The following is a 57,512-nucleotide window of genomic DNA, read 5'->3' as shown; positions in this document are numbered from 1 at the left end:
GCCCCATTATAGACAGGCTCCAGGCTAATGCGCGGTCTTTGAGCACATGAAAGACGAACAGATGACGGGACGCACGTGATTGAGGTACGCCATGCCGACGAGAGAACGCATCAACGCCCAGCGCGAGCGACTTGCCTACGAGGCCGCTCGTATCGTCCTCGAGCAAGGTCTGGAGGATTTCGACCGGGCCAGACGAAAGGCGGCCGAGCGCGTCGGTGTGCCGGATCGGCGTCATTGGCCGAGCAACGAGGCGGTGCAGGACGCGGTTCTGGCGCAGCGTCGGCTCTTCATGGGGCAGGCCAACGAGGACGAATTGCGCCGTCTCCGTGCCGCTGCCCTCCGGGCGATGGAGCAGCTCGATCTGTTCGCACCTCGCCTGATCGGCGGCGCTCTCAGCGGTGCGCTCGGCTCGGGGTCGGGCATCGAGCTTCTCCTGTTTGCCGATCGCGCCGAAGACGTGATCTTCACGCTGCTCGACCTGCGCATCCCCTGGCGCGAGTCCGAGAGGACGATGCGCTATCCCGACGGCCTGCGTTGCTCCCATCCGGCCTTTCGATTCATGGCCGGCGAGGTCCGCGTCGAGCTCATGGTGCTGCCGCGCCGGGCTTTGCGTAATCCTCCTTTGGATCCCGTCACCGAGCGCACGCTGCGCGGAGCGGATCGTCACGAGGTGGCTCGGCTGATCTCGATCGGCGGCTGAGAAACGCCTGTCGAGTCGGCAATCCTTTATCGCTTCGAGATCGGCAGATAGTCCCTCTGGGTGGGACCATGGTAGATCTGGCGGGGGCGACCGATACGATTGTTGGGGTCGGACATCATTTCCATCCAGTGCGACACCCAGCCGACCGTGCGCGCGACTGCGAACATCACGGTAAACATGTTGCGCGGTATACCGAGCGCCTGATAGATGATCCCGGAATAAAAGTCGACGTTGGGGTAGAGTTTCCGCTCGACGAAATACTCATCGCTGAGCGCGATCTCCTCCAGTTTCATCGCCAATTCGAACAAGGGGTTGTTGGTGTCGGCGAGCTCTTCGAGCACCTGGTGACAGACCTCGCGAATGATCTTCGCACGCGGATCGTAGTTCTTGTAGACCCGATGTCCGAAGCCCATCAGGCGAAACGGGTCGTCCTTGTCCTTCGCCTTCTCCATGTAGCGCTGCACGTTCTTGACATCCCCGATCTCATGGAGCATGTCCAGGACAGCTTCATTCGCGCCACCGTGCGCCGGACCCCAAAGCGAGGCGATGCCCGCCGCGACGCAGGCGAAGGGATTCGCGCCGGAGCTACCGGTGAGGCGCACCGTCGAGGTGCTGGCGTTCTGCTCATGGTCGGCGTGAAGAATAAACAGCAGATTCATCGCCTTCTCGGCGATCAGTGTCGGCTTGTAGACCTCGCAGGGCGTGGCGAACATCATGTGCAGAAAGTTTGCGCAATACCGCAAGTCATTGCGTGGATACATGATCGGCTCACCGATGCTGTGCTTGTAGGCCGCGGCAGCGATGGTCGGGAGCTTTGCGATCAGACGATGAGCCGAGATCTCGCGGTGGCGTGCGTCGTTGACGCTGAGTGAGTCGTGATAGAAGGCGGAGAGAGACCCTACGACGCCGATCAGAATCGCCATCGGATGGGCGTCATAGTGAAAGCCGTTCAGAAAATTTTTCAGGTTTTCATTCAGCATCGTGTGGCGGGTAATCAACCTTTCGAACCCGACCAACTCCTTTTCCACGGGCAGCTCACCGTACAGGAGGAGATAGGCAACCTCCAGAAAACTGGCCTTGGTCGCCAGTTGCTCGATCGGATAGCCCCGATAAAGCAGGATCCCGTCTTCGCCGTCGATATAGGTGATGGCGCTGTGACAGCTGGCCGTGGACATGAAACCGGGGTCGTAAGTGAAGATCCCGGCCTCTTTGTAGAGCGAGGTGATATCCGCGGCCGACGGGCCGACGCTACCGGAGCGTAACGGGAAGTCGAAGCTTTCGCCCGTAACATTGTTGGTGATGGTGATCGTTTGGTTCGCCATAAGCTCGCTCCTGGCCGTCTTCGGGGCGTCGCGCCCCCGCCGGCATTGGTGTTGTTGGTCTCGAGTCTCGACTGCGGCGTGACGATAAGCAAGGCCGATGTGCCGGGGTCGATCGCGACATCATCCGCGGGGTCCGATCCCTGCCGCGGTTTCGAACAAAACACCTCGACCCGATCCGGCACCGACAGGCTCGACGGATCGATGCAATTTTCGACCCAGAATCAATCCAGGGATAGGCTGTTCAGGCGTTCGATGTCGGCCCGCACCGCGCTCGCCGAGCGGTCGAAGTCGGCGCGTTCGCGGGCATTCAGATCCAGCTCGACAATCGACTCCATGCCCCGCTCGCCGAGGACGCAGGGAACACCCATCGCGATGTCGCTCTCGCCGTATTCACCTTCGAGCATGGCGACACAGGAAAGCAGCCGCCGGCGATTGTTGACGATGGCGTCGACCATCGCCGCAACCGCAGCCCCGGGTGCATCGTAGGCACTTGAGTTCTTCCGCAAGGCAAGGATCTCGGCGCCGCCTTGCCGGGTGCGCTCCATGATGGCCGCGATACGCTCCTCGGAGATGAAATGCGAGATCGGGATCCCGTTGATGGTGCAAAAACGCGGCACGGGCACCATCGTGTCGCCGTGTCCGCCGAGCACCATGGTCGTGATGTCGAGCGCCGAAAAACCGGTTTCCTGTGCGATGAAGCTGGCCATACGCGAGGCATCGAGCACACCGGCCTGTCCGAAGACCCGATTGCGGTCCCAGCCGGTGCGTTGTGCAACCCTGTAGGTGAGTGTATCGACCGGATTGGAGACGATCAGCACCATGGCATCGGGTGCATATTGCATGATCTGATCGGTGACGCCGTCGATGATGCGGACATTCGCCTCAAGCACGTCGGAGCGGGACATGCCCGGTTTCCGCGGAAGTCCGGCAGTGACGATAACCAGATCGGAATCCCTGAGGATCTGCGGGTCGTTGCTGCCGTTGATCGAGCAATCAAACTCGAAGAAGGGGGCCATTTGGAGGATGTCCAGAGCGACCCCCTCGGGGATCCCCTCGCGAACATCCATGAGTGCTATCTCGCGACAAAGCTCCTCCTCGGCCAGGATTTGCGCGGTTGTCTCCCCGACTCGGCCGGCGCCGATGATGGTGATCTTGTTCACGTGACGGTTTCTCCGATCAGTGGTCTGATGACCACGGTCGCGCGGACCAGCCTCGTCGCCGTGGCCTCTAGGGGATCAGACGAAGTGGGCCCCGCGGCCTATCTTACACCGGCACCCACATGCGTGACCCTAAATCCGGCATTAAACCGCGCCCGGTGCAGTATGCGATGTTTTTGGATGGGATCGGCCCCGGCGGTTTTGATGACCGCTGGAGACGGCGCGGTTTAAGAGAACAAAAAATGAATCATTCTAAACCGCGTCCACGTTAAGGGCCGTTGATGCACCAAACGTAGAGTGCACTCGAAAGTGAGCGTCTCGCTCTGGACGAGGTTTAGGAACCGCAAAGGCCCGATGGACGCAAAGGAAAACGAGAAGGCTCATGATCGGGCGATTGGCGCAAAGAGGCCGGGCCGGATATCCGAAACGGCCGAACGTCACGCTCGGGGGCGGGGCCGGCTCGGTCGAAGAGCCGGGATGCGTCGGGCGGGGCAGCGCCCGGCGCATGGGCACATCAGCGCGCGTATTTGCGCCTGAACTTGTCGACGCGCCCGGCGGTGTCGAGGACCTTTTGCTTGCCGGTGTAGAAGGGATGGCAAGAGGAGCAAACCTCCACATGCATTTCCCTGCCCAAGGTTGAGCGGGTCGTAAACTCGTTACCGCAGCTACAGACCACCTTGACGTCGGCGTAGTTGGGATGGATTCCTTCTTTCATGATGACCTTGGCGTTGGCATTGGCCCCGATCGGGCGCTGAAAAATCAATGGAACGCGGTAGGATACAACTCCGGCCACGACCCCGCAACCCTGTGTTGCAGCTCGATCGCGCTTTCCCCCGCCCGAGCGGAGCGTCTGGATCCTGATCATGGCCCGGTCGCAAAACGCGCGACGAGGTCGTCCAGAAAGCGACGGCCTCGGTCGGTGGGCTCGACTCTGTCGGCGAGGATCCGAAGCATGCCGTCCTCTTCCGCCACGCGGACGATGTTCGAGATTCGCGACCAAGGCAGTCCCGTGGTGCAGGTGAACAGACCGCACGGGAACCCCTCGGTGAGACGCAAGGCATTGAGTGCAAATTCGAGAATCAGATCCTGATCGGCAAGAATGCGCGTGCTGCTGACCAAGGTGTCCGTGGAGGCGTTCAGGTAGGCCTCGGGGTGGCGGCGTTTGGCGGTTCGGGACACCTGCCTGCCGTCTCGTGCCGTGCTCTCCTGCGTGAGCTTGCCGTGGGCGCCCGCACCGATCCCGAGATAGTCGCCGAACTCCCAGTAGGTGAGATTGTGGAGACAACGCGCTCCATCCCGCGCGTGAGCGGAAACTTCGTATTGACGGTAGCCGGCTCGCGCCAGGTCCTCGATGCCCTGCTCGGCGATGTCGGCGGCTAGGTCGGGATCCGGCACCGGAGGCCGGTGCGCATAAAACGCTGTATTGGGCTCGAGCGTCAGTTGGTAGTAGGAGATGTGTGCGGGTTCCAGAGCGATCAGCCTTTCGAGATCCTGCTTCGCCTCTGCGAGGCTCTGCTCGGGCAGCGCAAACATCATGTCCAGATTGATATTGTCGAACCCGGCTGCGATGGCCATCCGGACGGTCTCGTAAACCTCGTCCGGTCCGTGGATCCGTCCGAGCGCACGCAAGCGGGCTGCCGAGAGACTTTGCACCCCGATCGAGAGCCGATTGACCCCCGCCTCTCGGTACTTCGCGAAACGGGCCGCGTCACGCGTTCCCGGATTCGCCTCCAGGGTGATCTCGATCTCGGGGACCAGGTCCGCACGCTCACGAATACCGTCGAGCAGTCGCCGCACGGCCGGGCCGGGAAACAGGCTGGGTGTTCCGCCGCCGATAAACACCGAGCTCAGCGGCCGTCGTGCAGCGGGCCGGCCGAGCTCAAGATCCAGATCCGCCAGAAGGCGTGTCACATAGGGTTCGAACGGCGGGATGTCCGCGGCATGCGAGTTGAAATCGCAATAGGGACATTTGCTGACACACCAAGGGGTATGCACGTAAAGCGCAAGCGGCAACGCCGGCGCGCTGCTGCTGCTGCTCGCGGATTCGGTCACGCCTGATCGCGTGCCTGCAGGTAGGTCAACTCCCCAATCCCGCTCCACTCCTTGCTTTGGCTGAGGAATTTCTTGTAGGAGCTGTACACCTTGGAGGAGAACTCGTCCTTCTGCGCGATCTCGGCGACGACCTCCTCCGACAGTGCTCGCAGCTTGAGGATGACGTCGTTCGGAAATCGTCGCAGGTCAACGTTGTGCTTGGTGATGAGCGTCTGAAGCGCGACCGGGTTGCGCGCGGTGTACTCGGCGAGCATGTCCTGATTGACGACCTTGCAGGCGTTCATGACGATGGATTGCAGATCCGTCGGCAGCCCGTCGTAGACCTTCTTGTTGATCATGGCCTCCAGGATGGTGCCCGGCTCGTGCCAACCCGGATAGTAGTAATACTTGGCCGCCTTGTAGAGACCGAAGGCCAAGTCGTTGTAAGGTCCGACCCACTCGGTGGCATCGATCGTGCCGTTCTGCAATGCGGTGAAAAGCTCCCCTCCGGGCAGGTTGACCGGGGTACCGCCGGCCCGTGCGAGCACTTCGCCGCCAAGCCCGGGGATGCGCATCTTCAGACCTTTCAGATCCTCGACCGAGTTGATCTCCTTGTTGAACCAACCGCCCATCTGCACGCCGGTGTTCCCCGCGGGCGCGGGAACCAAGCCGAACCGGTCATACAGCTCGGTCCAGAGCTCCATCCCGCCGCCATGGTAGATCCAGCCGTTCATCTCCTGTGCGGTCAGGCCGAAAGGCACCGTGGAGAAGAACTGAGCGGCCTCGCTCTTGCCTTTCCAGTAATAGGCCGAGCCATGGCCTATCTCGGCGGTCCCGCGCGAGACCGCGTCGAAAATCTCGAACGCGGGCACCAGCTCGCCGGCACCGAAGACCTTAACCTCGATCCGACCGCCACTCATCTCGCCGATCAAGGTAGCGAGATTGTTCGCCCCCGTGCCGAGACCCGGGAAGTTCTTCGGCCAAGTCGTGACCATCTTCCAACTGTATTCGGCCTTGGCATGAGCCGACCCCATGCCGCCGACCACCGCCCCGACCGCCAACGAGCCAGCACCAACCCCTTTGATGAAATCGCGGCGTTGCATCCCCGTCCTCCAGTCTGCTTGTTGATGTGATGCTTGTCGTATATCGGGGCCGAGGGCGGAACGCGACGTCGGTCCCAGGCTGCATTTCGCGTCCGCAAAGGCCTAATAAGACTTACAATTGGCCTTTCTTCAACGACGCCTGCAGCAGCGCGCCGAAGCTACCCATGGTCTTCTCCGGCGCCTCGGCAGCGGGTGCGCCGGGCGCGACGCCAGGCCCCTGGAATCCCGCTTCGGCCCCCTTGGTCTCATCGAGTGACAGGCTGATCCGACGCCGCTCCAGATCGACTCCAAGGACTGTCGCCTCGACAGGGTCGCCAACGTTCAGCACCTCGCTCGGATGGTTCACGCGGCGCCCGGCGCCGAGCTCGCTGATATGGACTAGGCCGTCGATCCCGGGAGCGAGCTCGACGAAGGCCCCGAAGGGTTGCAGCCGACTGACCGTGCCGCTCACCCGCTGACCGACGGGGAAGTTGTTCGCGGCCTCCTGCCACGGATCCCGGGCGAGTGCGCGGATCGAGAGCGCGATCTTTTCCCGGCTTTTCGGACCGCTGGGCGGCTCGATGCGCAGGACCGAGACCTCGACCGGTTGGCCGACGCTGAGGATCTCGCTGGGATGCTTGACATGACCAAAGGCCAGTTGACTGATGTGGATCATGCCCTCGAGACCGCCGATATCCACGAACGCCCCGTAGTCTTTCAGCGAAGTGACGAGCCCCGACAACACCGCACCTTCGTGCAGTTGCGCACGGGTCTCCTCGGCGCGTTGACGCTGCTCCTCTTCGAGCAGGACCTTGCGCGACAGGACCAGATTCGGACGTCGGCCGCCTTCGAACTTGGTGATGCGAAAATCGAACCGTTGACCGACCAGCTCGGAGAGGTCTTCGATGAAGCGGATATCGACCTGCGAGGCCGGGCAGAAGGCACGCAAACCGGCGACCTGAACCTCGATACCGCCCTTCACAGCCGCGCTGACCTGACCTTGCACGGGCAGTCCCTGCCGGTAGGCGCCCTCAACCTCCTCGATACCGTGATAGCGATGACCATGCTGGCTGCCAAGCAGCAACATCCCCGAGTCTTCATCTTTGCCGGTGACATGGGTCTCGACGGTGTCGCCGACGGCGGACTTGAGATGGCCCTCCGCATCCTTGAGGACGGAAACCTCAAGACGACCTTCCGATTTGCCACCCAGATCGACGAAGGCGAACTCTTCGCCGATCGACACCACGACACCCCGCACCTTGTCGCCGACGGCCGCCCCCCCGGCACCGGACTGCGGATGGGTTTGGTCGAATTGCTTGAGGAGGTCTTCAAAGCTGGGTTCGGACATGATTGCGGTGTGCCGTCGTCTGGTTGAGGATCGCGGTTAAACCGCATCCGGAGTGATATGCGCCATTTTCATGTTGCGTTCGGCTTTGGAGATCTCCTCGATAGCTGTGCGACGCGGTTTAAATTTAATATTTTTGAATATTTTAAACCGCGCCAGCTCCGACAGTCGTCGGAGCTGGCGCGGCCAAGCCAATCCTACACATGTCGCATACCGCACCGAGCGCGGTTTAAAGGGTCAATGTAGAACAATTCGAGCGCGCGTCACAGCAGCGGTCGGATGATCCATCGTCGAGCCCGAGCACGGCGCGTCAACCTGCAGGCTCAAGCCGAGCATAAGCCAGGACCAGCCATTTGGCTCCGGCCTTCTGAAAATTGACCTGAATCCGAGCCGCGGATCCGCGACCCTCGCTGTTCAGGACGACGCCCTCGCCGAATTTCGGGTGGATGACACGTTGGCCGAGCCTGAAGAGACCGGGATCGCCGCTCGACATCGACGCCAGGCTCGAGCTCGCGCTCGGGGTAGATGCCGTGCGGCGGATGTTGCTGCGCGCCCGAACCTCCTCGACCAACCCCGGCGGGACCTCGCGCAGGAACCGCGAGGGCATCGGTGACTCCTCCCGGCCGTAGAGCCGCCGGCTTTCCGCGTGGGTCACATAGAGCTCGCGCATCGCTCGTGTCATGCCGACATAGCAGAGTCGACGCTCCTCTTCGAGCCGGCTCGGATCTTCGGCCGAAAGACTGTGGGGGAAGAGGCCTTCTTCCAGCCCGACCAGGAAGACGACCGGAAACTCCAGACCCTTGGCGCTGTGCAGGGTCATGAGCTGAACACTGTCCTCGAAGCCGTCGGCTTGAGTATCCCCTGCCTCGAGAGCGGCGTGCGCAAGAAAGACCGCAAGCGCGTCGGTCTCTTCCTCGTGCAGGTCCTCCTCGAAACGCGCGGCCGTGTCGACCAACTGCTCCAGGTTCTCGATCCGATCCTGGCCCTTGCCGTCCTTGTTCTTCTTGTAGAAATCAGGCAAGCCGGCCGCTTCGATCAGGGCGGTTACCAGCGCGTGCAGCGCCAGACCCTCCCGCGCTCGGCGTTGATCCCTGACCAGATCGATAAAGCCGAGCAGTGCGGCGCCGCCCCTCGGGCCCAGGACCGAGGTCCCGGTCAGATCGGCCGCTGCCCGCCAGAGCGAGACCCGCGTCTCGCGTGCCTGCTGGCGCAACAGATCCAGGGTGCGGGTGCCGATGCCTCGGTTGGGTGTGTTGACCACGCGCTCGAAGGCGGCATCGTCGTCCGGATTGGCGACCAAGCGCAGATAGGCAAGTGCATCGCGGATCTCGGCGCGCTCAAAGAACCGCAGTCCGCCGTAGACCCGATAAGGGATCTGGGCCTGGATCAGCGCCTCCTCGAAGAGACGTGATTGGGCTGTGGTGCGATAGAGGATGGCGCACTCGTCGCGCCGATGACCCTCGCTCTGGGTAAAGCGGCGAATCCGCTCCACCACAAAGCGCGCCTCGTCGACCTCGTTGAAGGCCGTATAGCGTCGAATTGGCTCGCCCTCGCCGTCTTGGGTCCAGAGGTTTTTGCCGAGCCGGGTCGGGTTGTGGGCGATCAGGGCGTTGGCCGCGGCCAAGATGTTGCCGCTCGAACGGTAATTTTGCTCCAACCGGATCACCTGCGTACTGGGGTAATCACGCTGAAAGGATTGGATATTTTCAACCTTTGCACCGCGCCAGCCGTAGATCGATTGATCGTCGTCGCCGACGGCGAAGAGGTTGTCGTTCGCCCCGGCCAAGAGGCGCAGCCAGGCGTACTGGATGCCGTTGGTGTCCTGAAACTCATCGACCAGGATGTGGGCGAAGCGTCGCTGATAGTGCTGCAGGATGTCCGGACGCTCGCGCAGCAGCTCCAACGTCCTGAGCAGCAGATCGGCGAAGTCGAGCAGGCCCGAGCGTGCACGCTCCTCCTCGTACTGACGATAGACCGTGATCATCTTGTCCGTGAAGAAATCGCCGCTGCCGTCCAGGTGGTTCGGCCGCAGACCCTCGTCCTTCTGCTGGTTGATGAAACCCTGCACCTGACGCGGCGGCCAGCGTGCCTCGTCCAGGGCCAACGCCTTGAGGATCCGCTTGATCAAACGGAACTGGTCGTCCGAATCCAGGATCTGGAAATGCTGCGGAAGCTGCGCGTCCTGCCAGTGCGCGCGCAAAAAGCGATGGGCGAGCCCGTGAAAGGTCCCGACCCACATCCCGCCGATCGGCACGCCGAGCATCGTCTCGATTCGACCGCGCATCTCGCGCGCCGCTTTGTTGGTGAAGGTGACCGCCAGCACGGCGTAGGACGGCACCTGCTGCACCTGGACCAGCCAGGCGATGCGATGGACCAAGACGCGGGTCTTGCCCGATCCGGCGCCGGCGAGCACGAGAAGATTACCGGACTCGGCGGCGACAGCCGCGCGCTGAGCGTCGTTGAGGGGATCGAGTAGGGCGGAGACATCCATCGCCTGGATTCTACTAAACCAGCTCCGGCATGACATGTGTTGTTGTCGGCTGGCTCAACGCGGGGAGAGGGCAAGGCCAGACGTAGGGTTTCTGCTGAAAAACATATCGATTCAGTCTGTTGGATGAGCATCATAGCCTTGCAAGCGGGATCGGCCGGTTTTCCGGCCGGATCCTTATTTAAAATAGTTTAAATAAAAAACCAATAATCTTAATAAGCGCTGTGGATAACTCGATCGCACCTAAAATAAATTCAAGCTCAATGACTTGGGCCGATTCTTGGCTGTTCCCAGATACCTCTCCAAGCTGTGGGTAAGCGGTGTGTAAAAAGAAGCTGTCAAAATGACCACACCTTATCCACAGACTTGTGGACCCTACCGTGAACAGACTTATACAGTCGGTCGATCCCTCTCCCGCCCCGACGAGCGGTCAGTGTTCGGCCTGCCACGTGGCCTGCCGCCCGTACCGACGCTGCGGACAAAGGCGTCCACGTCCTTCGCAACCTCGTCACAAGTGAAACCCGTAGTAGAATGGACGCCTGAACCACCGCGACCCTTCTTCCTCGACTGCCCAGGTCCTGCTTCATGACGCCACTCATCAATGACACCTTCATCCGTGCAGTGATGCGCGAACCCGTTGAATACACTCCGGTTTGGATGATGCGCCAAGCAGGCCGCTATCTGCCCGAGTACCGTGCAACGCGCGCGAAGGCCGGCAGCTTCATGGATCTGTGCAAGAACCCGGAGCTCGCCTGCGAGGTCACGCTGCAGCCGTTGGAGCGTTTTCCGTTGGATGCCGCCATCCTCTTCTCGGACATCCTGACGGTGCCGGACGCGATGGGGCTGGGTCTGTATTTCGCGGAAGGGGAGGGGCCGCATTTCGAGCGGCCGGTGCGCACGCAGGCCGATGTCGATCGGATCGCCGTGCCGGATCCGGAGGACGAGCTGCGCTACGTGATGGAGGCCGTCTCGACGATTCGACGCGAGCTCGCCGGACGCGTGCCCTTGATCGGCTTCTCGGGCAGTCCCTGGACGCTCGCGACCTACATGGTCGAGGGCGGAGGCGCGAAGAACTTCTCGCAGGTGAAGGGGATGATGTTCGACCGTCCGGATCTGCTTCACGCCCTGTTGGCCAAGACTGCGGATGCCGTCGTCGCTTACCTGAACGCCCAGATCGCCCGCGGTGCGCAGGCGACCATGATCTTCGATACCTGGGGCGGTGCACTGGCGCCGGCCAACTATCGCGAGTTCTCCCTGGCCTATATGCAGCGCGTGGTCGAGGGTCTGAACCGCGAGGCAGAGGGACGCGCCGTCCCGGTGATCCTCTTCACCAAGAACGGCGGTCAGTGGCTGAATCACATGGCCGATACCGGCTGCGACGGACTCGGCGTGGACTGGACGACCGATCTGGCCGACGCGCGCATCCTGACCGGCGATCGGGTCTCGCTGCAGGGTAATCTCGATCCCTGCGCGCTCTACGCCTCACCCGAACGGATCCGCGAAGAAGTGGCGCGCGTACTCGCCAGCTACGGCAAGGGTCCGGGCCATGTCTTCAATCTCGGGCATGGGATCACGCCCGACGTGAATCCGGCGCATGCGGGGGCGATGGTGGCGGCGGTGCATGAGCTCAGTCGCCCCTACCACCGCTAAACCGCGTCCGGTGCGATAGGGAATATTTTTGGATTGGGCTCGCGGTTGCGCGAGCCCATGACTTCGGTGGGAACGCGGTTTAGGATATTTTTTCGAGAGGGTGGCGATGGCTCGGCTTGAGCTCACCGACAGACGCCGATCTGCGTGCAAACCCTTCCTCGCTTTTCACCTCTGAATCGCGTCGACTCAAACGCTGCTGGTCACACGGACGTCGAAATCACCGCCAACGCAACAGAAACCCTCTAAGGACGCGATTCATTTTAGACCGCCTCGGCGAGCGGCATGGCCTCGGATTCCGTATCCACCGCCGCAGTTGCCTCACCCTGCCCGCGCGTATCTTCGTACCCCATCAGAAGCTCCCGCGCCAAGCCTTGCTCGTCGATTCGGGCACCCAGATAGCCCGCGATCGAGCGCATATCGGTCTCTCCGCTGCCCAGACAACTCGTGCCGCCTGGCGACGGGGTCATGTTGAAGATAAGACCGGCCTCGTTGGTGATCTTGGCCTCTCCCATGCGCAGCTTGCCGGACGTCTTGTCAATCAACTGTGGTCGCAGCCCGCCGAAGCGCTCGGCATAGGTGATGTCGGCCGCCTTGATCGAGGGCACGATCTTGCGGATCTCGCGCACGAAGAAATGGCGATTCAGGCCCGGCACCTCGTAGAGAAGGTTGCGTAGGATGTAGTGGCGGATATCGCGCTCCTTGAGCATGGCCCAAAAGGCCGCGGCAACCCGTCGATCGAACCTCAGGACCTTGAAGAAATCCGGGATGCTGTCGCGGTTGTAGCGCTCGAGCATCGGCAGCATGAAGGCGGTCGGCCCGAAACGGGTCTTGCCGAGTTCCTTGATATCGTGGTCGCCGTGGACCGCGGCAAACGGAAGGCTCGGATTCTGAACCGTGTAGACCTTTCCGTTCAGCGCCTCGGGTGCGAAATAGAAGGACCCGGCGACCGGCATACAGGAGTATTCCAATCCCAGTCCCATCTCCTGCGCCATCAAGAGCGAGTGTCCGCCCGCGCAGACCACAAGGGCCCGCGCCTTCAACAGGCCTCGGTTGGTCTCCAAGACGTAATCCGGTCCGTCGCGGCGGATTTTATCGACCTTGGTCGAGAACAACTGGGTGATCTGCTTGGAGGTTTGCCGATCCATCCGCACGCAATCGGCCGAGAAGGATTGAGCCAGGGCCTGGAAGTCAACGGCACAATAGTCGTCCGGTGTGCCGGTGGCGACGATCTCCTCCTTGCGCCAGGTGCCGTCCACGAGGGCGACGTTGGGCTCGATGTCGGCGATCTCCTTGCGCTCGAGCAACTCCATGCGCGGATAGAGCCCCTTAAAGCGCTCGTAGCGATCACGGATGTAGCGGCACTCGGTCTCGCCGACGCCAAGTACCATCTTTGGCATCCGGTGGATGATGCGGTCGCGATCGCGCGGGGCGAGCTTGGTTGCGTAGTTGATCACCATGTAGGCGGTGCGCTTGATGGCGCGCGCCTTTTCCAGGGTGTAGTTGGTCTCGATGTCGCCGCAGTGAATGGTTTGGCTATTGTTGTGCGCGTGCGAGTTGACCGTGGCGATGCTGTCGTATTTCTCGACCAGGCAGAGGCGGTTCAGGTCGGTGAATTTCGCCAACTGGTAGAGGAGTGCAGTACCGGTGACGCCGGCACCGACGATGAGGACGTCGTAGTGAGTCGAAGCGATCATGGTCTTGCTGTCCTGACAAGCGGCCGTGAAGCCGAGCGCTCGGGTCAAACGTCCACAGGATGTCGAGACGTTTTTGTGCAGCGCAACAATACCGTCACGTTAGCCCATGTCAGCACAGGAAAGAATGCAGTAGGACGGATTTAAAGTATTGAGTAGAACAATCGGATTTGTGCGCAGGGTTAACTGGACGACGATCCAGAGCGTCGAGTAGAGCCTGCGTGGTCCCTTGATGCGCATGGCGCAGCGCCGATGTTAAGGTGGTATTAGTGTTGTTTCGTGTACGTCGATTTTGTGCGGCTGCTGATTTGAGATAGAGTGTCGCCATCGAAATATCAACGGAACGTGATCGATGCCGCACTGGTTCAGTCTTCTATTGGGGCTCTTCTTGCTTCTTTTCGGCCGGCTTCACGGCCCTGCCGCCGCAACGAGCGAGGAGGCGATGGCGGCGGGGGATGTGTCGTCGGCCTCGCTCGCCCCGGCGAGCGCGTCGTCGACGACGCGGGCGGTGCCCGGCTTCGCACTGGGGGAGGTCTATCGTCCCGGCATCGATCTTGACGGCTATCTGCTCAGCGAAAAGCTCGACGGCGTGCGCGGCTACTGGAACGGCCGCCGTCTCTTCACGCGCGGGGGCATTCCGATCACGGCGCCCGCCTGGTTCACGGCCGATTTTCCCGCGGTGGCCCTCGACGGAGAGCTCTGGATGGGCCGCGGCACCTTTGCCCTCCTGTCCGGAACGGTGCGACGATCCAAGCCGGATGAAGACGCTTGGCGTCGTGTCCGCTACATGTTGTTCGACCTCCCCGACCACCCGGGCGATTTCGAGACCCGGCTGAAGGTGTTGCGAGGGCTGGTCGCGGCCTCGCCGAGCCCCTTCCTCGCGCTGGTCGAGCAAACCCGCGTTGCGGATCATGACGCCTTGATGGTCGCGTTGGAGCAGGTGGTTGCCGCGGGCGGCGAAGGCTTGATGCTGCATCGACGTGATTCGCTCTACCGCATCGGACGTACGGCCGACCTCCTCAAGGTCAAACCCTACCTGGAAGCCGACGCCCGGGTGATCGCCCATCTCCCGGGCCGAGGAAGGCATGAAGGGCGGATGGGCTCACTTGTGGTCGAGGAGGCGGACGGCACCCGATTTCGGCTCGGCACCGGTTTCAGCGATACCGAGCGCGACGACCCGCCGCCCATAGGCAGCGTCGTCAACTTCAAGTATTACGGGCGTACGGCCAACGGTCTGCCCCGTTTCGCGAGCTTCCTACGGCAGGTCGAAACCCTTTAGGTGATTTCCGCAAACTTCCATACCCGTAGGTTGTGCTGACGATAGGAGGCACAACTTGCGCCGACGGTTGGTTGTGCCTCGCATGGCTCGGCACAACCTACGCCCTTGGCATGAAGGTTTCCGGAGTTCGCCTTAAACCAAACGACCTTGCGCGATCGCAGGTACCAGCCAGTAATGGATGCCGCTGCCCCCGAATTCGGCCCCCAATCCCGCGAGCACCGCGTGTGCGGTCTCCTCGGGAAGCAGCAGCATGAACATCACCCGGCGACTGCGCCCGGCGACCTGCTCGGCGGTGGTCATGGAGCGCTCGGAGGAACCGTGTCCGGCGACTACACTACTGGTGAAGCCGGGGATGTCCTTGCGCTCCAGCAGCCACTCGACGAGTGCGTCTTCCGCCTGTAGGGGGATAATCAGATGGAGTAGAAGGTGTTGCATGAGTCGGCCTTTTCTCGCGGCGCGTGATCGATGCGATCCATCCGACGGTGGTCAGTGCTCGGCCGAGGTCTTGCCGACCCGGTGCGCCACCTCGATTGCCGCGGTCCCGGGCGGGACGTCGGGCACCAGCGTGCTGAAGCTGGCCTTCTGCGGATTGGATCGCGTCGGTGAATAACGGACCATGTAGGTATCTTTCTGCGCGAGCACCGAGCCGGTCTCGTCAAGCAGCCTGATCTCGACATGGCCCTGCATCCGTCCGGTGTGCGCCGAGCGTTTTTCGACCCAGCCCTCGACCTTGAGTCCGTCGGGTGAGAGTTGATAGGTGACGTCGGTCGGGATGACCGATGTCGTGTCGTCGAGGAGCAGTTTCAGATCGGCCGCATGGGTCGGGATGACCACTGCGGTCATCAGGAACACGGCCGCGAGTGCATTGACGGTTGATTTCGGCATGGTTGTTGTCCTCCGTAAGCGTATGAGTCCTTGTTGTCCGGGGTCGCCCCGATTCGAGACGAGTGCATCGTCCTCGACGGCTTAGACCCGTTCCGCACCGAAACGACGGTAAAGGATCGGCAACAGGATGAGTGTGAGCAGGGTGGCCGAGACCAACCCGCCGATGACCACGATCGCCAGCGGGCGCTGGATCTCGGATCCGGGTCCGGTCGCGAAGAGCAGCGGCACCAGCCCGAAGGCGGCGATACTCGCGGTCATGAGCACCGGCCGCAGGCGTCGCCGAGCGCCTTCGACGACCACCTCCTGCATGGGTCGGCCGAGCGCGCGCAGCTGGTTGAAATAGGTCACCATCACCACGCCGTTCAGCACCGCGATGCCGAGCAGGGCGATGAAACCGACCGACGCAGGCACCGAGAGATATTCACCGGTGAGGGCCAGCGCGAAGACGCCTCCGATCATGGCGAAGGGCACGTTCGACAGCACCAGAGCGGCCTGCTTCACCGAGCCGAAGGTCGAGAAGAGCACCAGGAAGATCAGCACCAGCGCCACCGGCACCACTAAGGCGAGGCGTGCCGCGGCGCGCTGCTGGTTCTCGAACTCGCCGCCCCATTCCAGCCGATAGCCGGGCGGCAGCTCGATCTGCTCGGCGACCGCCGCACGCGCCTCGGCGACGAATCCCACTAGGTCGCGCCCGTCGACGTTGGCGATGGCGACCGCCATGCGACTGCCGCGCTCGCGCGAAATGGCGACCGGTCCCTCGGTGCGCTCGATCCGCACCAGGTTGTTGAGCGGCACGGCGCGCCCGTCGGGCAAGGAGACTTGGAGACCGGCGAATCGCGCGGGCGACTCGCGCAGCGCCTCGGGGCCGCGCACCAGCAACGGGCGACGCTTGCCTTCGACATCCAACGTCCCGACCGTCAGCCCCTCGACTTGGGCGCGAAGCAGATCGGCCAAGGCGTCCGCGTCCACCCCAAGTCGCCCGGCCTCCAAACGGTCCACCACCAGATTCAGGTATTGGGCGCCCTCGTTGCGCGGGGTGTAGACATCCTGCGAGCCTGCGATGCCTTCGAGCACGCCGACGATCCGCTCGGCGAGCCCGTTGAGCGCGTCCGAGTCCGGGCCGAAGATCTTCACCGCGAGATCGCCGCGCACCCCGGTCAACATCTCGGAGACGCGCATCTCGATCGGTTGCGTAAAGGCGTAGTCCAGGCCGGGGAAGCGGTTCAACACAGTGCGGATGGCGTCCATCAGCTCGTCCTTGGTCGTGAAGCGCCAGGTCTCGTGCGGCTTGAGCACCAGGAAGCTGTCGGTCTGATTCAGCCCCATGGGGTCGAGACCGAGCTCGTCGGAGCCGGTGCGGGCGATGATCGATTCGACCTCCGGCACCTCGGCCAGGATCGCCGCCTGGACGCGTTGGTCGATCGCGATGGACTCGGCCAGGTTGATCGAGGGCAGCTTCTCGAGCTGAACAATCAGATCGCCCTCGTCCATGGTCGGCATGAAGGACTTGCCGACCTGGGTGTAGAGTGCCCCCGCGGCGATCAGCAGGGCCAGCGCGCCGCTCAGCAGAACCCATTGATGGCGCAGACTCCAGTCGAGCACCGGGACATAGATCCGGGTCAGGATGCGTACCAGCCAGGGTTCGGCGTGCTCGCCCTCGCCCCCGTTTCCACCGGCCCCCGCGCCCTTGCCCAACAGATAAGATGCCAGCACCGGGATGACCGTGAGCGAGAGCAGCAGCGAGCTGGCCAAGGCGAAGACGATGGTCAGCGCCACCGGCATGAAGAGCTTGCCCTCCAGACCCTGCAGCGTCAGCAAGGGCAGGAAGACGATGATGATGACCAGGATCCCGGAGGAGACCGGCAATGCGACCTCGCGGGTCGCCCGATAGAGGATGTGCAGCCGCGGCAGGCGTCCGCCCGCGCTGCCCCGATTGAGATGCGTCACCAGGTTCTCGACCACCACGACGGCCGCATCGACCAGCATGCCGATGGCGATGGTCAGCCCGCCCAGCGACATGAGATTGGCCGATAGCCCGAACTGGCGCATCAGGATGAAGGTCGCCAGGGCCGATAGCGGCAGGATCAAGGCGACCGTCAGGGCCGCGCGCAGATCGCCCAGAAAGAGCACCAGCAGGATCAGGACCAGAACCGTCGCCTCGATCAACGCCTTGGTGACCGTGTGGATCGCCTTGTCGACCAGGACACCGCGATCGTAGAAGACGTCGATGCGCACGCCCTCCGGCAGCGCCGGCGCCAACTCGTCGAGCTTGGCATGGATGCCGCGCACGACCTCCCGCGCATTGGCACCGCGCAGGGCCAGCACCAGACCCTCGACCGCCTCGCCGCTGCCGTTGCGCGTCACCGCGCCGTAGCGGGTCAAGGCGCCGAAACGCACCTCGGCGATATCGGCGACCCGCACCGGTTGGCGGGCATCACCCCCGACCACGATGGCGCCGAGATCCTCCAGCGTCTTGATTGCGCCTTGGCTGCGGACCAGGAGCACCTCCTCGCCGGCGCTCAGGCGTCCGGCGCCGTCGTTGCGGTTGTTCGCCGTGATCGCCGCGGTCAGATCCGCCAGGCGGATCCCCCGCGCGGCCATGCGGGCATTGTCCGGCACCACCTCGAAGCTGGTGACCAGGCCGCCAAGCGCATTCACATCGGCCACGCCAGGCACGGCGCGCAGGGCCGGGCGGATGGTCCAGTCGAGCAGATCGCGACGCGCATCCAGGGTGAGATCCCCGCCCTCGATGCTGAACATAAACATCTCCCCGAGCGGCGTGGTCATGGGCGCAAGCCCGCCTTCCACGCCGTCAGGCAGATCGCCCCAGATGGCGCCGAGCCGCTCGGCGACCTGCTGGCGCGCCCAAAAGATATCCGTGCCCTCGGCAAAATCCAGGGTGATGTCGGTCAAGGCATATTTGGCGATGGAGCGCAGCATCGTCTGGTTCGGGATGCCGAGCATCTCCAGCTCGATCCGATTGGTGATGCGCGTCTCCACCTCCTCGGGCGTCATCCCCGGCGCCTTCACGATGATCTTCACCTGGGTGGTGGAGACATCCGGGAAGGCGTCGATCGGGGTGGCCTTGAAGGCCATCCAACCGCCGCCGATGAGCGCCAGCATGGCCAGCAACATCAGAAGCCGCTGGGTCAGCGCGAACTGGATCAGACGGGCGAGCATTATTCGGCGCCCCCGAGCCAGGCCGCCTTGACGGCGACGACGCCCGTGACCGCAAGGCGGTCGGCCGACGTCAGCTCACCCGCGACCACGGCACTGCCTTCCTCCTCGGCGAGCACGCGCACCGGGAGCGCTTCGAATCCGCCGTCCCGATTCACGAATACGTAGGCGTTACCTCCATGGCGTACCACGGCCTCCAGCGGGACGCGCCAACTCTCGCCTTCAGCCTCCGCGCTCAACTGCACCTCGACGAACTGGCCCGGACGCAGCCGCTCGGCTCCCTCGCTGATCTCGGCGCGCACCAGTACGCCTTGGTCCTGGTCATGGACCATCCGCCCGATGGTCACGATGGTCCCGGCGGTGTCCTCGCGTGGCAGGAGGACGCGCCCGCCCTCCTGCAGTCCGGTGATCCGTTCCACGGGCACATGGATCTCGAGCCACAAGGGGTTGAGCTCGGCCACCCGGTAGAGCGGGGCGGCGGTCGCGACCGACTGGCCCGTGCTGACCATCTGCTCCAGCACCACGCCGCCGATCGGCGCGCGCACCGGGAGTCGACTGGTCAGCCGCCGGGTGCGCGCAAGTGTCATGATGTCCTCGCTGCCGAAGCCGGCCAGCTCCAGCAACTGAAGACGCTGCTCGACCATCGTCGTCAGCTCGCGCTGCTTGGACTGGCTCTCCAGCAGACGCCGCTCGGCGATCACGCCTTCGCGGAACAGGGTCCGGTCTCGGGCCAGCTCGGTCTCGATCAGCTCGAGCCGCGTCAATGACTCCAGATACTGACTCTGGGCGTCCACCAGCTCGGGACTGCGCAGCTCGGCCAGGACTTGGCCGACCTCGACCCGCTCGCCCTCGGCGACCAGAAGGCTCTCCAACACGCCGCTCTGCGGCGCCGCCACCACGCGCATCTGGCGGTTCGGCACAGCCACCTCGGCCGGGTAACGCCGGGTCAGGGTCTCGGCGGCCGGGAGCGGGGCAGCCAGGGTGATGCCGAACGCGCTTTGCTGGTCGGCATCCACCGCGATCAGGGTCGCGGCCTGGAGGGTGCCGCCCTGCGCCAACATGGCGAGGACCATCATGAGGGTCGGCTTCATTCCGGGATCACTCCTAAGGCTTGATTGAGCCGGGCCAGGGCACGGCCCTGCTCCAGGCGACGCAGCTCCAGATCCATGCTCGCCTCGCGAGCGCGCTCCTCGGCACGCAGCAGCTCGGCGAGATCGGTCTCGCCGAGATCAAAGGCGCGGCGCATCAGACGCAATGCGTCCTGTGCGAGCGCGTGACGGCGCTCGGCCACGGAGAGGGCCTCGGCCGCGCCAAGGCGTTCGATGTCGGCGCTGGCCAGGGCCTGCTCGGCCTCCAGACGGATGCGATGCAGCTCGGTGAGCCGCTCGGTGTAGGCGCGTTCGGCCGACGCCAGTGCAGGCGCCGATTGGCTGGCCAGACCGAAGGGCATACTGACCTCGATCTGCAATGAGTCCAGGGTGTCTTCGCCGCGCAGCTCCTGCGCGCGCTTACCGCCGAGGCTCAGGGTCGGATGGCCGCGCCGGTCCGACCCGACCTGCTTGCGGTCGGCGCGGGCCCGGGCCAGGGCGCCGTCGCTGTCGGCCAGCAGCGGATGACTCGGCGGCAGAACGGGTGCTGTGCCCTGTGCTGCATCGGCTGTCGCCGGTGCGGATTCGGTGAGTGGCTCGGGCAGGCTGTCGGCGCCGGTCAGGTGCCGATAGGCGTCATGCGCACGTCGGGCCTCGACCTGGGCGGACTGCAGGTCCACCTCGCGGCCGAGTGTTTCCTGACGGGCCATCAAGAGATCGACCCGCGCAAGCTCCCCCGCATCGGTGCGTTTGGCGACCGTTGCCTCCAGGGCACGCGAGGCCTCCAAGGCGATCTCGGCCTGGCGCAACCGGCCCTCGGCGAAGGCGGCCTCCCAGGCGGCCTGTCGAACCCGCCCGGCCATCTCCCAGCGCAGCAGACGCTCGAGCGTTCCGGCTTGGCTGTCGATCGCACCGGCCACCTCCCGACGGGCACCGCGTTGACCCGGCAGCCAGAGCGGAAGATCGACCATCGCCTCCCATTCGTTCGCCCCGCCGCCCTCGGTCAGTTCCTCGGACAGATATTTCACCCGCAGCGCGGGATCTTGCGCGACGAGACTTCCCGCCTGGGTGCGGATCGCATCCGCCTCCCGCCGAGCGGCCGTCACCCGCGGCGTCTGCTCTGCGAGCGCCAGCGCGGCGCCGACCGCCTCGGCGAGGGTCGTCGCCGCCGCACTGCCGGCACCGGTCAGCAGCAGACCGATCAACGGGATGATGAGAAGTGGACGAGGCATGGCTCCGATCGCGACCTGCGTGAGGTGGGCACGAGGGAGAGACTAGGGGGTCAAACTGAATCGATGCTGAATCCGGGCGCGCGATCGAGGAGGACGCGGTTTAGACGTGAAATGGTCGTGCCGGTGGTGGAAAATCGCCTAAACTCATCGTCAGACAGCGGCTGCGGATCCTGATCGAAGCCCTTTTTGAAACCTGCCGATGACCGCAAAGCGCCAGCCGGCGTTGTTCATAAGACCGCCCGGTAGGGTGGACGAGCGAGAGCGAAGTCCACCGAACCCCGCGCCGGCGCTGGTGGACTGCGCTGCGCTTGTCCACCCTACAACGCAAAGCCATCGCAGGCCGGCGTTATGAGCATGGCCGCGCCAGCCGTAGGCGCTGGGGGCCGCGCGGGCCGACAGCACCCCTGGCCAAGCCGATACAATGCCCTATGAATGGGGTAAGGCGCGCATCCCTCGGCGTCGTACCTGGATCGGACCAGCCCAACGCACATTTGTCCCGCGTTCGCGACGAGCGTTCCCCCAGCATCAGGGATCACTGCTACGCGCCATACGGATACAGAGTAAAAAGGGGAAAAGGGATCAAAATGAATAATCCAAAACTATCATATTTCGAGAAAGAGGATATATTGCACTTGGCAATATCCGATGAAAAAGAATTCGGTAGTGTCGAGGTTAGCCCGAATGTTACCGCCGAACTAAATGAAGACGGGGAGCTTATTGGTATTGAAATAATAGGCGCAAGTTCGTTCTTGCGAGACTCAGTACTAGAATCTACTCAAGCCAAACTATTACAGTTATCGAAAAAAGTAGCATAACTCGCGTCGTGAGATGAGCCGGCGCCGACGGGTGACCCGGTTCCGGATCTTCCCACGGACATCCGATGGTGCGGGATCGAGGCATTGTTCCAGGCGCTTGGCGCCGAGGTCAGTGAAGGCTCCTGAAGCCGAGTGTCGATTGCTCTCAAGGGTGTCCGCGCGGTGGTTCACCGCCCGAGAGCTTATTAGAGCCTATTAGGGACAGACCATGGTTTCCCGTCCCTTCTTTCGATTAAACGTGGTCCGTCCCAAGCCGTCCGACAAAGGTGTTGCTCCACTCGGAAAAAACGTCATTGCGCCAATGCGTTGCGGCCGATTGGTATGCAGAAGATATTTACCCGATATCCGGGGGGCTGGAATCGTGTGTAAGCCATTGTTTTCGTACCCGCAGTTATTGACGCTCCGTCGAACGCGCAACACCTTTGTCGGACGGCTTGGGTCCGTCCCTGTTTATTCTGAACGCGAAAGAATGTTGACCTGCATCAACAGGAATGAACATTAGCGCGGTCAGCGGTGGGAACCCCGACGGATCTTCCAGGGTACTCGTTCAGACTCCCCTGCTGAAAACAGGAGCCTGAGAGACACTGGCGAGAAATTGTGGAACAATAGCGTCCCAAGAGCACACCTGATTAGAAAGGAACTTCAGCCAACACCACCGAGCGTCGCGATACGGACCCGGATGACGGATTTCTAGGGCTGATTTGGGACAAATTCGGCCCTTTGTGAACTTTCTGGGCGCCTGGTCGGCCGCATGCCAGCTGAAAAGACGGCTGGCTGAAACATCTTTCTAATCAGGAGAGCACAAGCATCTTGGACTTTCCGCGAACATCGAGACGCGACGTGAAGCTCAGTCCACACGATCTGCGACAATTGGACGACGCGTACCTGCGGCGGCTGCCGGAGGATGCGTTGCGGGCGCTGTCGTTGACCTTGTTGGAGGATTTGAAGGAAGCCCGAGAGCGGCTGCAACAGGGGGAAAGGGGCCAGGGGGAAAGGGGCCAGGCTCAATTAAATACGCCGGCTAGAGAGGAACGTCGTTGAGCCTGGCCCCTTTTCCCCCGGCGCCGAGGTCAGCGAAGGCGCCGGAAGCCGAGTGCGGGTTGCTCTCGAGGGTGTGCGGGTGGTGTTTCACCGCCCGGACCCGAGTCCACAGACCAAACGCGGGGCCGTGCGGTCTGTACGGGGAATTCCTCGACGCGGCGGGTACAACACCTGTCGGGGAGCAAGACGATGCTTGAATATAAGGGTTATGTTGGGACCGTCGAGCCGGACGAGGGCGCGTTCATCGGGCGAGTGGTCGGGCTTAGGGATGTGGTCACGTTCGAGGGTGAGACCTACCTCGAGGTCGAGCAGGCCTTTCGCGACAGCATCGACGATTACCTTGCCTTCTGTGCGGAACGTGGCGAGCAGCCCGACCGCACCTTCAAAGGCAGGATACCGCTCCGGCTAACGCCTGAGGTCCATCGTCGCGCCGACGCGCGAGCCGAAGCCGAAGGGTTGAGCCTGAATCAGTGGATCGCCACGCGCATCGAGGCCGCGGTCTCAAGGCCCCGATGATCCAGACCTTCCATTTGGGGCCTGTGGGAGTTGGAGTTACGGGACAGTTTACGTAATTCCCTCGACGAAATACTTCGTATCGAGTGGATTAGTTAAACTGTCCCCTGAATTGAGTGGTAGCATTTTCCACATAGCTAGGCGGAAGCATCTATTCACGACTCTTGCAATGGGGGACCATGAATGAAGATTTCGAGCGTGTCTACGCAGCATTTCAGAGCCTTTGGATGCGCAAACCTTCCCATTCGACCATTAACGGTTCTAGTCGGTGCGAATGGACTTGGCAAATCGTCACTGTTCCATCCGCTCTTGTTGCTCAAGCAGTCGTTTGACAAGCTCAATAAGTCTACGCCCTATGACATCCACGTTAACGGCAAATATCTTACCTACGGAGAGGCAAGGAACGCTTTCCACAGATTGGATGAGTCGGAGGATCTTGTTATATCTCTAAATCTTGTTGAAACTGATTTTATTAGGCGCGTCCGCGCTTACCAAAAAAGAGCGTACGATGATGCCAGTAGGGCCGCTCGCGGTATGTTTCGCGAAGTTGAGTATTTGGCTTCAAAGGCAAGTCGCATACAGAAAAGACCGAAGGATATTCAGGAGAATATTGAGGCATTTCTCAGTAAGATGAGCCGTAAGTCATCTCAGATTTTTGACGGTGAGAAAGACGCTGGTCGACTCATTCAATTGTTGCGTGAGATTGAAAATTTGGCGTCCCGCTCACAACTCAAGGGTACGGATTATTGGGATGCTGAGTTCTCTTCATCATTCTCTACCGACGGTTTGAAAAGCATCATTTCCGAGTTAAGTAAATTATCGAGTTTTCTCACGAATCTTGAAAGCCTCGGTGATGGTGAGTTCATGCTCCGATTTGTCTGCGCTAATCTTCCAGATGACAGACAAAAAGGTTTGCGTGTCAAATGCGTGTCGATCTACCGGCAAGGGATGACACTGGTCAGTGCAACGTACAAAGAGGGCCGGGTATTATCGGTGTCTTCCGATCTCGCAGGTGTATCGAGCGATGCAATTGCTGAGGCATTTGACCTTAGGAAATTTGGCGATTGCAGTGTCCTTGACTATTTTATTAACCTACCTGACGATCATGTGGATAATCAATTTTCGCAGTGTCTATTAACACTTTTGCATTCCGCATTGGTTATTCTACAACAAGTGACAACCGAAAAGCTTGCACATATCGGCGCGTTCCGAGCATCGCCGCTTCGCTATTATGATCAGGGTGCGGTAGATCATAACAAAGAGCGAACAATACATTTGATTAATTCCTTGTTGGAAAGCCCTGGGATGAAAAAGAACATTTCCGACTGGTGGCTACAGAGATCCAACGTGTCATTTGACGGGCGCGAAATTGAAGGGTCTCTGCACTCCCTGGTAGTCCACCCGAAATGGTTAGGCAGCGATCAAATCCTTACGATTATGGATACAGGACACGGATACTCACAGATTCTTCCTATAATGGCAGATATCCTAGCAGCCCCGGTAGGATCAATTATTATTGTTGAACAGCCGGAAGCCCATTTGCACCCTAATTTACACCCAGAGATTGCAGATTGGATCATTACGCGGGCGTTAGACACGCCTCAGCGACTACAGCTAATCGTCGAAACCCATAGCGAATATTTCTTGCGCCGAGTATTGAGGCGGGTGGTCGAAGGGACGTTAAAAGAAGATATGGTGGCTATACTTACTGTTGAGGAGGATGAGAACAACGGCGCACCTGTTGTCCGAGAACAGGTGGTTTCGCGAGCCGATGGCTTCTCGTGGCCGAAAGGCTTCTACGAGAAAACCCTCGAAGACAATCTTGCGATTGGCCGGGCGCTTAAATGATACCAGGAGTTGCCTGCGACGAGTACGTTTCCAAGTGTGCAGATTCCTTCGATACATTTTACAGGGGCTTAATTCCGCTAATCGATGAAAGAACTGAACTACGATTACAGTTTGACAAGGGCGGCAAGCGTAAGTCCCGTGTGTTAGAGTATTACTCCAGAGTTGCGGAGCTGGCAGGCAGTGACAAGAGATCGCGCTTAAGCGACTGGCTTAGGCACATAACTGACTTAAGGCTATTTGAACAAAATGCTGTAGAAATATCCGCGGGTGTTCCTACGCACAAGCACCCGTTCTTTCTGGCATTGCGGCGAGCATGCACGTCGGATGCAGTGTTCTTGGTAGCGCGGGATTCGGTATACCATTCGAAGGCTCGTCCAGATGAGTGCTTGTATATTCTGGGCACGATTGATGCTTTTGAGTATATACGGAACTGCCCATCCGCTTGCGGAATCAGCAAGCCCATTTACCACTCAAGAAGCGAGGTATACATCATGATCCACATTGGTGACAGAATCGAGGCGTCTGGAAATGCAACGCTTGTAAATAAATCATCCGTGAATCGTTCGTTTCAAAAGCTACAGACTGACGAAAAAATGACGAAGTTCAAAATTTGACAGCGATTCTCGAATGTGTTCTCGCATCTGAAGACAAACGAACGCACGACTTATTTTCAGGCTTCGCAGAACAGATTGCCCGTGGCGGCGATGGGAACAAAGGAGTTGGAAAAGCAATCTGGGACGCACTGAAAGGAGGGCTAGAATTGGTCAGCAAAGCCGCTGGAACAAGTCAAGCGGTCGGCGCAGCGGTGGAGTATTGGGATACGTTTTTTGATGTCGTTTAAACGTAATCGTTCACACCCCTGGCTGCGGAAGAGAAAAAGGGGTCGAAGAGAAAAAGGGGTCGGAGCCGTTTGCTGATATGATCACAGCGGAATCCGGTGACAGTTTACTTAATAGGAAACCGGGGACAGACCACGGTTTCCTGCTATCACTCGGTGCATCTGTTCCCGCGGGACAACGACCTATCGGTAGGACATGCGGAATGGCCTTCGAGATGCGACCAACGGTGGTTTCGTCCTGGGCAGTGAACGCTTTCAAAAACAGATAACGAAGATGGTCGGTCGGCGCACTTGGCCCGACGCTTCCGGCCGAACGCGGAAAGAGCTGGCCGACGCCGATCAGCTTGATCTGCCGATATGGGGAAAATGGGCCAGGCTCAATTAAATACGCCGGCTGGAGAGGAACGTCATTGAGCCTGGCCCCTTTTCCCCTGCAAAACCGCGCGCGGACCTCGTAGCAAGACGGCAAGCAGAGTGCCAGCGCGGTTTGGGTCGCTGCATTCAGAACGTTAGGCAAGAAATGAAAACAACATGGCTTTGTTGATAACCCTGCTGAAATTAATCTCAACGACCCTTGCAGGTGCGTTTGGTGTTTTGGCGCTCCTTGTAGAATACAAAGATGAAAATGGGAAGGTGACCAAGTGGGGAAAGATAGCATTATGGGGAGTCATAATCTCTACAATGGTTTCATTTTCCATGCAGCTTCTGGAGCATTTGAATGCCGAAATCTCCGCGCAGGCCGCATCAATAAGGTCCAACAAAATACTAACCCAACTAGTTGAACTCGAGCGTGCAAGTCAGCCACTTGATAAGCCCGAGCTTACCATTGTCTTACAAATACCAAATGACTTTGTTGGAGGGGAAGCGTTTCTATCCTCCCTAAGAACACTTGGAAAAGAGCTTCGAGACCGTAAGATCGATAGCTCATCTTCGCTTTCTTCCGAGTATATTGTCAACTCGCATCAAAATGGACGCGTAATGTCCTTTTCAATAGATCGCCGTTCAAGCTATTTCCCTAATAGAAATACAGACCCCGACCTATACTCCTTTCTTGCCCAAACAGGGGTTAAATTAGCGTTCATAGCTGATGATGCAGATTTGGCTGACATACAGCAAGCTTTTCGGTCCTCAAATGGGCGCCCTTCTGTTGGGTACTTTGGCCAATATGGAGACTACGCATTCGGAATTAAAAGCGAAGATGTAAGAATCCAATACAAAATCGAAGATGACGCGATAAGCCTATGGATAAGAGGCGCACCACAAGAAAGATATATAAGGAAAAGTGGCGAGATTGAATCGTATCCTGAGTTTAATGAAAGCTTTGTGCTTTTATCAGTGAGTTATGTTAATGTGCCAAAGCTAGGGGACGAGGATTATCCGGTATTGCGATCTAACAGAAAATCTCTGGCGCCAAGCATCTTGTTTTTGCGCACTTCTGGCAGATTGTATTTGATTCGGGATTTTGATGAGATCGCTAATGCCGCTGGATACAAAATGTTTGTGGATGGGCCAATGGACAAATTTAGAAGACAATAGCCGAGATCCGGTGACAGTTTATTAATTCCGGCGTTCGCCCGAGAGAAAGATGATAAGAAGTTGCCTAACACGCCCACAAGCTTCGACGCCAAACTGCGGCATCCGCTCTCGCTCAAGCCGCGGTTTGGCACGGGTTGTGGGTGACGTTAGCCCGCCGAGAGCGCGACAGCGCGATTCGGGAAGGCCCGCAAGAGCTTCTTGTCCATGGTGACGAGCGGAGATACGGGGACAGTTTACGTAATTCCCTCGACGAAATACTTCGTATCGAGTGGATTAGGTAAACTGTCCCCGGAATTGAGGAATTGACGGTCTCCTTGACGGCAATCACGATGTGTCTCGCCGTCGCGAGTGCCTCGGCCGAGGACACCGGACAGCGTCGGCAGGGCGCCCATGTCCACGGGATAGCCCACACAACAGGTACCGTCAATGCCCTTACTCTGGGAGCTCGTCATCGCCAGCGCAGCGCTCGCGCTTCTGCTCGGCTATCACCTGTGGTACGCGCTGGAGCTGAAGCGGCGGCCGCTCGCCACCTCCCTCGGCCGCAACAACCGCATCCGCCGGCTATGGCTGGAGCAGGTCATCGCACGCGGTGCAGACATCCTCGCGGTTCAGACGCTGCGCAACTGGACCATGGCCGCGACCTTTCTCGCCTCCACGGCCATCGTGCTCGCGCTGGGACTCATGAGCGTCGCGCTCACGTCGGACGCGCTCACGCAGCTCAAGTACGGACTCGACCCGCTCGCGAGCCAGCACGAGCACCTGACGACACTCAAGGCGCTGGCCATCGTGCTGCTGCTGCTCGGGGTGTTCATCTGCTTCACGCTGTCCCTGCGCTACTACAACCACGCCGGTTTCCTGATCAACGCCCCGCTGGACCAGGACGCGGACGTGACCATCGACACCGCCTTCCACGCCGTCAGCCGCGGCGCCGGCGCTTACAACCTGGGCATGCGCGGCTGGTACCTGGCGCTGCCGCTGATCCTGTGGCTGCTGGGGCCGCTATGGCTGCTCGGGAGCGCCGTGGTCATGACCGCGATCGTCCATCGGCTCGATCACGAGCCCGGCTAGCGAGGCGAAGCCTCCGGCCGACAAGGGCAAGGAACGCCGTCTTGCGCAACCCGCTCGTTGTCGCAAGTAAACCGAAGGGCGAGGGCCGAGGAGGGCTCCTCGGCCCTCTGCTCCGGTATCGTTGTGGAACTGAGGAAACCGGGGACGACCACGGTAATCGCAATCAGCAACCAATCGGCCCCTTGATCATCGGTATGTTGAAAAAGGTCCGAGAAAGGGCTCTGACCCCTTTCTTGCTGGACCCCTTTCTTGCTGTTGCGATGCAGCTCGGTGAGACGCTCGGTGTAGGCGAAGGGGAAAGGGGCCAGGCTCAATTAAATACGCCGGCTGGAGAGGAACGTCGTTGAGCCTGGCCCCTTTTCCCCCGGCGATACTTTCTCACAGGCGGTTGGATTTCCTAGCCGTACAAACAACTGCCGCGATTGACCAACTAGCACAGTATTTCCATGCGCCTACTCAAACTTCATATCCGCAATTTCCGAAAGATCGAAGACCTTTCGATCACCTTTCCAGAAGGACTAACCGTGATTGTCGGCGAGAACAACGCAGGGAAAACGGCCATTATCGATGCATTGCGACTGATGCTATTTTCAAGCCGTGACTTTGAAACCCTCCGGCTTAATGAAGATGACTTTCGAAGAGGCTCCCAGAATTCCCCAATCGAGATTTCGTGCACTTTTTGTGATCTAAGCGATATCGACGAAGTTCACTTTCAAGAATGCCTCGTGGACATTGGCGACGGAAAGTTTCACGCGCGGCTGAATGCACGAGCGGAGTTCAACGCCACCACGAGAAGGGTAAATGTGAAGATGTGGGGCGGTGAGACCGAAGGCGGCACGCTTCCGTCCAACCTCTACGACCACCTCAGCTCAATCTACCTGCAACCTCTCCGTGATCCAGAGAGTGGATTACGCCCTGGCAGGCATTCCCAAATTTCTCGCCTACTCGAGCGCCTAACGCCTGATGATAAACGCGGCGAATTCGAGACTATCGCGCAGACAGCAAACGATCAGATTCGAGACCTTGATCCGGTTAAGACAGCAAAGACAGATATCGACACCCAGTTGTCTTCGATAGCGGGCCCCGAACTTGCTCAAAAGACCGAACTCATATTCAGCGATCCTAGATTTCATCGCATCATAGCAGGCCTTCAACCTGAGATCGATGGTTTGCCTTTCGCATTGAATGGATTGGGCTACAACAACCTCGTGTTTACGGCTGCGACACTGGGAACCCTTAGGCGAAGCTCAGACTATTCGTTTCGTTCAATCATTGTCGAGGAACCCGAAGCCCATCTGCACCCGCACCTGCAAGTTCTCCTGCTTCGGCATCTGGTAAATGCGTCCGAGGACACCGGAGGAAATCCAGTCCAAGTATTGGTGAGCACCCATTCCCCTGTATTAGCAAGCCAAGCTCCGATTGATTCGGTGATTTCCGTGCACGAGGTGGGTGGGAAAGTGACTGGCGTATCACTTTGCTCGATTAACTACGATGAGACTCTCAAGAAGAAGCTTCAGCGGTTTCTCGATGCAACGAGAGCCGAGCTATTCTTTGCTCGAAGAATCCTCATGGTCGAAGGGATCGCAGAAGCCCTTTTGCTCCCGGTGCTCACCCGTATCGCCGGAGGGAATTTGAAAGACTCCTCCGTCACCGTTCTCAATGCGGACGGAATTAATTTTAACGCGTTCATTCCACTCTTCGGAACCGAGCGCCTTGGTCTATCAGTTGCAATACTTACCGACGGTGATGATGCGGACCGCACCGGACAACCCTCCGCGACTGCAACCGGGCTGAAGGCTAAGGAGGATGAAATTCCAAATCTCCGTGTTGAATTCGGCGAAGTAACCTTCGAGCACGAACTAGCACGGTCTGCCATCTTGCTTCCGTTTTTGGTTGAATCCTTTTGGCGATTACGGCCGCAACTCGGCAATGCGCTGCGAACAGCTCTCGCCGGCTTGCATTCAACAGATGAGAAAGCTGATGCGTTTCTTGCCGAGTTTCTTCGGAGCGGAACGTCCAAAGGCGAGTTTGCCCAAGAACTGGCCGGCCTTCTCGAAGATTCACTAGAAACACAGAGAACCTCGACTGGGTCCTTCAGTTGGATTTTTTCGCAAACCGAAGCGGAGAGGCTGACTGCGGATTCTGTTCCGCACTATATTCGCGATGCCTTGGTGTTCCTCGGGGTCATCAATAATCTGAACGCCAATGAGCCGGACTGAGCGACTACGGGAACAAATACTGGCTCAGAATCCAACTGGCCAGCAGCGAGACGCAATCTTTGCGGACGAGTTGGAGTTTCTGCTTCGAGCGTCTCCCGGCAGCGGCAAGACATGGACGTCATGTCGGCGGTTTATTTGGCGCGGTGCAAATTGGCATCACAAAGTTGGAGGTCTCGCTCTACTCTCGTTCACGAACACCGCGATTCGGGAGTTTCATGAAGCGACAATCGAAGTTGGCAGAAGAGAGCTACTTTCGAATCCGAACTTCGTTGGGACATTCGATTCATTCGTTGAACGCTTCATAATCACTCCGTTCGGGCACCTGCTCTATGACAGCAGAAAGCGTCCCAAGCTATTTCTCGGACCACGTCCTGGCGACTGGAATAACAAAAAGCTACAAGGATGGACCGAAAATAACAAAGGGCAAAAGTATTCTGTGCCTGTTTGGGAGATCATCCCTTTTTTAAACGATGATGGGAAAGTTGGGTATAAAGCCTCGAAGGACTTTGGCGGCAAGGTGCTGGAATTCAAGTGGGGTAATCCAGTTTCGGAGTTTTTCAAACTTGGCTACTACACACACGGACAGCGAGTATATTTGGCGTGTAGGATTCTATTCGATCGCCCGCATATCGCCCAGTGTTTGTCGCGACGCTTCCCGGAGATCATCGTTGATGAAGCGCAAGATACGAACATTTGGCTCCTCATCCTTTTGAACTTCCTGCGAGAGAAGGGCATGAAGGTGACGCTAGTTGGCGACCCAGATCAGTGCATTTATGAATTTAGCATGGCAGATGCAACATCACTCCCGGCACTGAAAGAGAAATGGGGAATAGTTGAGAAACCTCTGAGTCGCTCATTCCGCTGTAACAATGTCATCGCGACAGCGGTCCGCCATATCAGCGGAAATGATGGCTTCGATGGTTGTGGTGAGCCACTAAACGAACATTGCAGAGCTTTTATTGTTCGCGGATCGGACAATTTGTTCAGCGGGTGCATATCCTCGTTTGAAACTCATCTATCAAGGGCTGGAATATCGCAGGACGGCTCGGCGATTCTTTGCCGCGCCCATCAACAACTGGAGGCGATTCGAGGTGTCGCGAACTATAACGAATTGCAAGGTCTCACAAAGGAAATAGCACTTGCTGCCTTTCACCGCGACGTTCGGAAAGACTACAAGAAGGCCTTTCGGATTCTTGAAAAGGCAATCCGTGAGATGATCGACGAGCCAGATTTCTGGGATGCGCTGGATGAGAATCCCGAAGGTGCCGCGGCCGCTGAATTCAGGCTGGCACTCTGGAGGTTCACTAAGTGCCAAGAAGGATTGCCTTCGGTTGGGGAGAGTGGAACCACTTGGATTGACAAATTGAAGGCAAATCTCGCCCCTCTTCTCAACAATCTTGGAATCAAAAACATCCCCAAGTTAGGCCAAAAGATCAGAAGGACGGGTCTTGATCAACAACAGTTAGCACTTCCGTTATTTCAGCCGCAAACTCTATTTCCCCCTATACGCCAGGCAACCATACACCAAGTGAAGGGTGAGAGTATTGATGCAGTTTTGGTATTGGGCTCCACAAAGTTCTTCAATTCTGTCGTTTCGGCGATCCAGGGAGCTGAGAATACGGAAGAACGCCGATTGGCGTATGTAGCAATGACCCGTGCGAGACATGCGCTTGTGGTGGGTTTGCCGTCTTCGCATTTTGACAAGCATGCGGCGAAGTGGGTTAGCTGGGGATTCAAAACAATATAGTAATCATGCATACGAACGCAGAACACATAGCCGCCCGAAACACCTTTTCAAAATGACCGACACCAGCCAAAAACAACTGGGGAACACGCGCTGGAGCATGGCCGACCAACTGCGCGGGGCCATGGATGCGGCGGCAACGGTCAAGGGATCCTTGACAGTTCAAATCGAGGGCAACCGCGAGTTCCTGCGCACGGTCATACATCCCGTAAATTTATGAGAAGGGGGGAAAGGGGCCAGGCTCAATTAAATACGCCGGCTGGAGAGGAACGTCGTTGAGCCTGGCCCCTTTTCCCGTGAAGAGGGCGCCCCGCAAGGGGGTCTGGTCTCGCCCGTGCTCAGTCATATCGACCTGCACGATGTCCTCGACCTCTGGTTCGAGAAACGGTTTGCCGGGACCTGCACGGGACGGGCGTACCTGATTCGCTACGCCGACGACGATGTGGCCTGCTTCGAGTACGAAGGCGATGCACGGGCCTTTCTCACCGAGATGACCGCACGCCTGGCGCAGTTCGACCTGGAGGTCGAGCCGAGCAAAACGGCACTGCTGCGTTTCGGCAGCGAGCAACTGGGTCGGACGCGGGCGGAAACGCCCGGACCGCGGACCTTCAGCTTCCTCGGCTTGACCCATTACGTCGGGAAGAGCCGAACGGGGCGTTTCGTCGTCGGTCGCAAGACCGACGGCAAGCGGGTCCGCAAGAAGCTCGCGCTCTTGAGCGAGCGCTTGCGTGGGTTGCGGGCGCAAGGCGGGCGGGCGATGGTGGCTTACCTGATCCGGCATCTGCGCGGCCACATCCAGTACTACGGTGTGAGCGGCAATAGCCGGGGCGTGTCGGGTTATCTCTACGCCGCGACGGGCCTATTGTTCAAATGGCTCAACCGGCGCAGCCAACGTCGTTCGTTGACCTGGAAGCGCTTCTACGCGGTCATCAAGCCCATGCTCCCGACGGCGCGGATCCTTCACGACCTCTACCCCGTCCCTTGGTGGAAGACTCAAGCTGGGAGCCGGATGGTGTAACACTCCCAGTCCGGTTCTGCGAGGAGCCGGGAACGAACCGTCGTATGGCCGAGATCATGTGGCACCGCCGGGAAACCAGGCGGCAAACAGAGAACACAAACATCAGCCTAACCGACGGTGAGGACCCGGCTTACTCTCCGGCTCAATTAAATACGCCGGCTGGAGAGGAACGTCATTGAGTCTGGCCCCTTTTCCCAACCCTTACCCGACCGGGACTTGCACCTGGTAAGAAGCGCCAAGCTTCGCTTGGCGCACTAACGTTTCGGCTAATCCGACCAATGCCGCGCAAGCCGACGACCTTTCATTAATCCACAAGCTCAATGCGCGGTATTGGGTCGGAGTTTAGTCGCTTGTTAGCCGTCGTTTTCATGCAACCGACCTTCAACATACTTGTGAAGGATGCTGGCAATTAGTGTTTGGTATGGGATACCTTCCGCAAGCGCTTTCTTTTGCAGGCCACGAAGATCTTTCGAGGGGAGGCGAATGTTGATCCGGGAATCCTTCCGGAACATTGCTTCGGCATATTCTTGGTGCCGTTTCTGGGTCTCCGCTGCGTTCTTGGAACGTTTTACGTTGCCGGACACAAACGCGTCCAAGATTTCGCGTTCTTCCTGATCTAGCTTGTTCATTTGTTGCCACCTTTGTAGTTCTTGGTAGCTTTGCGGCTCGGAATAATCGTCTTCAAGAAGACCTCTTCTTCCGACTCCACAAACGGAACGAGGTATACGTATTCCTCGATAGCAACCACGTGAATCTGCTGACCGGGATAACGTTCCTGATTCGGGTGGTCAATTGTGTCCAGGATGTCGCCGGCCATGATGTGGAAAACCACATCTTCAAAACAAACCCCTCGCTGAACTTTGAGAAGTGCGTTTTTCTCCGGATTCCAAGAAATCGGCTTCATGCGCCAAGCTTAGCACGTTGTGTGCCGTATGTATCCCTTTCGACTAGCGTTAGCCTCTGCCGCTTTGGGCAGCGGCTGGAGGCTCTAGTTGGCGTTTCTAACGGAACCTGTCGCTCTATACGCGTTATCCCTCTACGCATTTCTATAATCCTGTTTTGGGGAAAACGGGCCAGGCTCAATTAAATGCGCCGGGTGGACAGGAGCGTCATTGAGCCTGGCCCCTTTCGCCCCCTTCCCACGCATCCTTCTTGAGAAGGTGCGCCGGTCGGCCCGAGCGGTCTGCAGCGACGCTCAGTGCTTCCCGACGATCCTCGGCCGGAAGGAGGAGGAAGGTGTCAGCCATGCGCAACCTTCCCTACGCTGCGCGCAAGCCAGGTCGGAAGCTGGGGCGCCGCCGCCACCAGCTCGCTGAACGTGGCGGGCGGGAGCTTCCGTTTCAGGGTGCGCAGGGCGGCCTAGGCCTTATCCGGTCCAAGCCAGGCAAGCGCCCGAACCGCTTGACCCGCTGGCTGATGCGGCATAGCGAGCTGCCAACGCGGGGCGTGGCGAAGCTCGACGATCTGTTTGCCGAGGCTCATCTTCCGGGTACGTCCGGACGTCAGATAGACTAACCGGACCGGTACCTGCGTCGTGAGGCCGAGGTTGTTGGCGGCGGCGGCTCCGCTCGAGACGATGATCTCGCCGCGCTGGGCGGCGATCGCCTCGACGGCCTGTTCCACCGATGGCGCTCGGGTCCCGAACCGACTCGTAACCGGCAGCAAGTAAACGCCGCGCCCAGCTCGAAGCAGTTTCCCCCTCTCGGCCAGGCGCGCCAGGGCTTGGTCCACCGCCGCGCGATTGCCAAGGTGAAGCAAGCTCTTAGCCGCCACGGGCGTGCCCTTCGGCAGCCGCGTCGCATGCTCGAGGATCTGTTCGGTCAGGGGTTGCATGGCGGTTCTCCTGTCAGAAAAATACGAGGTTTTCTGACAGTTTTCAACCTCGGGATGGGCGCTCCGGCTAGATGAGCGGCGGGTCCTTATCGAGAAGGCCGTCGAGAAAATCCTCCCGGGATGAAATGGACCCCGCCTGGGTGGCGAGGATCAGCGTTTCCACGACATCCCGAGCCAGCGACCGGGCCATAACCCGTTCCTTCGTGAAATTGGGTGTCATCGAGATCCGAGATCCCGCTCCGAGATCCGTGGACAGTTAACTTGGTTCCGGCGTTCGCCCGAGAGTAAAGATCAGAGAAGAGGTTGCCTTACATGCCCACGAGTTCAGACGCCAAACTGCGGCCTTCCCACGCGCTCAGACCACAGTTTGGCGCGGGCTGTGGTTGGCGTCACCTGATGAGAAAGGAGCTTCAGCCAGCACCACCGAGCGTCGCGACACAGTCCCAGGTGACGGATTTCCGGGGCTGATTTGGGACATATTCGGCCCACTGTGAACCTTCGGGGTGCCTGGTTGGCAGCATACCGGGTGAAAAGACGGCTGGCTTAAATATAATCAGGTCACGTTATGGGCGCGAACGGTCAGTAGTGATGCCTAAGCTGAGCGATAAGAATGGAATCAGTTTCCACCTTGTAGACAAGCCGATGTTCGTCGTCTATTCTGCGAGACCAATAACCTGATAACGCATGCTTCAATGGTTCGGGTTTGCCAATTCCCTCAAAAGGGGTGCGCTGGATGTCCTGTATGAGCAGGCTGATTCGTTTGACCAACTTCTTATCCATGCGTTGCCAATACAAGTAATCGTCCCATGCGTGTTCAGAGAAAATCAATTTCATTCAGTCAATGTCCGCTCGGTACCACCACCATTCTCAAGTTCAGCAATCGATGCGAGCAGTCTTTGGGCGTTTTTCGGGCTGCGAAGCAAATAGGCTGTTTCTTCCAGAGCTTGGTAGTCGTCGAGGGAAATCATCACCACGGATCGGCAGTTTTTTCGGGTAACAATCATTGGGGCGTGGTCATCGCATACTTTTTCCATCGTCTCTGCTAACTTAGCGCGTACTTCCGAGTAAGTAATCGTGTTCACGGCAGGGCCTCCCGCGGTTCAGTTGTACAACTAATTGTACGTTAATGGTTGGTATGTAACAAGCCGCCCACGGGAAACAAGGGGCTCGATTAACTCAGCACGCGAGCCTCAATTGTTGGCGCGCAAGGTTTCCTTTGCTCCTTGGCAGCATACCGCGACCGAGAAGGGAATTTGGTAGACCGTCCCGGTCACGGGCGCGGATGGCGGAGGGGATGGGCGCCCCCGACACACGTCTGCGTCGATCCCGCGTGCGAACCAAAACGCCCGAGTTATCTTGGAATCGCAAGCGCTCCGGGTCATCAAAGCGTTTCTCATTCTTAACAGAAGGGTCTCTTTGCCTAGAATGGTAAACACTATGCCCGCTCGATCTCCCGTGACCAGCCCTGCCGCGACCGCTAAGCTCAAGGTGCTTGGCGAGCAGATTCGTGTGCGCCGCAAAGCGCTCGGGGTGAATGCCACGGTAGCGGCCGAGGCTGCCGGTATGTCGCGGGTCACGCTGCACCGGATCGAAAAAGGCGAGCCTGCAGTCACGATCGGTGCCTATCTGAACGCCATCGTGGCATTGGGTCTGGATTTCGGCATCCTCGCGCCGGATCAACCGGTCGACGCCGTCGGTGACCACGCAAAACCAGGCTGGATTCCGGTTCGCATTCGGCTCCAGGACTATCCGCAACTCAAGCGCCTGGCTTGGCAAGTTCATGGAACGGACGCTTTGACGCCCGTCGAGGCACTGGGGATCTACGAGCGCAACCGGCGCTATCTGGACCTCGATGCCTTGGAGCCACGCGAGCGGGAACTGATCGATGCGTTATGCCGTGCGCTTGGGGAGACGCACAGCCTTGTTTGAGCGGCCGCATCACCACAGCGTCGCGCAGGTGTTGTCCGCGCTCGACGGACCCCTGTTCAGAGAGAACAAGTGCCTGTTCGGCGGAGGCACCCTGATCGCGCTGCGTTACGGAGAGTATCGCGAGTCGGTCGACATCCATTTCATGGTTTCGGATCTCGCCGGCTATCGCACCTTGCGCCAATTGCTCACCGGACCTCCCGGCATCGCAGCGATTGTTCGTCGAGACGCGATACCTTTGAAGGAAGCGCGAGCGTTGAGGGCCGATCAGTACGGCATCAGGACAGCGCTGCTGGTGGGCGAGGAGCCAATCAAATTCGAGATCGTTTTGGAAGGGCGCGTGGCGTTGGCGGCGCCGACCCCGAGCGACGCGATCTGCGGTATTGCGACATTGACTCCGCTGGACATGGTCACCGGCAAGCTGCTGGCCAACTCCGATCGCTGGGCCGACGATGCCGCCTTCAGCCGCGACCTGATCGATTTAGCAATGATGACCCCACGCCTGGGGCTACTGCGAGAAGCGGTCGCGAAGGCGGAGCACGCTTACGGGGGATCCATCCTGCAGGATCTCGAAAAGGCGATTGACCGAATGCAGAACAGAGACGGATGGCTGGAGCGCTGCATGCTGGCCATGGCGATCAACCTACCCAAAGCGCAGATCTGGCAGAGAATCCGCGCGTTGCGGCGGATCCTGCCCTCGAAATAACGCCTATCCTGTCACGCCCTAGCCGAGCAGGCGCGGTCTTGTACTCGTTGCCAGTGAGGGCGATCTCGCCGACGCCGGCACGGCCCTTCACATCAATGAACCGCACTTCGATCGCGGTAGCGGGATCCTCCGGATGAGGGCGACGAGGGATCAGATCGCTTTCCCGCAAAAGCCTCGCTCGGAGCGAACCTCAAGTCCGGAATCAGAGGCGTTGTCTGCGTCGAGCGACTCCGGCGTGTCGAGATTCCACCCTCATTCACTCACCGGCAATCTGACCTCTGCACACAAGCCGCGGAGCGCGGACGAGCGGCCGAAGGCGATGTGCCCGCGGTAGCTCTCGACGATCTCCGTGGCGATCGCCAGGCCGAGTCCGTGGCCGCTGACCTCCTCGTCGAGTCGGACCCCTCGACCGGTGATGTCGGCGATCTCGGCATCGGAGCAGCCGGGTCCGTCGTCTTCGACCCTGAAGACCAGTGCCTTGCCCTCCGTCAGTAGGCTGCACCTCACCCGCCCGTTCGCCCATTTACAGGCATTGTCGAGCAGGTTGCCGAGCAGCTCCAGCATGTCCTCCCGGTCGGCGTCGAGCGGGCCGGAGGTGCGGATGTCGAGCTGGATATCGAGGATCTTCGGGGCATGGATGCGTCCTAGAAGCCGGGTGAGGGTCGGCAGCTCTTCGTTCGGGTCGAAGCGAAGGCCGGCCCCGCCGGCACCGGCGAGGCGCGCGCGTTTGAGCTGGCGCTCGGCGAGGCGGTGCAGGCGTTCGACTTGCTCGATCAGTGCCTCGCGTGTGTGTGCATCGATCGACAGCGCCGGGTCATGAAGCTGTTGTCGCAACAGACCGAGCGGCCCCTTGATCGCGTGCGACAGGTTTCCCGCGGCGGTACGCGAGCGCGCCAGGCGCTGGGTGAACAGCAGCAGCAGCCGGTTGAGCTTGTGCACCAGGGGGAGGATCTCGCTCGGCACTTGCTCGGTCAGGGCGACGGTCTCGCCAGACTCCAGGCGGCCGATGTCGCGGTAGACGGGGACGAGGGTCGCGAAGGCCCGTCGGACGACGAACCGCTGCACCAGCAGCATCAGGAGCAAGCCGCCGACCGCCATCGCGGCGAACAGTCGCTCGTAGTGCACCAGGGCATGATCGAGCGTGGTGACATCCTCCGCGACGGCAACCGCAAAGTCACCGCCCTCCAACCGGTAGCCGCCTCCCAGCACCAGCAGTCGCTGCTGCTCAGGGCCGACGGCGCGCCAATATTCCGACACGCCAGGTGCAAGCGGCCGACCGGCGAGATCCTGATCCCAGAGCGAGCGTGACCGCATGCGTTGCCCGTCTCGGGTCTCGATCACGAAATAGTGCCCGGAATAGGGCTGGTGGTAGACCGGTGTGAGCCGTTGCTGGCCGAGCTTGAGTCTTCCATCCGGGTTTCGGGACAAGGCGCCGACCAGCGCCTCGGCATCGTGCGCCAGTCGCGAGAGCACGAAGGCGTCTGCGGTGCGGTGCAGGGCCGCATGCCCGATCCACCAGACCGCCCCGATCAGGACCACCAGACTGGCGGCCAAGCCCAGCTGAAGACGACCCTCCAGCGATCTCATCGGCGCGGGAACAGATAGCCTTGACCCCGCAGGGTCTGGATTCGGTCCTTGCCGATCTTCTCGCGCAGACGCCGGACATAGACCTCGATCAGATTACTGCCCCGGTCGGCCTCGAGCTCATAGACATGATCCATGATCTGGGGCTTGGAGAGGATCCGGTCGGGATTGAGCATCAGATAGCGGAGGAGCCTGAACTCGGTGCCGGTCAGCTCCCGGGCGCTGCCGTCGGCAAGGACGACCTGCTGTAGGTCTTCGTCGAGACGAAGCCCGCCGACCTCAAGACCGCTGCGCAGATTGCCCGCCGCACGACGCGTCAGGGCATTGATGCGCGCGACTAGCTCTTCCATGTGGAACGGCTTGCCGAGATAGTCGTCGGCGCCGGCCTTGAGCCCGTCGACGCGCTCGTGCCAGGCGTCGCGCGCGGTGAGCACCAGGACAGGTGTCGTCACACCGCGCACGCGCCAGTTGCGCAGCACCGTCAATCCGGGCCGTCCGGGGAGCCCGAGATCGAGGACAATGGCGTCGTAGGGTTCGCCGGCGCCGAGCGCCTCGCCCGTGACGCCGTCGGCGGCGTGATCCAGGACGAAGCCCGAGGACTTGAGCGCCTTTTGCAGCTCGGCCGCGAGGGCCATGTCATCCTCGACCAGCAGCAGGCGCATTAAATCGCGTCCCGAGCGACAAACGGTGTCGCCCTGATGATTGGATCCCGGAGGTTCATAAGAACATTGGAGTCGACGCGATTTAAGATGAGTAAATTCAATACACTGAACCGCGTCTGCCGCCGCATGTGTTGGTGAGCGAAAGATTGCAAAAGGATACAGGAGCGCATGCGGTACCGGGCGCGGTTCAGTGCTTAATGACCTCGCCAGTCGCGGCGTCCAGATAAAGCTTGTGGACCGTCCCATCCGCGGCCAGGATCTTAATCTCGTAGAGATAGACGCCGTCCTCGCGTTCGAGCTCGGCCTCGACGAGCTGGCCGGGCTGCACGGTCTGGGCGCTGGCCATCACCTCGCCCATCGGCAGGATCTGTCCGGTCTCGCGCAGTTGCTTGATCTCGTCGTGGTCGAGCCGATCACCGGCGATGGCACCGCCCGTGACCGACAAGAGTCCAACCGAGACGGCGATTGCCGTTAGCCGCGGTCTCTGCATGCGCCTGGTCCCCTTGGTTGGGATGAGTAGCCTTTGTGGCTCGTCTTCCCTTTTGGGCCAGAGCAAGCCGACTGGGTCGAAGGCGACCCATGTGTCGCCTTCGCCCCGGATGCAGTCTCGTTCCCTAAACTGAATTGGCGCTGAACTGGAGTTCAAATCGAGCGCGGAGGTGAGCGTGGGTGGGTTGTGTGTCAGCGTCTCGGCTTCCAAGGTTACCTGTTCACCGTCTCCGCGATCAGCACCTCGGCGGGAATACCGAGGTGCCGGTGCAGCCTGCGAATCATGGGCAGCGTCAACGGCCGTTTGCGATTGAGGATTTCGTAGACCCGGTTGCTCTTGCCGATGAGGGGTTCCAGGCCGCTAGGGTTCCCGACCGGATGCCAAACTCCGGCCGCACACTCGGGTACGCCGACTTCAGTCGGCTCCCGGGTACGGGCGACTTTGGTCGCCCGAGTGCGCCCGCACGGCGGACTGAAGTCCGCCTCCCCGGGAGCCGACTAAAGTCGGCGTACCCGGGTGACGATCTGGACACTGCCGATGTGGCCGAAACGATGATCGAGGTCTCCGCGTCCGCGGCACCCTATTCCTTGTGGGTGCCGATGCAATTGATGAAGATACCCCGGCCAGGATGACGCGTCTTGTCAAAACTCAAGCGACGCCCGGGCCCACAACTGCCGTCCCGGCTCGTTGACCTGCACCGGACCCGGGTTGAAGGGATCGACGTTCGCGCGGTTCACGGCATAGGCGTACGCGCGATCGAAGAGGTTGTCCACGCCGAGGCTGAGCGTCGCGGCCTTTGAGATCCGTGCCTGACCATAGAGGTCGAGGATCCACCAGCCGGGCGTCGGGCCGACATCCAGGCCGCTCCCGGTGAGCGGGTCGTCGTCAACGCGGTCCTGGGTGTCGTTCCAGTTCAACCTGGTGCCGACGGACCAACGCTCGGCGAGATAGTCGAGGCTGACGGTGCCGCCGAGCGGCGGTGTTTGCGCGATGGGTGTGGAGTCGGTGCGATTCTGTGCATAGACATAGGCGAGCGAGGCGCCGGCTCGCCAGTGCCGGGCAAACTCGATCGAGCCGGTCCATTCTCCGCCGGTGAGCTCGGCGTCGATATTCCGATAGATGAAGGTGCCGTCGGCCAGCAAGATCCCCGGCTGGCCATGGGCGCGATCCCGCAAGATGAAATCGTCGACCCGGTCGTAAAAGAGGTCGAGCTGGGTGTTCCAGAGCTTGGCGACCTTGGCCAGCGTCACGCCGATCTGATGATGCGCCTCGGGATCCAGGCCGGGGTTGCCGACCCAGCGTTGATTGTTTGCGACCGTGGACGGGGCGGCGTTGGAGGCAATGTAGCGTTCGGTGGCATCGGCGGAGCGCAGGGTGCGGCTGACCCCAACCGAAAAGGAGATGCCGTCGTCGAGGATGTGCGCGTAGGTCAGGAATCCGCCCAGATTGTCTTCGTCCGTGTCTTCGGCGCCGACACCATAGTAGGCGCGATACAACTGCTCGGCGGAACGCACCCAGGCGGGTCCGACGGGCACAAGCGCGGCACGCGACTGCGAGACGCTGGCCTCGGTGCGGTCGTAGCGCAGCCCGGCGGTGAGTCGGGATTGCTCGGTCAAGGGGCGCTCGATCTCGACGAAGAGGCCGAGGTCTGAATTCACCACGTCAGGCCAGAGATATGAGTTGGGGACATCGACCGCCGCGGAGCGGTAGTTCCAAAAGCGCGTGGCGTCGCGATCGACCTGGAGATAGTCGGTCCCGAGGGTCCAATTCATGCCCATCGCTTCCAGATCGGCGGTCAGACGCCCGCCTACGGTATCGGCGGTGCTGGGGGCGCGCATCTTGAACATGCCGGTCAGGGGCCGGAGGCTGTAATTGTCCATCAGATGATCGACCGAGACGCTGTAGAGCTCCGCCTTCACCGCGGCGAAGGGACCGAGCGGGGTGTCCTGACCCAGGCGGAGACGCCACTGGTCGCTGTCGCTGTAGATGCCGTCCATGCCGGCGCCTGCGTAGAGGACATCCCAGTCGTGGGTATGGTCGTAGCTCAGAACGGCACGGGTATCATCGTTCGGGGTGAGGCCGAGCGACAGACCGGCCCCCTCGGTGTTGTAGGCACTGCGCACCGGGTTGCCGTTGCCGTCGTCGTAATTGTCCGCGGTCTGATACTGGCCGGTGGCGCGGGCAAAGCCCTCGGGGGTTCCGACCGTCACGTCCGCGCCCAAGTTGTTCGTGTGCGAGTTGTCGGTGATGCCGCCGGTGAAGCGTGCGCGGAAGACCTCGTCGGGATCGAAACGGGGGGTGTCGCGCTCGAACAGGATGGTGCCGCCGCTCCCGCCGCCACCGTAGCGGACCGTCTGGGATCCCTTGATGACGGTGACCGAGTCGTAGTTGTCCAGATCCACATAGACGGTCGGCGGGTCCATCCGGTTGGGACAGCCGCCGAAGGCGTAGGCGCCGTCGATCAGGATATTGAGCTGGCTGGCGGTCTGGCCGCGGATGATGGGGTCGATGCCGAAACCGCCCATCCGGGAGCCGCTCACGCCGGGGACGGAGCGCAGGAGGTCGCCGCCGTCTGCCGGAAGGCCGGGTGTGACCTCGACGATGGGTGCGACGAAGGTCGCGGGCGGGAGGGCGTCCGGGCGCTCCGCGGTCACCTCGAGCTCGGGCAGGACCACGCCGCCGTCATCCGGGGTTTGCGCGGTCGCCGTGTCGACCCAGAGCGCGACCGAGAGTCCCGCCAGCATAGCGATCAGGATGCCGGCCCAGGCGGTGATCTGGTTGCCGAGCGGTACCCTTCCCGGCGCCCGTATCCCTGTCTTGTTGGCGACCTGAAGCCTCGCCAGGTTCGTGCCTCGGTTCGGGAGTCGATGGCTCCAAGACCTTAATCTTAGTGTGCTCATTGGATGTGCCTCCGCGTCTCGTCTGCGTGATCGAGTGGCGGAGGAGCCTATCTAAGTTCTTTCCCCGGTTGCCGGGATTCGAGGTTTTACTGATCGGAGACAGGAGAGAGTAGGTGATATCGCCGAGCGTGTGCCCGATATCGCGCAAAGTCTCGCTCGGCCATCCAGTGACGTTGTTCGGAAGAGACCAAGGCTCAGCCGTCCTGTCGATCTCGATGAGGGGCAGAGGCCGAGCAAACCGCGCGTTGTTAAGCCGCGTCCAGAGCGAGAGGCTCATTTGCAAGTGAGCTCGACGTTTGGTGCATCCACAGCCGATAGCGAGAGACGCGGTTAAAATTATACATTTTTTAATATCTTAAACCGCGCCGGTTCCAACGCTCGTCGAGTCTGTCGGGGCCGATCCCATCCACTAACATCGCATACCGCTCTGGGCGCGGTTTAAACCGGCAAGCTCTCTTCGCCGAGGCTGACCGGATCCTGATGGATGGTGATGTCCGAGTCCGGATGCTCCACTCGAATGCGTGCCTCGACGTCGAGCGCTACCTGATGTGCGGCCAGCAGCGGCATGGCGTCGTCGAGCTCCAGATGCAGTTGGATGATCAGGGATTGTCCGGATCGGCGTGTCCGCAAGCCATGCACCCCCAGCACGCCGGGAACCGAAGCCGCAAGGTTCAGGATCTGTCGGCGTGCTACTTCCGGAAGCTCGCGGTCCATCAGGAGTTGAACGGCGTCGAAGCCGATCCGCAAGGCGCTGTAGAGGATGTAGACCCCGATCGCCAGTCCGAACAGCGGATCGAATCCGGACCAGCCGGCGGAGGCGAGCAGCAAGGCCACCAGGGTCGCGGCATTGGTGGCCAGGTCCGTCGCGTAGTGCAGGGCATCCGCCCGAATCGCCGCCGACCCGGTCCGGCGGATGACATGCCGCTGGAAGGCCAACAAGGCCAGCGTGACCAGTATCGCGAAACCGATCACCAGCAGGCCGACTCCGGCCTCCGCGACGGGTTGCGGATGCAGCAGACGGTCGACCGCCTGCACGCCAAGGAATACCGCCGAGGCGGCAATCAAGGTCGCCTGTCCGAGCGCGGCGAGGGCTTCGGCCTTCCCGTGACCGAAGCGGTGCTCGGCATCCGGCGGCATCAGCGACCAATGCACCGCCAGCAGGTTCACCAGCGAGGCGCCCGCGTCCATCGCCGAATCCACCAACGAGGCCAGCACGCTGACCGATCCCGTGACCAACCAGGCCCCGAGCTTGGCCAAAATCAGCAGACAGGCCGTCGCGACCGATGCGTAGGTGGCCAGACGCAGCAGTCTTTCGTTCGAGGCTCCGGATCTGGCTGGTCTAGCGGTCTCGGGTGTGCTCGGACTCACTGCGGTGCTCCTTGTTTAGGGTGATTAGAACCGCCGGCCTCCAGCCTCCAGCTTCGAGTCGCAGTTGGCCGGCGTTGATGTTATTCCCTGGCGGGCACAACAACCCGCCCGGATCCAACCCCGGACATCGAGCCCCGAACGCCGAACGCCGAACGCCGAACGCTGATAGCTGATAGCTGATAGCTGATAGCTGATAGCTGATAGCTGGAGGCTCTCACAAGAGAGCGAATGCCCCGCGCGCCCTATTCCTCGAACACCAGCGCGATCGGCTTCTGCATAAAGGCGTGCCTGACCTGGGCATTGTCGAACACCGAGACGCCGAACGGGTAGGCCGCTGCTAGATCCTCGAACTGCACGTCGGTCTCGCTGCCCGTGACCAGCTTGCGCCGCATCTCCATGGTCCAGACCCCGTCGTTCCAGGACAACCCGAGCGCGATATCGCCGCGGTCGCCCTCAGGGTCGGCGCCGTATCGAAGGCGATCGCCGTCACCGTTTCGAGTGCGCGGGCAGCGAGCGCGGGAGCGGAAAACGCGCAGGTGGCGACGAGCATGGCCGACAAGGCCGTCGTCTGTCTTCTCGGGTTCGCAATCATCTTCGGGTTCCTCTGGTGGTGGTCGTCGTTGTTGTCGTGGCTCGGATCGGAGCTGCGCTGGTGAAGAGCCCTCGCGTATCTTGCGTGCGGGTTGCTCTCCGACTTGTACCGCCGACCCCGAGGCAACGCAATTCCGCCGGCGCCTCCCCGAGCGTGTGGTTCAGTCGTCGGTCGGACCCCGCTCGCTGGCCGACCGGCGATCATGCCGCACCCGGTCGCCGAGGATGAAGTCCGGAGCTCGTGCCTCCCTAGGGGGACCTCAGTCCTCCCAGCGTCCATGACCGGGGATGGAGACCTGTTTTTCGTTGTAGATGCCCTCGGCGGCGCCGCGGTGGCAACTGCTGCATTGGCTGAAGCTGCCGACCTCCGGGTTGTCCGTCACCAGACGGGCCGGGATCTCGTCATGCTCGTGCATGAAGTAACGGGTCTCGGTGATCCGCGGGAGCGTCGTCCCCTCGGCCTGCACCGATTGATTCGCGCCTACGGCAAAGGCCCGTGAGCGCGAGCGCTCGGCTTGGTCGGCCGAGTTGTTGAGCAGAAACGCGGTGATATCGGTGCGGACGTCGTCGGCCAGCGAGGCGTCGTCGCCATAGTGGTTGCTCAACCCGGCGGGACTCATGATCTGCGCCCAGGCATCGCCGGGCAGCAGACCCGCCTGATAGGCCATGTGGCAGGAGCCGCATTCCTCGCTGTAGGTCGCATTCACGACCGGGGCGACATCGGGGCGCGACTTCACCCAACCGCCGCCTTTCTCGTGTTTTTCGTAATCGTCGTCGTCGGAATCGCCGACGGCCAGGCCGACGGCGCCCAAGGAAAGGATTGTGATAGCCAGCATGGCGATCGTTTTGGTCGATGTCCGCATGGGAGTTAGCTCCTGATTACTGGGTTTCGATGTAACTGATGAAATCGGCCTTCTCATCGCTTGTGCATTCGCGCCCGAGGGTCCAGCGACAATTGCGCAGCAGCCATTTCTCGACCTTGGCCTGATCCGTCAGGCGCTGCGGATTCACCGATGGCGCCAAGGGTTCGATGACCTTGTTGGTCACCGCGTGTCGGCCGGGCTTGGTCAGGTCACGGTTGTGGCAGGTGACGCAGCTGCGCGCCGGCGAGCCGTCGGTTTGCGGGTATTCCTTTGTCCAACCCGCGGCGCCCGCCGTGGCGTCGCCGGCGAAGGACGCGGTCGGGAGGGCCGTGGCGCCGGACACGAGGATCAGAATGGCCAGAGTTGCATTCATGTTGCGTTTCATCAGATGTCCTTCCGTTTTAAGCCGGTGATCATGCCGCCGATCAGGTTTTCCCGATGGGACAGGCTGGAGAAGATGACGCCGGCCACATGGGCGACGATGAGGACGAGCGTGAGATTGGCCATGACCTCGTGGACGTCCTCGAAGAAGTGGCCCCAAAATCCCGGCAGTGCGCTCATCATCGGTGCCAGCGGACCCGAGAGCTCTTCCGCGCCGTAAACCGCCAGCCCGCTCAGTCCGGTCAGCACGACCGCAATCATCAGGGCGATCACCATCGCACCGCCGGCCGGGTTGTGGCCGAGGTAGCGCGGAGCGCGCAGCCGCAGGGCGTCCCGGACATAGGCCAGGACGTCGCTCGGCTTGCGGACGAAATCGCTGAAACGGGCGTGACGGGTGCCGATCAGGCCCCACGCCAGACGAACGGCGATCAGGCTCAGCACCAAATAGCCGGCCCAGACATGCACGCCGAGGAGGTCGTCCTCGACGATGAAGGCGGTGGCGAAACCGCCGACCAGTGCCCAGTGGAAGATTCGAACGAGAGGATCCCAGACGCGGATGCGTTCCGGGCTATCCGTTTGGGTGATCGTCGGTGCGACCATGGTCTCGGTGGTCATCTGAGTGCTCTCCTGATCTCTGCGTTGAGGATGGTTTGGCCTCGATCGATCTTGGCCTGGTTGCAGATTACCGGGGCGAGCCTGACGAAACCCTGTGCGCCCTTGTCAGCAAACGGTCAGCTTGGTTCGGTCCATAATGGGTTCCATGCACACTCAGCCGTTCCGTCATCGACTCTTGGCCGCCCTCATGGCGTCCGCTCTGGCTCCGGCCTTGTCTCTCGCGGACTCCCGAGTGCATGAAGGCAATGACGAGGCGCGCCATGATCACGACCGTGCCCGACACGCCCTGCAGCAGGGTGAGGTTCGGCCGATCGCCGAGATCCTGCGACGGGTCGCGGAGGAGGTTCCGGGCGAGGTCATCGAGGTGGAGCTCGAGCGCGAGAATTGGCTCGGCAAGAAGCGTTGGGTCTACGAGATCAAACTGATCGCGCCGGACGGGCGACGGGTGGAGGTGTTGGTGGATGCGCCGACGGCCGAGATCCTCGCGGTGGAGGAAGACTGATGCGCCTGCTCTTGGTCGAGGACGACGTGCGGCTCGCCGAGGGCCTGGTCGCGGCGCTGACGGCTGCGGGTTTCGTTGTAGATCACGAGGCTGACGGCGAGGTCGCCTGGTTCAAGGGTGATACCGAAAGCTATGCGGCGGCGGTCCTGGATCTCGGGCTGCCGAGCATGGACGGGCTCTCGATCCTGCGTAAATGGAGGGCGAACGGGCAGCGTTTTCCGGTGCTCATCCTGACCGCGCGGGGTGATTGGCACGAGCGTGTCGAGGGTATCGACGCCGGTGCAGACGACTATCTACCTAAACCCTTCCGGATGGAGGAGCTGCTGGCGCGTCTGCGCGCCCTGGTGCGCCGGTCCGCGGGCCAGGCCAGCGCCGTGCTTGTCAACGGCCCGCTCGTACTCGACACCCGCCGGATGGCCGTGACGGTCGAGGGTGTCCCGGTCCATCTCTCCCCCCAGGAATACCGTCTCGTCAGTTATCTGATGCAGCATGCCGGGCGTGTCGTCTCCCAGCTCGAGCTCACCGAGCAGCTCTATGCCCAGGACTTCGAGCGCGAGTCCAACGCCGTCGAGGTCCTGGTCGGGCGGGTGCGCCGCAAGCTCGGGGTGGATTTGATTCAAACGCGGCGTGGGTTCGGGTATTTGGTCGAGGAGTCGTATTGAACCGCGTCCGGAGTCCAAGCCTGTGTTGGAGTGAGCGCGATCGCTCGAGGTCCGGCGGGCGCTCGGCGAGACGCGGTTCAAGCGAAAATCTGAAAAGACTTAAACCGCGTCATCTCCAAGAGGCTTGGTCGCTGCGGTGTATGGTCTACAGTCGAACCCAACGTGTCGCGCGAGACGCGGTTTAACATGGCCCGCCGCTCTCTACGCGCCCGCCTCTGGATCGGAGCCGCACTCTCCATCACGCTGGCCCTGGCGGTGGCCGGGCTCGGTCTCCTGACCCTCTTCGAGCGCCATGTCGAGCGGCGCATCGGCGAGGAGCTGCGCGCGCAGCTCAACCAGCTTGCCGCAGCGATGACGATCACGCCGGATGGGGAGGTTCAGCTCGCTCGCGAGCCGGCCGACCCGCGTTTCGCTCAGCCCTTGAGCGGGCTCTATTGGCAGATCGACGGCCCGGCGCGCCCGGGGCTCCTGCGCTCGCGCTCGCTCTGGGATCATCTGGTCGAGCTGACCGACGACGACCTGAATCCCGGAACCGTCCACGCCCACGAGGTCATGGGTCCGGACGCACAGATTTTGTTGGTGCGCGAGCGTCGGATTCGCCTGCAGGCGGCCGGCGGGCTCATGCCCTTGCGCCTCATGGTCGGGGTCGATCGGGCGGAGTTGATCGCGGCGCGTGATGCCTTCGCGGCCGACATGCTGCCCTATCTTGGCCTCATTGGGATTGTTCTGGCTCTGGCGACCTTCGTGCAGATCCAGACCGGTCTTGTGCCGCTCGATGCGGTGCGTCGCGGTCTCGGTGAGATTCGCACCGGCCGGACGCGGCGGCTCGCTGAAGCCTACCCGGACGAGGTCATGCCGCTGGTCGGCGAGGTCAACGCACTGCTTGAGGCCCGAGAGCAGGCGATCGAGCGCGCGCGGGCCTGGACAGCTGACCTCGCTCACGGACTCAAAACCCCGCTGGGTGCGCTGGTGGCCGATGCGCAGCGCCTGCGCGAGCAGGGCAACGCGCCCCTGGCCGACGATCTGGAGCACTTGGCGATGGCCATGCGGCGACGGGTCGAGCGCGAGCTGGTGCGCGCCCGGTTGCGCTCCGGTACCGGTCTACAGCCCTCCTATGCCGACGTGGTCGAGACCATTCACCGACTGTTGCGCACGCTGCAACGCACCCCGGAGGGCGCGCGGCTCGACTGGCAGTTGGTCGCGCCTGCGCAGGCCCGGGCCGCCGTCATCGGCGACGATTTGCTGGAGCTGCTGGGGAATCTGCTGGAGAACGCCGCGAAATGGGCGCGGAACGAGGTGGATATCCGGGTGAGCGTCAGCGATCGAATCGAGATCGGCATTGAGGACGATGGCCCCGGTGTCCCACCCGAGCAGATTCCTAGGCTGGGCGAGCGCGGCTTGCGTCTCGACGAGCGTAAAGAGGGCAACGGTCTTGGACTCGCGATCGCCCGGGATGTGGTGGACGCCTACGGCGGGGCGCTCGATTTCGAGCCCGGGAAAAAAGGAGGGCTTTCGGTGCGGGTTCAGCTGCCGATGGCTCAGTCCGCGTAGGTACGAATTCATTCGCACAATCCGGGCGTAGGTGCGAATTTACTCGCACTTACGCCCGGCGACCGCCGGATTTCGTGTCAGCGGATGTCTCCCGGCTGATCCTTGCTCAGATAGGCTTCTTCCTCGGGGGATAGATCCACCTCGTCGAAGCCGTTGATCATCGGCATGAGATGCTCGCGGAAGGAATGCCCGATGGTGAGCATGTAGACATGGATGAGCACGAACGCCAGGATCATGAAGGCCGCCGCCGTGTGCACCATTGCGACGCCGGTGAGCCATTGCGTGGCATCGGGCACGTCGCGCCACGCGAAATAGAAGAGATAGGCGAGTCCGGTGATCCAGATCGCCGGAAACAGCACGATCTTTAGCATGAGGTAGGCCAACGCCTGCAAGGGGTTGTGCTTGCGCCAATAGGCCTTGCGGTAGGGGTGGCGCTCGCCTTTGAAGATGCCGTAGCTGTAGAAGCGCAGTACACCCCACATCCCCGTTGCGGACGGGATGAAGTGGCGCCAGGTGCGCGTCGTAAAGAGCCAGAAGACACTGAAGATCCAGAGCAGGAGCAGCGCGAAAGCGGCCGAGGTATGCAAGGTGACCGCGTCTTCGAACGTAAAGAGATCATGGAAGCCGTGCAACCCGAAACCCGTGATCAGCAGCGTGACGATGAGCAGCATCTGGGACCAGTGCCAGAAGCGCTCGAACAGGCTGAAGATCTTGACGCGGCGTGTGGTCATCAGTGCTGCTCTCCCTTGGAGCCATGGGACGGCGAGAAGAAGCGAACCAATCCATGAATGAGGATTCCGCCCAGGATGCCGGCGACGAGAAGCGTCCCGATAATGTCCAGCCAGCGGTTATGGTCGCGGCCCGGCATGTAAACGCCCTCGACCGAGGCCAGCCGGCTGCCTGTGGGGGTATGGCAGTCGCCGCAACCCAGCGCCTGTTCCTTGGGTGCGACCATGTGGGTGATGGGCCACCAGGAGATGGTCTGGATGAAGCCGAACTCGCCTGAATACGGCAGTCCGAAATCGGCCATGCCCTTGGCGATGGACTTGCCCATGTCGTAGTTGCCCCAGTAGGCGGCATCGTCCTCGCCCCACAGATGGGTATAGACCAGGGTGCCGTTGCCTTTGTCGTAGGGCTGCCAGGTGTGCATGCGTTTGAAGGGCCAGATCCGGGATTTTGGATCCTCGCGCGAGCCGTTGAAGCCGTTGATCTCGATGGACTCGGCCTGCGGGTCGAACTTGGTGTCGATGGTGGTGTAGAGCATTTGGCCATCGAACCAGCCATAGCTGGGAGGAAAGTTTTCGTCGAAGGTGAAATCGCCCTTGATCGACTTGTAGGTGTAACGGTGGTCGCCGTTGCCCTGGATGTAGCCGTCCTCGTGATAGCCCTCGCCGTCCCTCGTCTTGCCGGCGGTGCGCCAATCCCAATCGACGACGGTTGCGACACCGCCGCGTGCGATCTCGGGGATGTGGCAGGTTTGGCAGGCGATGCTCTGCACGTGATCGTTGAGCTTGAAGCCCGCGAGCGAATCCACCGGATGGGGCGCGAGACCGTGACACGACTCGCAGGTCGCCACGTCGCTGCGCTGGCCCGGCTTGCCCGTGCCCTCGGTGTCTTTGGAGATGACTTGGTAGCGGCTGCCGGCCCAGACATGGCGGTTGGTGATGTGGCAGGCCGTGCAGGCGAAGTTCAGACCGTCGACTCCCATGTGGACGTCGAGTGTCCTCGGCGGGCTCTTCAAGGCCGAGGAGAGGTCGCCGTGCTTGACGTTGTCGCCCCCGCCGCCGTTGAAGTGGCAGGCCCCGCAGTTGGCGCGTTGCGGCAGCCCTACGCTCCTTGCGGCCGCGGCCAGATCGATCGGGGGCTTGCCCTCGAACATGACCGAGCAGGCCGCATTGCCGGCGCTGTTCGGGGTCTTGTAATAGGTGCCCGTGGTCTCGTGACAGACCAGACAGTCGATATTGGTCTGGTCGCTGAAGTCGAAGCTCTCGTCCTTCCAGCCGTAGCCGGCATGGCACTGGGCGCACATCCCTTCATTGCCGCGGGAGTTGGTGCAGAAGTTGTTGATGAGATAGCGCTTGCCGAGCTGCTGGCCGGTCTCCTCGTTGGTGTAGGACCAAGTCCAATGGACGTTGCGCATGAAGTGATCGCCGGCCTCGGTGTGGCAGCCGAGACAGGCGACGGTGACCTCCGGCCCGGAGCTGAAGGGCCCCTTGAGCTGGTCGAACTTGGTGTGATCGGCGGTGCCGCCCTGCAGCGGTCCGGAGATCTGGGGAGCCGGAACGGCTGCTGCCGGCGGTGTCGGCCAGGTGTCCCGGGCGTCAGGGCTTACGCTGAAGAGTGCGATCAAAAGAAAGCCGGCGACGACGCCGATCGAGGCTCGCATGATGTGGCTCCGGAAGGTGAGCTGGGGCAGGGTCTGTGCCCGGTCGTGGTCCGGACATGCGCTACCGCTACCGCTGCCGCCCGCCCGTTTACGGTCTAGCATACTAGTTCAGATCAGTCGTCTTTTCCGTGACGAGGCGCAATGACTTTCAAGAGCTCGGACTCTCCATCGAGACCTACTTCTCGCGACCCGAGTACGTGATCGAAGGTACGCTGCTGGCCATCTCCGAGGCGGTCCATCGCTGGGGAACCTATCCGCTCGATCTTTCTCTCGAGCGCGCAAGCTCCCTGCCACCGAAGGGCCCCCGGAGCTGACCGCGTGGCGGATACGCTGTGTCTGATGGTCTGCAGCCATTTTTGCAGGGATGTCGAGACCGCCCTCGCGGGCCTCGGCGAGGGGGGCGTGCGCGTCCAGGCTTACCCCGCCGTCTGCACCCTGCGTCCCGGACAGTGCAACCTCGCCGAGGCTCGCGAGACACCGCCGCCGGAGGGTTGTGACGGCGTCTTGGTGCTTCTCGGGTGCGAGACCGAGACGCGTGCTGCGCCGCCGGACCCTCGCGTGCTCCTGGATACAGGCAACGACGCAGCAGCCCTCGGGGCGCTCGAGGCGATGGCTCGGTATCTGGGTCTGCCGTGCCGCAGCCGCTATGTCGGATTGGATTATCTGAAGCTCTTTCTCTCGGGCGCCATCGCCAAGTGGCGCAATCTCGCCGTGGAGGCAAAGACCAGAGATGTCCTGGCGCAGGCCAACCGCAAGGTCGCCGATGACGCCATGGCCTTCGACCTGCTGGTTCGCTTGTCGCACATCACCGACGAGGAGGCCACGATCGCGGCGATTCAGGAGCTCTTCGCGATGCTTTTCGGCTGCACGAACCTGGTGTATGGCCAGGTGGAGGAGGGGCGGGTCAAGGAGATCTTCGCCGCGGAGGAGCGACCTCGGGATCGCGTCGATCTTCAGCAGGCGCTCGGCGCACTGCACGAAGGCTATCTGATCATGCCGTCCGGGAGCGGTTTTGTCCTCCGCATCGACTATCGGGATGCCGTCCTGGGATTGATGCTGGTGCGCGAGATCCCGTTCCCGGCCTATCGGGATCAGTATCTGAATCTCGGCCTGGCGATCTCCAACCTCTGTGGTTTAGCCATTTCCAACGCCCGTACCTTCGTGAAGCTCCAAGAGACCGAGCAGAACCTGCGCCGCGAGCGCGAGATCAATGCCCGCTTGTTCCAACAGATCCGCGCCTTGGCCGATACGGATCCCCTCACCGAGCTGCTCAACCGCCGCCGCGATGGGCCGGGCCACTCAAATCCCAGGTTTGCCGGCCGACACGGCCGACACCGCCGTATGTCGATGATGATCCGAATCCAAGCGCATGCTCTTGCGCAAGCCGATGAACCGCACGCGCGGCGGCAGGGCATTGGTCCACTCGCGCTGGTCCCGACACTGGCGCTGATGATCGCAGCCCCAGCGCCTTCGGCTGATCCCGAGGTGGCGGTAGTGCTTTATCAGGACTTGATCGAGGTGGCTCCAGGTGAGTTCCAGGTGCGTGGGCTGAGCCTATCGGCGGCCTTCGGCCCGACGGCTAACGCATCGGTGACCACTATCAGCGACCCGGAGGGCCAGGTCATAATGGGTTTTACCTCGGCGGTTGCTGGCCCCGATGTGCGGGCAAACAGCCTACCAAAGGTGACCGTCCCGGAGGGCTGGACGGTCGAGACCCAAGTCGGGCAGTCGGTGACACCTCCACCCTAGCTGCTTCGCGTTTTGTCGCGTCTGGCTTGTGCCGGCCATGCATGGAGCGGCGCTGGAGTCGGTGCCCCGGAACACGCCCGTTGGTGAGACGGGGAAAAACGCGGTGCCGACCGTGCCCCGGCGGGATGTGGCGACCGTGCGCGGCCGCGCCTTCGATCAAGAGACGGGTGCCGGGCTGTCCAACGTGGTGCTCAAGCCCATCGAGGCCGAGCCCAGCGCCGACCAAACACTCAAGTTCAGGGTCGAGCTGAAGATCCGCACCATGCGGATGCTCGCGCCTTTGAAGGTGAAGGGATAAGGCGATTTCAGGGAATCAGTATCCCGCATCGGTCGTTGCTTTCCCGGAAAACACCCTCGTTCACAAACCCCACACCGATAGGGCGGATCATTTTAAAACCGCGCCTGACGCGATATGCGTCGTGTGTTGGATTGGCTTGGCCGTGCCGGCTCCGACACCTGTCGGAGCCGGCACGGTTTAGGTGATTTCCGCAAACTTCCATACCCGTAGGTTGTGCTGACGATAGGAAGCACAACTTGCGCCGACGGTTGGTTGTGCCTCGCGCGGCTCGGCACAACCTACGCCGTTGGTATGAGGGTTTCCGGTATTCGCCTTAGTTCTGGGCCACATCGCGCCTGTCCTCCGCTTGAGCCGAAAGGATCATCGGGTTTCGGAGTGCGTGCTCGATGGCAACACGAGCGCAGTCGCGGTGAGGAACTCGCGTAGCGCTCGGTGATAGGCCTCGGGTTGCTCGATCATCGGCAAATGGCCGCAGTCTTCGAGGCGAACCTCCCGTACGTTGCGGATCCTGGCCGCAAGCGCACGGGCGCCGGATGGCGGCATCACGGCGTCCGCGTCGGCATTCACCATCAGGGTCGGCGTCGTCATCGTTTCCAAGGCCGTCAGGAAGGCTGGACTGCCGGCGCCGATCGCACACTCCAGCGCGCTGAGCGGATCCGTGCTTAAAAACTCGCGCACGCCGAGACGCACCATCTCGTCGTCATCGGGGAGCTGGCGCAGAACGTGCGCTGCGACCGTCCGATATACCAGTGGTTGAGCGCCGAGCCAGTCGATCGCCGGTCGCGAAAGCGCGAGCCATGGCCGGGACATGGCTAGCCAGGGCCGCCAGAGCGACAGGGCGAGGTTCATCTGATGATAGGCCTGCGTCAAGGCGAGACGCTCGAGCGCGTTTCGAGCCGTTCCCAGGCTGGTCAGCACGAGTCGATCGACCCGCTCGGGCCGGTATGCCGCCACCAGGATCGCGACGGCGGCGCCCCAGGAATGGCCGTCGAGGTCGAAGCGATCAAGGCCCAGGCGGTCGGCGAAGTCGATGACCAAGCCAGCCATTGCTTCGGGTCCGGCCGTGCCGGATCTGACGGGCGTGTCCCCGTGACCCGGGAGATCCAGGGCATAGAGATCGCGGATGTCAGAGAGGTGTTCCGCGGTGTGCTGCCAGTGTCGCGAAGAACCCCCCCAGCCGTGGACAAGCAGGAGAGGCGGTTTGCCGTCGGTGACCTTCCGATAGACGACAGGGCCGTCGGCGAGCATCAGGCGATGCCGGGTCGAAAAGTCCATCGGCGTTGCTCCATCAAAACGGCTGCGAGGCCGGGGTCTGCTTCTTGAGGTACCCCGGCGAGGAGCGGCGCAGCATAATGGCCGTCCGACGGGCTCGTAAGACCTCGCCAGAACCTCGTGCAGCACAGCATTTGTGTCGAGACCGTTCGTTGTCGTTGTCGTATCGATGGTCGATTACGACAACGACAACGACAGCGACAGCGACAACGAAGTTGATCTCGGACGGTCTCGGAATCTCTGCACCGCTCCACTCGTCGGGACCCATACGGTAGCCCCGGATCACTCGGAGAAGGTAACACCATGACCAAACGCACGACAGCTTCCCCTGCAATCATCGTCGCACTCGCGACTGCATCTGTTTTGGTTGCGAGCTGTTCGGGCTCACGCGAGGATGTGCGCGTGAGCTTCTGCAAGAGTTTGGTGGCGACGCAGGTCGCCTCGCCGGGCTCGGTGCGCTGGACCGGCGTGGAGACGAAGCCCCGAGGCCATTCAGGACTTTCGGTCGTGCTGGGGTTCGAGTCCGACGGCGTAAGCCGGCCTCGGCAGGCGACCTGCCACTATCGTTACAATGCGGTCGATGACACAGCGTTGACGCTGAGCGATCCACTGTCCGCCTATTCGACCTCTCCGGAGACCATGACGATCGACGGCGAGTCGCTCTCCAGGTCCGTACTCGCCGAGGCGGTCAAGCAGGCGATGATCGCCCAAGGCAAGGCAATCATCGACCGGGCACAGCAGGGGATCGAGGATGCCGCGGCTATGGCGCGCGACCGTCTCGGCTCCGGCAATGGCAACTGAAGCCGGCGTGGCGAGCTGACCGAGGCGTCGGGGGCAAGCGCCGCTTTGTCCATGAACACTGCCGCAGGACTCCGTGGGCTTCGCTCTCGCTGGTCCACCCGACCGGTCGGTCTTACGCACACGGTCGGGCGGTCGATGGCGGTCAGAGCAGGCGTTCGATGGCCTGGGTCATCTTCTCGCTCTCCGGGCCGATGCGGCTCGGGAACACCTCGACGACCTTGCCGTCTCGATCGATGAGATACTTGTAGAAGTTCCATTCGGGGTAGACGCCGGTCTCTCCGGCCAGGTGCTCGAAGAAGGGTGCCGCCGCACCCTTGCGGACTTGAACCTTCTCGAACATCGGAAACTCCACCGAATAGGTCAGACGGCAGAACTCCTGGATCTCCTTCTCGGTGCCAGGCTCCTGATTCGCAAAGTCGTTGGACGGAAAGCCGAGCACCACCAACCCGCGATCACCGTATTCGCGGTAGAGTGCCTCGAGGCCGTAACTTCTCAAAAAGTAGTGGCAAGGAAACCAGTAAGCTACGAAAATAAACTTCACTGCAGGACAAACTGTCGCCCCTGAATACTTCATCTGTCGAGCATGGCTGATCCGAATCCACTGC

General features: G+C 61.1%; 54 protein-coding genes and 2 pseudogenes. 22 read left to right on the top strand and 34 right to left on the bottom strand.

The window, feature by feature from the left end; all coding sequences use genetic code 11:
- Nucleotides 1–91: 91 nt before the first annotated feature.
- A complete protein-coding gene (locus AADX97_RS08600; RefSeq protein WP_374233380.1) occupies nt 92–700 on the top strand; it encodes a hypothetical protein in 609 nt (202 codons plus the stop codon).
- Nucleotides 701–726: 26 nt separating this feature from the next.
- Here the strand turns inward: AADX97_RS08600 and AADX97_RS08595 are convergent, their stop codons facing one another.
- The 7 genes from AADX97_RS08595 to uvrD all read right to left on the bottom strand — a co-directional run bounded on the left by AADX97_RS08595 (nt 727) and on the right by uvrD (nt 10,128).
- Nucleotides 727–2,022 carry a citrate synthase gene (locus AADX97_RS08595; protein ID WP_374233381.1) on the bottom strand — a complete coding sequence of 432 codons (1,296 nt, stop codon included), beginning with the start codon at nt 2,020–2,022 and terminating at the stop codon, nt 727–729.
- Nucleotides 2,023–2,243: 221 nt separating this feature from the next.
- Nucleotides 2,244–3,182, bottom strand: a complete 939-nt coding sequence (gene mdh / locus AADX97_RS08590; RefSeq protein WP_374233382.1) for a malate dehydrogenase — start codon at nt 3,180–3,182, stop codon at nt 2,244–2,246.
- Nucleotides 3,183–3,693: 511 nt separating this feature from the next.
- Entirely contained in the window at nt 3,694–3,894 is a 201-nt protein-coding gene (rpmE, locus tag AADX97_RS08585) for a 50S ribosomal protein L31 (RefSeq protein WP_374233383.1), read from the bottom strand.
- 146 nt (nt 3,895–4,040) lie between these two features.
- Nucleotides 4,041–5,231: a radical SAM family heme chaperone HemW gene (gene hemW, locus AADX97_RS08580; RefSeq protein ID WP_374233384.1), complete on the bottom strand. Its 1,191-nt coding sequence runs from the start codon at nt 5,229–5,231 to the stop codon at nt 4,041–4,043.
- A complete protein-coding gene (locus tag AADX97_RS08575) occupies nt 5,228–6,313 on the bottom strand; it encodes a TRAP transporter substrate-binding protein (RefSeq protein WP_374233385.1) in 1,086 nt (361 codons plus the stop codon). Before AADX97_RS08575 ends, hemW begins: the two co-directional genes overlap by 4 nt.
- 112 nt (nt 6,314–6,425) lie before the next feature.
- Nucleotides 6,426–7,640 carry a 30S ribosomal protein S1 gene (locus AADX97_RS08570; protein WP_374233386.1) on the bottom strand — a complete coding sequence of 405 codons (1,215 nt, stop codon included), beginning with the start codon at nt 7,638–7,640 and terminating at the stop codon, nt 6,426–6,428.
- Nucleotides 7,641–7,947: 307 nt separating this feature from the next.
- Complete coding sequence (gene uvrD / locus AADX97_RS08565; RefSeq protein WP_374233388.1) at nt 7,948–10,128, bottom strand: DNA helicase II; 2,181 nt, start codon at nt 10,126–10,128, stop codon at nt 7,948–7,950.
- Between the two features lie 582 nt (nt 10,129–10,710).
- On the opposite strand from uvrD, the gene hemE reads away from it, so the two are divergent.
- Entirely contained in the window at nt 10,711–11,775 is a 1,065-nt protein-coding gene (gene hemE, locus AADX97_RS08560; RefSeq protein WP_374233389.1) for a uroporphyrinogen decarboxylase, read from the top strand.
- A 260-nt stretch (nt 11,776–12,035) separates the two neighbouring features.
- Here hemE and AADX97_RS08555 read toward each other — a convergent pair whose 3' ends face one another.
- Nucleotides 12,036–13,469, bottom strand: a complete 1,434-nt coding sequence (locus tag AADX97_RS08555; protein ID WP_374233390.1) for an FAD-dependent oxidoreductase — start codon at nt 13,467–13,469, stop codon at nt 12,036–12,038.
- Nucleotides 13,470–13,818: 349 nt separating this feature from the next.
- On the opposite strand from AADX97_RS08555, the gene AADX97_RS08550 reads away from it, so the two are divergent.
- Nucleotides 13,819–14,745: a DNA ligase gene (locus tag AADX97_RS08550; protein ID WP_374233391.1), complete on the top strand. Its 927-nt coding sequence runs from the start codon at nt 13,819–13,821 to the stop codon at nt 14,743–14,745.
- A gap of 132 nt (nt 14,746–14,877) precedes the next feature.
- Here AADX97_RS08550 and AADX97_RS08545 read toward each other — a convergent pair whose 3' ends face one another.
- From AADX97_RS08545 to AADX97_RS08525, 5 genes are all read right to left on the bottom strand, one after another.
- On the bottom strand, nt 14,878–15,180 hold the full coding sequence (locus AADX97_RS08545; protein WP_374233392.1) for a DUF3240 family protein: 303 nt from the start codon (nt 15,178–15,180) through the stop codon (nt 14,878–14,880).
- Nucleotides 15,181–15,231: 51 nt separating this feature from the next.
- On the bottom strand, nt 15,232–15,630 hold the full coding sequence (locus AADX97_RS08540) for a hypothetical protein (RefSeq protein ID WP_374233393.1): 399 nt from the start codon (nt 15,628–15,630) through the stop codon (nt 15,232–15,234).
- A gap of 81 nt (nt 15,631–15,711) precedes the next feature.
- Nucleotides 15,712–18,810, bottom strand: a complete 3,099-nt coding sequence (locus tag AADX97_RS08535) for an efflux RND transporter permease subunit (RefSeq protein WP_374233394.1) — start codon at nt 18,808–18,810, stop codon at nt 15,712–15,714.
- A complete protein-coding gene (locus AADX97_RS08530; RefSeq protein ID WP_374233395.1) occupies nt 18,810–19,898 on the bottom strand; it encodes an efflux RND transporter periplasmic adaptor subunit in 1,089 nt (362 codons plus the stop codon). The genes AADX97_RS08535 and AADX97_RS08530 overlap by 1 nt, the downstream gene beginning before the upstream one ends.
- On the bottom strand, nt 19,895–21,127 hold the full coding sequence (locus tag AADX97_RS08525) for a TolC family protein (protein ID WP_374233396.1): 1,233 nt from the start codon (nt 21,125–21,127) through the stop codon (nt 19,895–19,897). Before AADX97_RS08525 ends, AADX97_RS08530 begins: the two co-directional genes overlap by 4 nt.
- A gap of 584 nt (nt 21,128–21,711) precedes the next feature.
- Here AADX97_RS08525 and AADX97_RS08520 point away from each other — a divergent pair.
- The 10 genes from AADX97_RS08520 (at nt 21,712) to AADX97_RS08475 (ending at nt 33,767) form a co-directional block, all read left to right on the top strand.
- Complete coding sequence (locus AADX97_RS08520) at nt 21,712–21,942, top strand: DUF2283 domain-containing protein (protein WP_374233397.1); 231 nt, start codon at nt 21,712–21,714, stop codon at nt 21,940–21,942.
- 1,230 nt (nt 21,943–23,172) lie between these two features.
- Entirely contained in the window at nt 23,173–23,499 is a 327-nt protein-coding gene (locus tag AADX97_RS08515) for a type II toxin-antitoxin system HicB family antitoxin (protein ID WP_374233398.1), read from the top strand.
- Nucleotides 23,500–23,679: 180 nt separating this feature from the next.
- A complete protein-coding gene (locus tag AADX97_RS08510) occupies nt 23,680–25,344 on the top strand; it encodes an AAA family ATPase (protein ID WP_374233399.1) in 1,665 nt (554 codons plus the stop codon).
- Nucleotides 25,345–25,954: 610 nt separating this feature from the next.
- The gene (locus tag AADX97_RS08505) at nt 25,955–26,185 is read left to right on the top strand and encodes a hypothetical protein (protein ID WP_374233400.1); all 231 of its coding nucleotides are present in this window, start codon (nt 25,955–25,957) and stop codon (nt 26,183–26,185) included.
- Nucleotides 26,186–26,713: 528 nt separating this feature from the next.
- Entirely contained in the window at nt 26,714–27,718 is a 1,005-nt protein-coding gene (locus tag AADX97_RS08500) for a hypothetical protein (protein WP_374233401.1), read from the top strand.
- Nucleotides 27,719–28,144: 426 nt separating this feature from the next.
- Nucleotides 28,145–28,786, top strand: a complete 642-nt coding sequence (locus AADX97_RS08495) for a DUF599 domain-containing protein (RefSeq protein WP_374233402.1) — start codon at nt 28,145–28,147, stop codon at nt 28,784–28,786.
- A 446-nt stretch (nt 28,787–29,232) separates the two neighbouring features.
- Entirely contained in the window at nt 29,233–31,005 is a 1,773-nt protein-coding gene (locus AADX97_RS08490; RefSeq protein WP_374233403.1) for an ATP-dependent endonuclease, read from the top strand.
- Nucleotides 30,992–32,752: a UvrD-helicase domain-containing protein gene (locus tag AADX97_RS08485; protein ID WP_374233404.1), complete on the top strand. Its 1,761-nt coding sequence runs from the start codon at nt 30,992–30,994 to the stop codon at nt 32,750–32,752. Before AADX97_RS08490 ends, AADX97_RS08485 begins: the two co-directional genes overlap by 14 nt.
- Nucleotides 32,753–32,804: 52 nt before the next feature.
- Entirely contained in the window at nt 32,805–32,969 is a 165-nt protein-coding gene (locus tag AADX97_RS08480; RefSeq protein ID WP_374233406.1) for a hypothetical protein, read from the top strand.
- A gap of 30 nt (nt 32,970–32,999) precedes the next feature.
- The gene (locus tag AADX97_RS08475) at nt 33,000–33,767 is read left to right on the top strand and encodes a reverse transcriptase domain-containing protein (protein ID WP_374238551.1); all 768 of its coding nucleotides are present in this window, start codon (nt 33,000–33,002) and stop codon (nt 33,765–33,767) included.
- Between the two features lie 353 nt (nt 33,768–34,120).
- On the opposite strand, the gene AADX97_RS08470 is transcribed toward AADX97_RS08475, so the two are convergent.
- The 7 genes and pseudogenes from AADX97_RS08470 to AADX97_RS08440 all read right to left on the bottom strand — a co-directional run bounded on the left by AADX97_RS08470 (nt 34,121) and on the right by AADX97_RS08440 (nt 36,682).
- Nucleotides 34,121–34,396, bottom strand: a complete 276-nt coding sequence (locus AADX97_RS08470; protein WP_374233408.1) for an antitoxin — start codon at nt 34,394–34,396, stop codon at nt 34,121–34,123.
- Nucleotides 34,393–34,671: a BrnT family toxin gene (locus AADX97_RS08465; RefSeq protein WP_374233409.1), complete on the bottom strand. Its 279-nt coding sequence runs from the start codon at nt 34,669–34,671 to the stop codon at nt 34,393–34,395. The genes AADX97_RS08470 and AADX97_RS08465 overlap by 4 nt, the downstream gene beginning before the upstream one ends.
- A gap of 205 nt (nt 34,672–34,876) precedes the next feature.
- A complete protein-coding gene (locus AADX97_RS08460; protein WP_374238758.1) occupies nt 34,877–35,014 on the bottom strand; it encodes a hypothetical protein in 138 nt (45 codons plus the stop codon).
- Nucleotides 35,007–35,600 (bottom strand): annotated as a pseudogene (locus AADX97_RS08455) (DUF6088 family protein). Before AADX97_RS08455 ends, AADX97_RS08460 begins: the two are co-directional and overlap by 8 nt.
- A 67-nt stretch (nt 35,601–35,667) precedes the next feature.
- Nucleotides 35,668–35,820: a hypothetical protein gene (locus tag AADX97_RS08450; RefSeq protein WP_374233410.1), complete on the bottom strand. Its 153-nt coding sequence runs from the start codon at nt 35,818–35,820 to the stop codon at nt 35,668–35,670.
- A 359-nt stretch (nt 35,821–36,179) separates the two neighbouring features.
- A complete protein-coding gene (locus AADX97_RS08445) occupies nt 36,180–36,434 on the bottom strand; it encodes a Txe/YoeB family addiction module toxin (RefSeq protein ID WP_374233411.1) in 255 nt (84 codons plus the stop codon).
- Nucleotides 36,431–36,682, bottom strand: a complete 252-nt coding sequence (locus AADX97_RS08440) for a type II toxin-antitoxin system Phd/YefM family antitoxin (protein ID WP_374233412.1) — start codon at nt 36,680–36,682, stop codon at nt 36,431–36,433. The genes AADX97_RS08445 and AADX97_RS08440 overlap by 4 nt, the downstream gene beginning before the upstream one ends.
- A gap of 373 nt (nt 36,683–37,055) precedes the next feature.
- Between AADX97_RS08440 and AADX97_RS08435 the strand changes: the two genes are divergently transcribed.
- Both AADX97_RS08435 and AADX97_RS08430 read left to right on the top strand, forming a co-directional pair.
- Complete coding sequence (locus tag AADX97_RS08435; RefSeq protein WP_374233413.1) at nt 37,056–37,529, top strand: helix-turn-helix domain-containing protein; 474 nt, start codon at nt 37,056–37,058, stop codon at nt 37,527–37,529.
- On the top strand, nt 37,522–38,232 hold the full coding sequence (locus AADX97_RS08430; RefSeq protein ID WP_374233414.1) for a nucleotidyl transferase AbiEii/AbiGii toxin family protein: 711 nt from the start codon (nt 37,522–37,524) through the stop codon (nt 38,230–38,232). The genes AADX97_RS08435 and AADX97_RS08430 overlap by 8 nt, the downstream gene beginning before the upstream one ends.
- 252 nt (nt 38,233–38,484) lie before the next feature.
- On the opposite strand, the gene AADX97_RS08425 is transcribed toward AADX97_RS08430, so the two are convergent.
- From AADX97_RS08425 to AADX97_RS08380, 10 genes and pseudogenes are all read right to left on the bottom strand, one after another.
- Nucleotides 38,485–39,819, bottom strand: a complete 1,335-nt coding sequence (locus tag AADX97_RS08425) for a sensor histidine kinase (protein ID WP_374233415.1) — start codon at nt 39,817–39,819, stop codon at nt 38,485–38,487.
- A complete protein-coding gene (locus AADX97_RS08420) occupies nt 39,816–40,478 on the bottom strand; it encodes a response regulator (RefSeq protein ID WP_374233417.1) in 663 nt (220 codons plus the stop codon). The genes AADX97_RS08425 and AADX97_RS08420 overlap by 4 nt, the downstream gene beginning before the upstream one ends.
- A 187-nt stretch (nt 40,479–40,665) precedes the next feature.
- Nucleotides 40,666–40,968: a PepSY domain-containing protein gene (locus AADX97_RS08415; RefSeq protein WP_374233418.1), complete on the bottom strand. Its 303-nt coding sequence runs from the start codon at nt 40,966–40,968 to the stop codon at nt 40,666–40,668.
- Between the two features lie 212 nt (nt 40,969–41,180).
- Nucleotides 41,181–41,324 (bottom strand): annotated as a pseudogene (locus tag AADX97_RS08410) (DNA-binding protein); the annotation flags it as partial.
- A 285-nt stretch (nt 41,325–41,609) separates the two neighbouring features.
- Nucleotides 41,610–43,868, bottom strand: a complete 2,259-nt coding sequence (locus AADX97_RS08405; protein WP_374233419.1) for a TonB-dependent copper receptor — start codon at nt 43,866–43,868, stop codon at nt 41,610–41,612.
- 438 nt (nt 43,869–44,306) lie between these two features.
- Entirely contained in the window at nt 44,307–45,236 is a 930-nt protein-coding gene (locus AADX97_RS08400) for a cation diffusion facilitator family transporter (protein ID WP_374233420.1), read from the bottom strand.
- Nucleotides 45,237–45,478: 242 nt separating this feature from the next.
- Nucleotides 45,479–45,772, bottom strand: coding sequence for an ethylbenzene dehydrogenase-related protein (locus AADX97_RS08395; RefSeq protein ID WP_374233445.1), 294 nt, complete (start codon nt 45,770–45,772; stop codon nt 45,479–45,481).
- A 315-nt stretch (nt 45,773–46,087) separates the two neighbouring features.
- A complete protein-coding gene (locus AADX97_RS08390; RefSeq protein WP_374233421.1) occupies nt 46,088–46,690 on the bottom strand; it encodes a cytochrome C in 603 nt (200 codons plus the stop codon).
- Between the two features lie 16 nt (nt 46,691–46,706).
- On the bottom strand, nt 46,707–47,075 hold the full coding sequence (locus tag AADX97_RS08385; protein ID WP_374233422.1) for a DUF1924 domain-containing protein: 369 nt from the start codon (nt 47,073–47,075) through the stop codon (nt 46,707–46,709).
- Nucleotides 47,075–47,686: a cytochrome b/b6 domain-containing protein gene (locus AADX97_RS08380; RefSeq protein ID WP_374233423.1), complete on the bottom strand. Its 612-nt coding sequence runs from the start codon at nt 47,684–47,686 to the stop codon at nt 47,075–47,077. The genes AADX97_RS08385 and AADX97_RS08380 overlap by 1 nt, the downstream gene beginning before the upstream one ends.
- A 232-nt stretch (nt 47,687–47,918) precedes the next feature.
- Between AADX97_RS08380 and AADX97_RS08375 the strand changes: the two genes are divergently transcribed.
- The 3 genes from AADX97_RS08375 to AADX97_RS08365 all read left to right on the top strand — a co-directional run bounded on the left by AADX97_RS08375 (nt 47,919) and on the right by AADX97_RS08365 (nt 50,401).
- Nucleotides 47,919–48,188, top strand: a complete 270-nt coding sequence (locus AADX97_RS08375; protein ID WP_374238546.1) for a PepSY domain-containing protein — start codon at nt 47,919–47,921, stop codon at nt 48,186–48,188.
- Complete coding sequence (locus tag AADX97_RS08370; RefSeq protein ID WP_374233426.1) at nt 48,188–48,850, top strand: response regulator transcription factor; 663 nt, start codon at nt 48,188–48,190, stop codon at nt 48,848–48,850. Before AADX97_RS08375 ends, AADX97_RS08370 begins: the two co-directional genes overlap by 1 nt.
- Before the next feature lie 186 nt (nt 48,851–49,036).
- Nucleotides 49,037–50,401: a sensor histidine kinase gene (locus AADX97_RS08365; RefSeq protein WP_374233427.1), complete on the top strand. Its 1,365-nt coding sequence runs from the start codon at nt 49,037–49,039 to the stop codon at nt 50,399–50,401.
- 77 nt (nt 50,402–50,478) lie between these two features.
- Here the strand turns inward: AADX97_RS08365 and AADX97_RS08360 are convergent, their stop codons facing one another.
- Both AADX97_RS08360 and AADX97_RS08355 read right to left on the bottom strand, forming a co-directional pair.
- Nucleotides 50,479–51,132 carry a cytochrome b/b6 domain-containing protein gene (locus AADX97_RS08360; protein ID WP_374233428.1) on the bottom strand — a complete coding sequence of 218 codons (654 nt, stop codon included), beginning with the start codon at nt 51,130–51,132 and terminating at the stop codon, nt 50,479–50,481.
- Nucleotides 51,132–52,787: a tetrathionate reductase family octaheme c-type cytochrome gene (locus tag AADX97_RS08355; protein WP_374233429.1), complete on the bottom strand. Its 1,656-nt coding sequence runs from the start codon at nt 52,785–52,787 to the stop codon at nt 51,132–51,134. Before AADX97_RS08355 ends, AADX97_RS08360 begins: the two co-directional genes overlap by 1 nt.
- A gap of 128 nt (nt 52,788–52,915) precedes the next feature.
- Here AADX97_RS08355 and AADX97_RS08350 point away from each other — a divergent pair, with 128 nt between their 5' ends.
- From AADX97_RS08350 to AADX97_RS08340, 3 genes are all read left to right on the top strand, one after another.
- Nucleotides 52,916–53,101: a hypothetical protein gene (locus AADX97_RS08350; RefSeq protein ID WP_374233430.1), complete on the top strand. Its 186-nt coding sequence runs from the start codon at nt 52,916–52,918 to the stop codon at nt 53,099–53,101.
- A 4-nt stretch (nt 53,102–53,105) separates the two neighbouring features.
- A complete protein-coding gene (locus tag AADX97_RS08345) occupies nt 53,106–54,536 on the top strand; it encodes a hypothetical protein (RefSeq protein ID WP_374233431.1) in 1,431 nt (476 codons plus the stop codon).
- A 103-nt stretch (nt 54,537–54,639) separates the two neighbouring features.
- On the top strand, nt 54,640–54,834 hold the full coding sequence (locus AADX97_RS08340; RefSeq protein ID WP_374233432.1) for a hypothetical protein: 195 nt from the start codon (nt 54,640–54,642) through the stop codon (nt 54,832–54,834).
- A 360-nt stretch (nt 54,835–55,194) separates the two neighbouring features.
- On the opposite strand, the gene AADX97_RS08335 is transcribed toward AADX97_RS08340, so the two are convergent.
- Nucleotides 55,195–56,109, bottom strand: a complete 915-nt coding sequence (locus tag AADX97_RS08335) for an alpha/beta fold hydrolase (RefSeq protein WP_374233433.1) — start codon at nt 56,107–56,109, stop codon at nt 55,195–55,197.
- Between the two features lie 399 nt (nt 56,110–56,508).
- On the opposite strand from AADX97_RS08335, the gene AADX97_RS08330 reads away from it, so the two are divergent.
- Nucleotides 56,509–56,907 (top strand): hypothetical protein, encoded by a 399-nt coding sequence (locus AADX97_RS08330; protein ID WP_374238545.1) that lies wholly within the window; start codon nt 56,509–56,511, stop codon nt 56,905–56,907.
- Nucleotides 56,908–57,049: 142 nt separating this feature from the next.
- On the opposite strand, the gene AADX97_RS08325 is transcribed toward AADX97_RS08330, so the two are convergent.
- Nucleotides 57,050–57,505, bottom strand: coding sequence for a glutathione peroxidase (locus AADX97_RS08325; protein WP_374233446.1), 456 nt, complete (start codon nt 57,503–57,505; stop codon nt 57,050–57,052).
- Between the last annotated feature and the right edge of the window lie 7 nt (nt 57,506–57,512).

This window comes from Thiocapsa sp. C2-2m (assembly GCF_041903745.1).
Taxonomy (GTDB): Bacteria; Pseudomonadota; Gammaproteobacteria; order Chromatiales; family Chromatiaceae; genus Thiocapsa; species Thiocapsa roseilacustris.
Note: the sequence above shows the minus strand (reverse complement) of the source record. Positions and strands in the feature narration are given on the sequence as shown.

Coding starts and splice junctions, on each gene's coding strand:
- AADX97_RS08600 (WP_374233380.1), top strand. CDS start 92: ATGCCGACGAGAGAACGCATCAACGCCCAGCGCGAGCGACTTGCCTAC.
- AADX97_RS08595 (WP_374233381.1), bottom strand. CDS start 2,022: ATGGCGAACCAAACGATCACCATCACCAACAATGTTACGGGCGAAAGC.
- rpmE (WP_374233383.1), bottom strand. CDS start 3,894: ATGAAAGAAGGAATCCATCCCAACTACGCCGACGTCAAGGTGGTCTGT.
- AADX97_RS08575 (WP_374233385.1), bottom strand. CDS start 6,313: ATGCAACGCCGCGATTTCATCAAAGGGGTTGGTGCTGGCTCGTTGGCG.
- AADX97_RS08570 (WP_374233386.1), bottom strand. CDS start 7,640: ATGTCCGAACCCAGCTTTGAAGACCTCCTCAAGCAATTCGACCAAACC.
- uvrD (WP_374233388.1), bottom strand. CDS start 10,128: ATGGATGTCTCCGCCCTACTCGATCCCCTCAACGACGCTCAGCGCGCG.
- hemE (WP_374233389.1), top strand. CDS start 10,711: ATGACGCCACTCATCAATGACACCTTCATCCGTGCAGTGATGCGCGAA.
- AADX97_RS08555 (WP_374233390.1), bottom strand. CDS start 13,469: ATGATCGCTTCGACTCACTACGACGTCCTCATCGTCGGTGCCGGCGTC.
- AADX97_RS08550 (WP_374233391.1), top strand. CDS start 13,819: ATGCCGCACTGGTTCAGTCTTCTATTGGGGCTCTTCTTGCTTCTTTTC.
- AADX97_RS08545 (WP_374233392.1), bottom strand. CDS start 15,180: ATGCAACACCTTCTACTCCATCTGATTATCCCCCTACAGGCGGAAGAC.
- AADX97_RS08540 (WP_374233393.1), bottom strand. CDS start 15,630: ATGCCGAAATCAACCGTCAATGCACTCGCGGCCGTGTTCCTGATGACC.
- AADX97_RS08535 (WP_374233394.1), bottom strand. CDS start 18,810: ATGCTCGCCCGTCTGATCCAGTTCGCGCTGACCCAGCGGCTTCTGATG.
- AADX97_RS08530 (WP_374233395.1), bottom strand. CDS start 19,898: ATGAAGCCGACCCTCATGATGGTCCTCGCCATGTTGGCGCAGGGCGGC.
- AADX97_RS08525 (WP_374233396.1), bottom strand. CDS start 21,127: ATGCCTCGTCCACTTCTCATCATCCCGTTGATCGGTCTGCTGCTGACC.
- AADX97_RS08520 (WP_374233397.1), top strand. CDS start 21,712: ATGAATAATCCAAAACTATCATATTTCGAGAAAGAGGATATATTGCAC.
- AADX97_RS08515 (WP_374233398.1), top strand. CDS start 23,173: ATGCTTGAATATAAGGGTTATGTTGGGACCGTCGAGCCGGACGAGGGC.
- AADX97_RS08510 (WP_374233399.1), top strand. CDS start 23,680: ATGAAGATTTCGAGCGTGTCTACGCAGCATTTCAGAGCCTTTGGATGC.
- AADX97_RS08500 (WP_374233401.1), top strand. CDS start 26,714: ATGGCTTTGTTGATAACCCTGCTGAAATTAATCTCAACGACCCTTGCA.
- AADX97_RS08495 (WP_374233402.1), top strand. CDS start 28,145: ATGCCCTTACTCTGGGAGCTCGTCATCGCCAGCGCAGCGCTCGCGCTT.
- AADX97_RS08490 (WP_374233403.1), top strand. CDS start 29,233: ATGCGCCTACTCAAACTTCATATCCGCAATTTCCGAAAGATCGAAGAC.
- AADX97_RS08485 (WP_374233404.1), top strand. CDS start 30,992: ATGAGCCGGACTGAGCGACTACGGGAACAAATACTGGCTCAGAATCCA.
- AADX97_RS08480 (WP_374233406.1), top strand. CDS start 32,805: ATGACCGACACCAGCCAAAAACAACTGGGGAACACGCGCTGGAGCATG.
- AADX97_RS08470 (WP_374233408.1), bottom strand. CDS start 34,396: ATGAACAAGCTAGATCAGGAAGAACGCGAAATCTTGGACGCGTTTGTG.
- AADX97_RS08465 (WP_374233409.1), bottom strand. CDS start 34,671: ATGAAGCCGATTTCTTGGAATCCGGAGAAAAACGCACTTCTCAAAGTT.
- AADX97_RS08460 (WP_374238758.1), bottom strand. CDS start 35,014: ATGGCTGACACCTTCCTCCTCCTTCCGGCCGAGGATCGTCGGGAAGCA.
- AADX97_RS08450 (WP_374233410.1), bottom strand. CDS start 35,820: ATGACACCCAATTTCACGAAGGAACGGGTTATGGCCCGGTCGCTGGCT.
- AADX97_RS08445 (WP_374233411.1), bottom strand. CDS start 36,434: ATGAAATTGATTTTCTCTGAACACGCATGGGACGATTACTTGTATTGG.
- AADX97_RS08425 (WP_374233415.1), bottom strand. CDS start 39,819: ATGAGATCGCTGGAGGGTCGTCTTCAGCTGGGCTTGGCCGCCAGTCTG.
- AADX97_RS08420 (WP_374233417.1), bottom strand. CDS start 40,478: ATGCGCCTGCTGCTGGTCGAGGATGACATGGCCCTCGCGGCCGAGCTG.
- AADX97_RS08415 (WP_374233418.1), bottom strand. CDS start 40,968: ATGCAGAGACCGCGGCTAACGGCAATCGCCGTCTCGGTTGGACTCTTG.
- AADX97_RS08405 (WP_374233419.1), bottom strand. CDS start 43,868: ATGAGCACACTAAGATTAAGGTCTTGGAGCCATCGACTCCCGAACCGA.
- AADX97_RS08390 (WP_374233421.1), bottom strand. CDS start 46,690: ATGCGGACATCGACCAAAACGATCGCCATGCTGGCTATCACAATCCTT.
- AADX97_RS08385 (WP_374233422.1), bottom strand. CDS start 47,075: ATGAAACGCAACATGAATGCAACTCTGGCCATTCTGATCCTCGTGTCC.
- AADX97_RS08380 (WP_374233423.1), bottom strand. CDS start 47,686: ATGACCACCGAGACCATGGTCGCACCGACGATCACCCAAACGGATAGC.
- AADX97_RS08370 (WP_374233426.1), top strand. CDS start 48,188: ATGCGCCTGCTCTTGGTCGAGGACGACGTGCGGCTCGCCGAGGGCCTG.
- AADX97_RS08365 (WP_374233427.1), top strand. CDS start 49,037: ATGGCCCGCCGCTCTCTACGCGCCCGCCTCTGGATCGGAGCCGCACTC.
- AADX97_RS08360 (WP_374233428.1), bottom strand. CDS start 51,132: ATGACCACACGCCGCGTCAAGATCTTCAGCCTGTTCGAGCGCTTCTGG.
- AADX97_RS08355 (WP_374233429.1), bottom strand. CDS start 52,787: ATGCGAGCCTCGATCGGCGTCGTCGCCGGCTTTCTTTTGATCGCACTC.
- AADX97_RS08335 (WP_374233433.1), bottom strand. CDS start 56,109: ATGGACTTTTCGACCCGGCATCGCCTGATGCTCGCCGACGGCCCTGTC.